52 protein-coding genes (2 of these 52 running past the window's edge) are annotated in these 57,671 nt (G+C 63.5%); 26 read left to right on the forward strand and 26 right to left on the reverse strand.

Features of this window, described 5'->3' with window-relative positions; translation table 11 throughout:
- The 7 genes from N3C64_RS14520 to N3C64_RS14550 form a co-directional block, all read right to left on the reverse strand.
- Nucleotides 1-980, reverse strand: the 5' portion of a protein-coding gene (locus tag N3C64_RS14520) for a C45 family autoproteolytic acyltransferase/hydrolase (protein ID WP_260014998.1). It extends 19 nt beyond the left edge of the window; only the first 980 of its 999 coding nucleotides appear in the window; its start codon is at nt 978-980; the stop codon falls past the left edge of the window.
- Nucleotides 980-2,440, reverse strand: coding sequence for a biotin carboxylase (locus N3C64_RS14525; protein WP_218629496.1), 1,461 nt, complete (start codon nt 2,438-2,440; stop codon nt 980-982). The genes N3C64_RS14520 and N3C64_RS14525 overlap by 1 nt, the downstream gene beginning before the upstream one ends.
- A 13-nt stretch (nt 2,441-2,453) precedes the next feature.
- On the reverse strand, nt 2,454-5,186 hold the full coding sequence (locus tag N3C64_RS14530) for an aminotransferase class I/II-fold pyridoxal phosphate-dependent enzyme (RefSeq protein ID WP_260014999.1): 2,733 nt from the start codon (nt 5,184-5,186) through the stop codon (nt 2,454-2,456).
- Nucleotides 5,187-5,251: 65 nt separating this feature from the next.
- The gene (locus N3C64_RS14535; protein WP_218629494.1) at nt 5,252-6,229 is read right to left on the reverse strand and encodes a carbon-nitrogen hydrolase family protein; all 978 of its coding nucleotides are present in this window, start codon (nt 6,227-6,229) and stop codon (nt 5,252-5,254) included.
- A 53-nt stretch (nt 6,230-6,282) separates the two neighbouring features.
- Complete coding sequence (locus N3C64_RS14540; RefSeq protein WP_260015000.1) at nt 6,283-6,714, reverse strand: universal stress protein; 432 nt, start codon at nt 6,712-6,714, stop codon at nt 6,283-6,285.
- A gap of 10 nt (nt 6,715-6,724) precedes the next feature.
- Complete coding sequence (locus tag N3C64_RS14545) at nt 6,725-9,487, reverse strand: TRAP transporter permease (RefSeq protein WP_260015001.1); 2,763 nt, start codon at nt 9,485-9,487, stop codon at nt 6,725-6,727.
- 121 nt (nt 9,488-9,608) lie between these two features.
- Nucleotides 9,609-10,565 (reverse strand): TAXI family TRAP transporter solute-binding subunit, encoded by a 957-nt coding sequence (locus N3C64_RS14550; protein ID WP_218629491.1) that lies wholly within the window; start codon nt 10,563-10,565, stop codon nt 9,609-9,611.
- A 262-nt stretch (nt 10,566-10,827) separates the two neighbouring features.
- Between N3C64_RS14550 and N3C64_RS14555 the strand changes: the two genes are divergently transcribed.
- From N3C64_RS14555 to N3C64_RS14565, 3 genes are all read left to right on the forward strand, one after another.
- The gene (locus N3C64_RS14555) at nt 10,828-11,514 is read left to right on the forward strand and encodes a cupin domain-containing protein (protein WP_260015002.1); all 687 of its coding nucleotides are present in this window, start codon (nt 10,828-10,830) and stop codon (nt 11,512-11,514) included.
- 391 nt (nt 11,515-11,905) lie between these two features.
- On the forward strand, nt 11,906-12,235 hold the full coding sequence (locus tag N3C64_RS14560; protein ID WP_218629490.1) for a hypothetical protein: 330 nt from the start codon (nt 11,906-11,908) through the stop codon (nt 12,233-12,235).
- 89 nt (nt 12,236-12,324) lie between these two features.
- The gene (locus N3C64_RS14565) at nt 12,325-12,756 is read left to right on the forward strand and encodes a c-type cytochrome (RefSeq protein ID WP_260015003.1); all 432 of its coding nucleotides are present in this window, start codon (nt 12,325-12,327) and stop codon (nt 12,754-12,756) included.
- Nucleotides 12,757-12,799: 43 nt separating this feature from the next.
- Here the strand turns inward: N3C64_RS14565 and N3C64_RS14570 are convergent, their stop codons facing one another.
- A complete protein-coding gene (locus N3C64_RS14570) occupies nt 12,800-13,579 on the reverse strand; it encodes a helix-turn-helix transcriptional regulator (protein WP_260015004.1) in 780 nt (259 codons plus the stop codon).
- Nucleotides 13,580-13,703: 124 nt separating this feature from the next.
- On the opposite strand from N3C64_RS14570, the gene speB reads away from it, so the two are divergent.
- Nucleotides 13,704-14,678 carry an agmatinase gene (speB, locus tag N3C64_RS14575; protein WP_260015005.1) on the forward strand — a complete coding sequence of 325 codons (975 nt, stop codon included), beginning with the start codon at nt 13,704-13,706 and terminating at the stop codon, nt 14,676-14,678.
- 21 nt (nt 14,679-14,699) lie between these two features.
- Nucleotides 14,700-15,794, forward strand: coding sequence for an extracellular solute-binding protein (locus N3C64_RS14580; RefSeq protein ID WP_260015006.1), 1,095 nt, complete (start codon nt 14,700-14,702; stop codon nt 15,792-15,794).
- 31 nt (nt 15,795-15,825) lie between these two features.
- Here the strand turns inward: N3C64_RS14580 and N3C64_RS14585 are convergent, their stop codons facing one another.
- Nucleotides 15,826-16,860, reverse strand: coding sequence for a helix-turn-helix domain-containing protein (locus tag N3C64_RS14585; RefSeq protein ID WP_260015007.1), 1,035 nt, complete (start codon nt 16,858-16,860; stop codon nt 15,826-15,828).
- A 171-nt stretch (nt 16,861-17,031) separates the two neighbouring features.
- Here N3C64_RS14585 and N3C64_RS14590 point away from each other — a divergent pair, with 171 nt between their 5' ends.
- From N3C64_RS14590 to N3C64_RS14655, 14 genes are all read left to right on the forward strand, one after another.
- On the forward strand, nt 17,032-17,784 hold the full coding sequence (locus tag N3C64_RS14590; protein ID WP_260015008.1) for a porin family protein: 753 nt from the start codon (nt 17,032-17,034) through the stop codon (nt 17,782-17,784).
- A 135-nt stretch (nt 17,785-17,919) separates the two neighbouring features.
- Nucleotides 17,920-18,420: a DUF1254 domain-containing protein gene (locus N3C64_RS14595; RefSeq protein WP_260015009.1), complete on the forward strand. Its 501-nt coding sequence runs from the start codon at nt 17,920-17,922 to the stop codon at nt 18,418-18,420.
- A 29-nt stretch (nt 18,421-18,449) separates the two neighbouring features.
- Complete coding sequence (locus N3C64_RS14600; RefSeq protein ID WP_260015010.1) at nt 18,450-19,235, forward strand: transporter; 786 nt, start codon at nt 18,450-18,452, stop codon at nt 19,233-19,235.
- 295 nt (nt 19,236-19,530) lie between these two features.
- Entirely contained in the window at nt 19,531-19,797 is a 267-nt protein-coding gene (locus N3C64_RS14605) for a glycine zipper 2TM domain-containing protein (RefSeq protein WP_218629481.1), read from the forward strand.
- Between the two features lie 476 nt (nt 19,798-20,273).
- The gene (locus tag N3C64_RS14610; protein WP_260015011.1) at nt 20,274-20,639 is read left to right on the forward strand and encodes a hypothetical protein; all 366 of its coding nucleotides are present in this window, start codon (nt 20,274-20,276) and stop codon (nt 20,637-20,639) included.
- A 92-nt stretch (nt 20,640-20,731) separates the two neighbouring features.
- A complete protein-coding gene (locus N3C64_RS14615; RefSeq protein WP_260015012.1) occupies nt 20,732-21,304 on the forward strand; it encodes a hypothetical protein in 573 nt (190 codons plus the stop codon).
- Nucleotides 21,305-21,371: 67 nt separating this feature from the next.
- Nucleotides 21,372-22,844 (forward strand): c-type cytochrome, encoded by a 1,473-nt coding sequence (locus tag N3C64_RS14620; RefSeq protein WP_260015013.1) that lies wholly within the window; start codon nt 21,372-21,374, stop codon nt 22,842-22,844.
- Nucleotides 22,845-22,858: 14 nt separating this feature from the next.
- Nucleotides 22,859-25,423, forward strand: a complete 2,565-nt coding sequence (locus tag N3C64_RS14625; protein ID WP_260015014.1) for a molybdopterin-containing oxidoreductase family protein — start codon at nt 22,859-22,861, stop codon at nt 25,421-25,423.
- A 15-nt stretch (nt 25,424-25,438) separates the two neighbouring features.
- Complete coding sequence (locus N3C64_RS14630; RefSeq protein WP_260015015.1) at nt 25,439-26,107, forward strand: 4Fe-4S dicluster domain-containing protein; 669 nt, start codon at nt 25,439-25,441, stop codon at nt 26,105-26,107.
- Entirely contained in the window at nt 26,100-26,873 is a 774-nt protein-coding gene (locus tag N3C64_RS14635) for a TorD/DmsD family molecular chaperone (RefSeq protein WP_260015016.1), read from the forward strand. Before N3C64_RS14630 ends, N3C64_RS14635 begins: the two co-directional genes overlap by 8 nt.
- The gene (locus N3C64_RS14640; RefSeq protein ID WP_260015017.1) at nt 26,867-27,856 is read left to right on the forward strand and encodes a 4Fe-4S binding protein; all 990 of its coding nucleotides are present in this window, start codon (nt 26,867-26,869) and stop codon (nt 27,854-27,856) included. Before N3C64_RS14635 ends, N3C64_RS14640 begins: the two co-directional genes overlap by 7 nt.
- On the forward strand, nt 27,853-29,763 hold the full coding sequence (locus N3C64_RS14645) for a sensor histidine kinase (RefSeq protein WP_260015018.1): 1,911 nt from the start codon (nt 27,853-27,855) through the stop codon (nt 29,761-29,763). The genes N3C64_RS14640 and N3C64_RS14645 overlap by 4 nt, the downstream gene beginning before the upstream one ends.
- Nucleotides 29,760-31,103 (forward strand): sigma-54-dependent transcriptional regulator, encoded by a 1,344-nt coding sequence (locus N3C64_RS14650; RefSeq protein WP_218629472.1) that lies wholly within the window; start codon nt 29,760-29,762, stop codon nt 31,101-31,103. Before N3C64_RS14645 ends, N3C64_RS14650 begins: the two co-directional genes overlap by 4 nt.
- Nucleotides 31,104-31,187: 84 nt before the next feature.
- On the forward strand, nt 31,188-31,529 hold the full coding sequence (locus N3C64_RS14655) for a hypothetical protein (protein WP_260015019.1): 342 nt from the start codon (nt 31,188-31,190) through the stop codon (nt 31,527-31,529).
- 59 nt (nt 31,530-31,588) lie between these two features.
- Here N3C64_RS14655 and N3C64_RS14660 read toward each other — a convergent pair whose 3' ends face one another.
- The 10 genes from N3C64_RS14660 to glpD form a co-directional block, all read right to left on the reverse strand.
- Nucleotides 31,589-32,383, reverse strand: coding sequence for a hypothetical protein (locus tag N3C64_RS14660; RefSeq protein ID WP_260015020.1), 795 nt, complete (start codon nt 32,381-32,383; stop codon nt 31,589-31,591).
- A 73-nt stretch (nt 32,384-32,456) separates the two neighbouring features.
- Complete coding sequence (locus N3C64_RS14665) at nt 32,457-33,605, reverse strand: iron-containing alcohol dehydrogenase (protein WP_260015021.1); 1,149 nt, start codon at nt 33,603-33,605, stop codon at nt 32,457-32,459.
- Nucleotides 33,606-33,630: 25 nt separating this feature from the next.
- Nucleotides 33,631-35,115, reverse strand: a complete 1,485-nt coding sequence (gene glpK, locus N3C64_RS14670) for a glycerol kinase GlpK (protein ID WP_260015022.1) — start codon at nt 35,113-35,115, stop codon at nt 33,631-33,633.
- Between the two features lie 98 nt (nt 35,116-35,213).
- On the reverse strand, nt 35,214-36,926 hold the full coding sequence (locus N3C64_RS14675; protein ID WP_260015023.1) for an ABC transporter substrate-binding protein: 1,713 nt from the start codon (nt 36,924-36,926) through the stop codon (nt 35,214-35,216).
- 83 nt (nt 36,927-37,009) lie between these two features.
- Complete coding sequence (locus tag N3C64_RS14680; protein WP_260015024.1) at nt 37,010-37,282, reverse strand: DUF2160 domain-containing protein; 273 nt, start codon at nt 37,280-37,282, stop codon at nt 37,010-37,012.
- A 24-nt stretch (nt 37,283-37,306) separates the two neighbouring features.
- Nucleotides 37,307-38,176 carry a carbohydrate ABC transporter permease gene (locus N3C64_RS14685; RefSeq protein WP_218629465.1) on the reverse strand — a complete coding sequence of 290 codons (870 nt, stop codon included), beginning with the start codon at nt 38,174-38,176 and terminating at the stop codon, nt 37,307-37,309.
- A 2-nt stretch (nt 38,177-38,178) separates the two neighbouring features.
- Nucleotides 38,179-39,048 (reverse strand): carbohydrate ABC transporter permease, encoded by an 870-nt coding sequence (locus N3C64_RS14690; protein WP_218629464.1) that lies wholly within the window; start codon nt 39,046-39,048, stop codon nt 38,179-38,181.
- A gap of 94 nt (nt 39,049-39,142) precedes the next feature.
- On the reverse strand, nt 39,143-40,219 hold the full coding sequence (locus tag N3C64_RS14695; RefSeq protein ID WP_260015025.1) for an ABC transporter ATP-binding protein: 1,077 nt from the start codon (nt 40,217-40,219) through the stop codon (nt 39,143-39,145).
- An 11-nt stretch (nt 40,220-40,230) separates the two neighbouring features.
- The gene (locus tag N3C64_RS14700) at nt 40,231-41,319 is read right to left on the reverse strand and encodes an ABC transporter ATP-binding protein (protein WP_260015026.1); all 1,089 of its coding nucleotides are present in this window, start codon (nt 41,317-41,319) and stop codon (nt 40,231-40,233) included.
- Nucleotides 41,320-41,332: 13 nt separating this feature from the next.
- Entirely contained in the window at nt 41,333-42,931 is a 1,599-nt protein-coding gene (gene glpD, locus N3C64_RS14705; RefSeq protein ID WP_260015027.1) for a glycerol-3-phosphate dehydrogenase, read from the reverse strand.
- A 252-nt stretch (nt 42,932-43,183) separates the two neighbouring features.
- Here glpD and N3C64_RS14710 point away from each other — a divergent pair, with 252 nt between their 5' ends.
- The gene (locus N3C64_RS14710) at nt 43,184-43,945 is read left to right on the forward strand and encodes a DeoR/GlpR family DNA-binding transcription regulator (RefSeq protein ID WP_218629460.1); all 762 of its coding nucleotides are present in this window, start codon (nt 43,184-43,186) and stop codon (nt 43,943-43,945) included.
- Between the two features lie 38 nt (nt 43,946-43,983).
- Here N3C64_RS14710 and N3C64_RS14715 read toward each other — a convergent pair whose 3' ends face one another.
- The 4 genes from N3C64_RS14715 to N3C64_RS14730 all read right to left on the reverse strand — a co-directional run bounded on the left by N3C64_RS14715 (nt 43,984) and on the right by N3C64_RS14730 (nt 47,262).
- On the reverse strand, nt 43,984-45,192 hold the full coding sequence (locus N3C64_RS14715) for an HlyD family secretion protein (RefSeq protein WP_260015028.1): 1,209 nt from the start codon (nt 45,190-45,192) through the stop codon (nt 43,984-43,986).
- The gene (locus N3C64_RS14720) at nt 45,185-45,499 is read right to left on the reverse strand and encodes a hypothetical protein (protein WP_260015029.1); all 315 of its coding nucleotides are present in this window, start codon (nt 45,497-45,499) and stop codon (nt 45,185-45,187) included. The genes N3C64_RS14715 and N3C64_RS14720 overlap by 8 nt, the downstream gene beginning before the upstream one ends.
- Nucleotides 45,500-46,210: 711 nt before the next feature.
- Entirely contained in the window at nt 46,211-46,444 is a 234-nt protein-coding gene (locus N3C64_RS14725; RefSeq protein WP_260015030.1) for a hexameric tyrosine-coordinated heme protein, read from the reverse strand.
- A gap of 401 nt (nt 46,445-46,845) precedes the next feature.
- Nucleotides 46,846-47,262, reverse strand: a complete 417-nt coding sequence (locus N3C64_RS14730) for an RrF2 family transcriptional regulator (protein WP_260015038.1) — start codon at nt 47,260-47,262, stop codon at nt 46,846-46,848.
- Between the two features lie 258 nt (nt 47,263-47,520).
- On the opposite strand from N3C64_RS14730, the gene N3C64_RS14735 reads away from it, so the two are divergent.
- From N3C64_RS14735 to N3C64_RS14745, 3 genes are all read left to right on the forward strand, one after another.
- Nucleotides 47,521-47,865: a carboxymuconolactone decarboxylase family protein gene (locus N3C64_RS14735; protein ID WP_260015031.1), complete on the forward strand. Its 345-nt coding sequence runs from the start codon at nt 47,521-47,523 to the stop codon at nt 47,863-47,865.
- 202 nt (nt 47,866-48,067) lie between these two features.
- Nucleotides 48,068-48,763 (forward strand): 5-formyltetrahydrofolate cyclo-ligase, encoded by a 696-nt coding sequence (locus N3C64_RS14740; protein ID WP_260015032.1) that lies wholly within the window; start codon nt 48,068-48,070, stop codon nt 48,761-48,763.
- A 351-nt stretch (nt 48,764-49,114) separates the two neighbouring features.
- On the forward strand, nt 49,115-49,507 hold the full coding sequence (locus N3C64_RS14745; protein ID WP_218629453.1) for a cupin domain-containing protein: 393 nt from the start codon (nt 49,115-49,117) through the stop codon (nt 49,505-49,507).
- A 553-nt stretch (nt 49,508-50,060) separates the two neighbouring features.
- Here N3C64_RS14745 and N3C64_RS14750 read toward each other — a convergent pair.
- The 3 genes from N3C64_RS14750 to N3C64_RS14760 all read right to left on the reverse strand — a co-directional run bounded on the left by N3C64_RS14750 (nt 50,061) and on the right by N3C64_RS14760 (nt 54,790).
- Nucleotides 50,061-52,388, reverse strand: coding sequence for a heavy metal translocating P-type ATPase (locus N3C64_RS14750; protein WP_260015033.1), 2,328 nt, complete (start codon nt 52,386-52,388; stop codon nt 50,061-50,063).
- Nucleotides 52,389-52,875: 487 nt separating this feature from the next.
- Complete coding sequence (locus N3C64_RS14755; protein ID WP_260015034.1) at nt 52,876-54,354, reverse strand: multicopper oxidase family protein; 1,479 nt, start codon at nt 54,352-54,354, stop codon at nt 52,876-52,878.
- Between the two features lie 73 nt (nt 54,355-54,427).
- Nucleotides 54,428-54,790: a hypothetical protein gene (locus N3C64_RS14760; protein ID WP_260015035.1), complete on the reverse strand. Its 363-nt coding sequence runs from the start codon at nt 54,788-54,790 to the stop codon at nt 54,428-54,430.
- A 104-nt stretch (nt 54,791-54,894) separates the two neighbouring features.
- Between N3C64_RS14760 and N3C64_RS14765 the strand changes: the two genes are divergently transcribed.
- From N3C64_RS14765 to N3C64_RS14775, 3 genes are all read left to right on the forward strand, one after another.
- Nucleotides 54,895-55,344: a c-type cytochrome gene (locus tag N3C64_RS14765; RefSeq protein WP_218629448.1), complete on the forward strand. Its 450-nt coding sequence runs from the start codon at nt 54,895-54,897 to the stop codon at nt 55,342-55,344.
- A gap of 749 nt (nt 55,345-56,093) precedes the next feature.
- Nucleotides 56,094-57,512, forward strand: a complete 1,419-nt coding sequence (locus tag N3C64_RS14770; RefSeq protein WP_260015036.1) for an FAD-binding oxidoreductase — start codon at nt 56,094-56,096, stop codon at nt 57,510-57,512.
- Between the two features lie 36 nt (nt 57,513-57,548).
- Nucleotides 57,549-57,671, forward strand: the beginning of a protein-coding gene (locus N3C64_RS14775; protein ID WP_260015037.1) for a nuclear transport factor 2 family protein. 210 nt of this gene lie beyond the right edge of the window; 123 of the gene's 333 nt are visible here — the first part of the coding sequence; the start codon lies at nt 57,549-57,551; its stop codon lies beyond the right edge, outside the window.

Consider the following 57,671-nt stretch of genomic DNA (forward strand, 5'->3'; position numbering starts at 1 on the left):
ACCGCCCTTGGGTCGGGGGTCATGATCAGATGCGAGGCTTCGTGAAACTCGTTCAGATCGAGCGGCCAGCGCCCGCGCGGCCAACGCAGTTCCATCTCGCCTTTGCGCGGGCGGTAAACCGCCGTGTAAAGCGTGCCGAAGCCCCGATCATACGCCGTCGAGTAAAGCGGCGGGCGCAGGAAGGCCGAGATGAACTTCTCCTCGGGCTCAACATGCAGCGTCAGGCGTTGCAGCAGGAAGCGCTCGCGCTCGACCGAGGCGGTCATGCGGGCGTGGGCATCCCACTCGACGCGCTCCTGATGGTTCGTCGCGACCGCCGCATGGGTCATGATCGCGGGTCGGTCGGGCGACAGGAACGCCGTCAGGTAGTTGCGGCGCCGGTCCAGCACGGTGACGTTGTAGCTCATGTGCGAGGGGATGCGCGCCAGCGCCTGCCCTGCCTCTTCGGCGGTTGTGCAGGTTTGCAGCACATAGCGCAGGATGATCGGCACGCCAAAGCCGTCGCCCACCACGCGCCGCCCGCCGAAGGTCAGCGACACCGCCAGCCCCGCATCATTCATGCCATCGACTAGCCCCCAAAGCCCGTCGGAGGTGCCCATGACCCTGCGGCCCTGCCAGCCCGAGTGCAGCACGATGCGTTCGAACGCGCGCGGGTCATAATCATAGTTGCGCACCAGCACGGGCTCCTTGCCCGGCCAGATCGCCTGACTGCACCCCGATAGATAGGGTGGCGGGCGATAGAAGCTGAGAAACCGCGCCGCCAGATCGCCGCCCCCCGCAAGGGCGCAGAGCTGCTCGTAGATCGGCACGATCTCGGGCATGTGCCGCTCAAGCGCACGCAGGCATTCAAGGTAGGTCGGCCGCGCATCCTCGCCCTCTCGCAACCACCAAGCCTTGTAGGCGGGCCAAAGCTCAGCGAAAAGCCCGGCCCATTTCGGGCCAGGCTCCGCCTCTCTTATGGCGCGCCACCAAAGCTCCATCAGAGGATCTTGAACGCCGGATCTGCCAGCGCCGGGCCGGCCTCGGCCATCGGCAGGGGCTGCGCGGCGAAAGCCGACTTGATGCCGTGGATCCACTTCTTCGCGCGTTCGTTCAGCTGGAAGCCGTTCGTCATTGAGCGCCCGCGCGTCACCAGAATGCCCAGATCAGCGCCCTCATAGCGGTAGTCGCCCGGCTTGAGGATGCGCAGGAAGAAGGCCTCGTTCTCGGATTCGACCGCGCGGCGGTGATAATCGAAGCGGTCGAAGACCACCCGCCCGTCTTCCAGCATCCGGTAGATCCCGGATTGCGGAGCGGCGGTGACGATATCGACATTGTCCTCGGTATGCTTGATGACCATCTGGCTCCAGCTGTCGATCATGTCGGGATCGGCCCAACGGGCGTTCAGCTCATCCACATCCAGCTTGAACTTCGCTTTCGAGAACTCGAGCAGGTGGAACAGGAAGAGCGGCGCATCGGCATGGGCGAAAGCCGCGTGGTTCGTCATGGATGAGGCGCCGGTGATGCGCGGGTTCAACTCACCGAGCCAGATGTCTCCGGATTTCTTGTCGATCAGGAAATCGAGTTCGAAATAGCCCCGATAGCCTTCCTTGCGCAGTTGCTCGCCGAATTTGAAGGTCAGGTCGCGGGCCTTCTGACGCACCTTGGGCGGGAAGGCGGTCGAGAAGATCTCGTTGCCGCACCAACCGCCGCGATAGGGTGTCAGTTCCTTGAAGCCGACCAGTTCGGTCATCAGCGGACCGACGATGGTGCCCTTGCTGGTTGCGCAGCCCTCGATCGCCGACCCGCGACAATCGATGCGCTTCATGATCTTGATCTCGCCCTCGCCGACGATTTCATGCTCATGACGGCGGAAATCGGCCTCGGATTTGATGAAAAACGTCGTGTGGCCGCTGTCGCCATAGGCCGATTGCAGCACAAGATCATGGCCGAGCCCCGCCTTGTCGCAGGTCTTCATCAGGTCGTCCCAGGATTTGACCTCGGCCAGCGTGTTGGGCACCGAGGGCACCCCCGCCTTGTTGCCGACGCGCACCGTTTCGATCTTGTTGTCCATCTTGGTGCGCAGCTTGGCCTTGGGGAACCAGACCTCGGCGCCCAGTTCCTTGGCCAGCCGCTCGGTCTCTTCGTCGAACATCAGGAAGACGAACTTGGGCTTGCCGCCGCGCCGCTTCACAAGGTCGATGACCTCCTTGTGCTGGAGCAGGTAGTTGTTGATCTCTTCGATCGACTGAAACTCGGCATGGGGCTGCTCGGAGGGGCAGAACACGTTCGGATGGCGCCCGTCATAGCAGTCAATGTAGCAGATATACTTGAAATTCTTGCACCACTCGTCGATGCCCAGCAGGTTGAAGTTGGTCGCCGAGATGAAATAGATCGGCTCTTCGTTCCTGTGGAAGAAGCGGCGGATTTCGGAAATGTTCTTCAGATCTGTCTTGCTCATGTGACTTCCCCCTTCATTCCGCCGCGGTGGCGAGTGTTTCAAGCTGTTTGGCAAGTGCCTCATCGGTAAAGACCCTCAGGCCCAGATCGGCGCGGTAGCCGTGGATCTCGTTGACGTCCAAAGCCCGCATGAAGGCCAGGATTTCTCGGCTGACGACCTGCCCGGGCACCAAGATCGGGAAGCCGGGCGGATAGGGAATGATGAATGAGGCCGAGACCACCTCGCGCCCCTTGTCCATCTCGGCCTCGATCCCGCCCTGCAAGTCGAGGTAGTCGCAGTTGTTCTCATCATAGGCCAGAAAGAAGGGCGTGCGGATGTCCCCTTCGCCGGTGTCGGGATCGGCGCAGAACGCCTCATGAAAATGCGAGAAATCGGGCAGAGGCGGCAGATCCTGCATCAGGTTCTTCACGCGCCGCTCGAAGGCCAGACGTTCCATCTTCGAGGCATCGTCAAGCCGGTCGTCCAGCTCCTTTGCGATCTCGACCAGCACCTCGATCAGATAGGCGACCGAGGACCGCGTGGTACCGATATTCGTCATGAACAAAACGGTATTGCGCGAGGTCTTGTTGATCTGGATGCCGTATTTGTCCATCAGCACCTGGGTCTTGAACGTATCGCCATCCCAGCCCGTACCGCCCACGGCCAGCGTCACGCGCGTTGCGTCCAGAACGAATTCGTCCTTTTCCCAGCAGTTCCAGATATCGGTCCAGCCCTGCTCGGGGTCGTAGTAACTCTCGACCCCGCTTTCGCGATGCTCCTCGGGGATCATGTCGCCCGCGGTCAGCACCTTGAAATACTTCTGCAACAGCGGATGGGTCGAGATCGCGCGGCGCATCGCCATGGCCGCCTCGACCTGACGCTGGACGAATTCGAAACCCTCCAATTCGACCTGCCGCCGACCGACATCGAGCGAGGCGATGATCTGGTAATTCGGGCTGGTCGAGGTATGGGTCATATAGGCTTCCTGGAACGAAGCCTCGACCTCGCCCTTGAAGTCCTGATCGTTGACATGGATCATCGACCCCTGCCGCAACGAGGTCAGCGTCTTATGCGTCGATTGGGTCGTGTAAACGCGCACCCGCGCATTCGGCGGCGGGATCAGGCGGGTCTTGATCAGCGTCGCCTCATCTGCATCCTGCAGCTTTTCCACCTGCTTGGCATGGGCCTTGGCGTGCTCGGGCGAGCGTAGCCGCTCTCGCAGGTTGTTCGCGGCATTCATCCCGGTGCGCTGCCGATAGGTGGGACCAAAGCGCGCGAAAGCAAACCAGGCTTCGTCCCACAGGAAGATCAGGTCGGGCTTGATGGCAAGGCATTCCTCCATCACCCGCTCGACGTTATAGACGATCCCGTCGAAGGTGCAGTTCGTCAGCAAGAGCATCCGCACCCGGTCGAGCTTGCCCGCGGCCTTCAGCTTGAGCAGGTGATGCTTGATCTCTTTCAGCGGCACCGCGCCATACATCGAGTATTCATTGAGCGGATAGCTGTCGAGGTAGCGCACATTTGCGCCCGCCAGCACCATGCCGTAGTGATGCGACTTGTGGCAGTCGCGGTCCACCAGAACGATGTCGCCCGGTCGCACCAGCGCCTGCACCACGATCTTGTTGCAGGTCGAGGTGCCATTCGTCGCAAAGAAGGTCTGCTTGGCGCCAAAGGCGCGTGCAGCAAGCTCCTGCGCCTCCTTGATCGGCCCGTGCGGTTCAAGCAGGCTGTCGAGCCCGCCCGAGGTCGCCGAGGTCTCCGCCAGGAAGATATTCGGGCCGTAGAACGCGCCCATGTCCTGAATCCAGTGGCTGCGCGTGATCGACTTGCCGCGACTGATCGGCATGGCGTGGAATACGCCGGTCGGTTGCTTGGAATATTCCTTGAGCGCGGTGAAGAACGGTGTCTTGAACCGCGCCTGAACACCGCGCAGGATGTTCAGGTGCAACTCCATGAAGTCTTCCTGATTGTAGAAGACCCGCCGGCAGATCCCCAGATCGAGACCCGCGATATCCTCGACCGAGCGATCGGTGACGAGATAGGCGTCAAGCTCGGGGCGCACCTTCGCGATCAGGCGGCACAGTTCGGGGCCATAGTCCTCGGGTGGGATATCCTCGATCTCCTCGGCCCCGCCCGCACGGTTGAGATAGCGCGTCAGGATCGCCAGCTCGACCTCGGACTCGAGCCGCAGCCCCGGGCGCACGATGATCGCCTGGATGTTGTGATTGAACAGAACGCCGATCAGCGCGTCCTGAAGGCTGGGGACGACGACCGGCTCATAGGTGAAGGCGTCCTCGCTGCGGCGCATCGAGAGCATGTTGGATTTCAGCCAGCGCTCCTGATGCTCGTTCACATCATCGACGATCATCACCTCGAAATAGGGCTTGGTCAGCGCCCGCGCATCCGGCGGCAGCAGGGCATCCTCTTCCTGATCCTCGTCAAGAATTCCTTGCTCCAGCGGGATCTTGCGGCGCCGATACGCCCCGGTGGTCAGGGCGCGGTTGACCCGAGTAACCGAATAGGTGGCTTCGGAAAGATGTCCTGCCTCGAACTGGCGGCGGATGTGTTCGAATGCCGCCATGCCGGGAAAGGCCCAGTATCGCTCAACGATCGCCAGCGACCCGAACAGCTTCTGCGCCTCGGCATGGGCAGCCTTGGCGCGCCTCCCCTGCGGCTCTCGCTCCAGATGAACGAGTTTTTCTCGCAGGGCGCTCCAACGGTCTGCGCGCAGCTGCACGGCAGAGTAGTAGTCGCTCATCGATTGCATCGGTCCGTTCCTCCCTGAGGCCGACCAACCAACGATGCGCGCATCAAGCTTATCGTTCGGTCAAGTCAGCCCGTTGAAATCGTGCCCGCCAGCGGCGGCGTACCGTCATCGTCACGGAACGGCGGGCCCATCGTCAGATGCTGCTCCCCCGTCACCGAAGTATCCCGCAAATTCATCCCCGAGCGCGATCCCTGGCGCGGCATCTCAAGCGCGCCAAGGCTGTTCAGATAGGCGTCGGTCCCGCTCGTGCGGTCATAGACCGGGAAATCGACCGAGCGGTCGCGGAAGCTCTTCAGCACCTGCCCAAGCCCCTTGATGCCGGTCTCACGCTGACGCCGTACAAGATCGAGGTCGATCTCGATCGGGAACATGTCCTCTTGCCCGGCGGACTGGTGCAGCACCGTGGCCGAAGGATCGACCACGCAGGATCGCCCGTTGCCACCCGCGCCAAGCCCGTTCACGTCGAAAACGTAGCATTGGAACTGCGCGGCGGTAGCCCGCGCGATGGCCAGTTCGGCGTCGCGGTCGGCCGTACCCGTCAGAACCGGATGCAGCAGCACCTCAACGCCCTGCGCGGTCAACTGGCGCGTGGTTTCCGGGAACCAGATGTCATAGCAGATCGACAGGCCGAACCGCCCCACCCCCGGCACGTCGAAGACGCAAAACTCGGTCCCGGCCTCGACCTCGGTCTCATAGGGCCGGAACGGAAACATCTTGCGGTAGCTGGCCACGATCTCGCCCGCCGGGTTGATCACCGCCGAGGTGTTGTAGATCTTCCCATCCTCGGCACGTTCGAACATCGAGCCGGGGATCAGCCAGATATTGTGCTTGCGCGCGGCCTCCTGGAACTGGCGCAGACTGTCGTTATGGAAAGGCTGCGCGAATTTCGGCAGCGGCCCGAAGGGGGCAAGTTCGGAGAACAGCACCATCTGCGTCCACGGGAACCGCGCCATCAGAATGTCGAGCCGGTGCAGCATGCCATCTGTGTTGGGATGCAATGCGTTGACGTACATCTGCACACCGGCAATCGCGAAGGGAGTCATCTCGGTTCCTGCTCTCACTTGTTCAGCCCCCCTTGACGGGACCGCCGCACTGCCTAGCACCGCACAACGTGAATGGAAACAGGCGAGCGGCGCACCACCCGGTCGGCGTTGGACCCGACCAGGAACTCGCGTACGCGATCCGGTGCATGGCTGGCCATCACGACCAGATCGGCGCCGGAGCTGTCGATATACTCCAGGATCACCTCATGCACGCGCCCTGCCCCGACATGGCTGATTGCCTTCACCTGTGCCGGAACCTGCTCGGCCACCATGGCCTCAAGCTTGGCCTTGGCCTTGGCCAATGTCTTCTCAAGATAGCTTGACGGGAACTCGCTCGCGACCAGCGCCGAGCCATAATTCGGCACCACCGCGAGGATATGCAGCGTCGCCCCGGGCGCCTTGGCGAAGTTGATCGCCACCGGCAGCGCCTGTTTCCACGAGGCTTCGTGCTCAAGGTCGATCGTCAGGAGGATGGTCTTGTACATGGCGCCCTCCTCAGGCTTTTGCCGTGCGCGGCTTTGACCCGCGCCCGCGTTGCATCATCACGACCAGTGCCAGCAGCAACAGCGCGGGCAGGAACATCCAGTACTTTGACGGCACCGAGACGGGTTGCAGCACGCGCAACACCTCCTGGTCCCAATCCAGACCCGCCCGTTGCGCGGCCGAACCGTAAGCGACATCGTCGATGATCATCCGCTCACCGTCCTGCCGCAGCGCGATCCCCGCCGCGGCCAGACGATCCTCTCCTGTGGCTTCGTCGCCCATCGGAACAAGGGCCACGAATTCAATCGGGTCGCCAAGATCGTTGACCCCCGCCACCCGGACGCGCAGATCCTCGCCTTTCGGCGTTGAGGCGGCAGCGACGCTTATTTCGGCCGGGGCGGCCTCGGTATAGGGCGGGAAGATCATGTCCATCCAGAAACCCGGGCGAAACAGCGTGAAGGCGATCAGAAGCAGCAGCACCGTCTCATGGATGCGGTTGCGCGCCAGGAACCAGCCCTGTGTCGCCGCGGCAAACAGCAGCATCGCTATTGTCGCAATCACGAAGACAAAGACACCCTGCGCCATCGTCACGTCGATCAGCAGAAGCTCGGTGTTGAAGATGAACAGGAACGGCAGCGCGGCGGTGCGCAGCGAGTAGAAGAAGGCCACGACACCGGTCTTGATCGGATCGCCACCCGATACTGCGGCGGCGGCAAAGCTGGCAAGCCCCACCGGCGGTGTCACATCGGCCATGATGCCGAAGTAGAAGACAAACAGGTGCACCGCGATCAGCGGCACGATCAGGCCGTTCTGCTGCCCGAGCGTCACGATCACTGGCGCAAGCAGCGCCGATACGACGATGTAATTTGCGGTGGTCGGCAGGCCCATGCCAAGGATCAGCGACAGGACGGCTGTCAGCACCAGCATCGCCAGCACCTTGCCGCCCGAGAGCACCTCGACCACATCGGCCAGCGCCGAACCAACGCCGGTCTGACTGACGGCGCCCACGATGATGCCTGCGGTCGCGGTCGCGATACCGATGCCGATCATGTTGCGGGCACCGGTCACAAGGCCGTCGATCAGGTCAGTGAACCCGCCCGAGATGGCCGCCCCCAAGGCACCCTCCCCCCGCAGGATCGCCATCAGCGGTCGCTGCGTGATCAGGATGAAGACCATATAGGCCGTGGCCCAGAAGGCCGAAAGGCCGGGCGACAGGCGATCCACCATCAGCGCCCAGACCAGCACGACAACCGGCAGGATATAGTGCAGCCCCGCGCGCACGGTCGGCCCCGGCAACGGCAGCTTGCTCACCGGCGCGTTCGGGTCGTCCAGACGCAGCGGAGCCTCACGCGAGGCAACCCAGAGCAGCGCCACATAAACCGCCGTCAGGAAGCCGAAGATGATATAGCCCGCCGCCTGCGGGAAGGCCGGGCGGATCCAGCCCATCCCGTAATAAACGGCCAGCGACAGCGCGCAGATCGCGGCGATCGTAAAGGCGATGCCGATCAGACGCTGCACGATGGGCTTGGGCGTATAGGCGCGCGGCAGGCCCTCCATGCCGGCCTTCATCGCCTCGAGATGCACGATATAGACCAGCGCGATGTAAGAGATCACCGCAGGCAGGAACGCGTGGCGCACCACATCGAAATAGGGAATGCCCACATACTCGACCATCAGGAAAGCCGCAGCACCCATCACCGGCGGCATGATCTGGCCATTGACCGACGAGGCCACCTCGACCGCGCCCGCCTTCTCGGCCGAGAAGCCCACCTTCTTCATCAGTGGAATGGTGAAGGTGCCGGTAGTGACCACATTCGCGATGGACGAGCCCGAGATCAGCCCCGTCATGGCCGACGATACAACCGCCGCCTTGGCAGGCCCGCCGCGCATGTGCCCCATCAGTGAAAATGCGACCTGAATGAAGTAGTTCCCCGCCCCGGCCTTATCGAGAAGTGAGCCAAACAGCACGAAGAGGAACACGAACGAGGTCGAAACCCCAAGCGCGATGCCGAACACGCCCTCGGTGGTGATCCACTGGTGGTTCACGATCTCGGACAGGTTGTTGCCCTTGTGCGCGATGATGGCAGGCATATGCGGGCCCAGCACCGTGTAGGCCAGAAAGACCGCAGCGACGATCATCAGCGCGGGGCCAAGCGCGCGGCGTGTCGCCTCGAGCAGGATGACGATACCGGCCACCGAAACCACGAAATCCTGCATGATCGGCGCGCCCACGCGCGAAGAGATGTCGCGGTAGTAAAGATACAGGTAAAGCGCCGTGGCCGCGCCCACGATGGCCAATGCCCAGTCCCACGGCGGGACATGATTTTTGGGGGAACCCATCAGGATCGCTGCGACCACCGCGATGGAGATCAGCGGAATCCACCAGACCGGAGTTCCTTCTTTCGCCGAGATGAAGAACAGCAGCCCCAGGATCAGCGGCACCGCCACGCCCAAAACGACCTGAACGCGCGTCTGTGCTGCGGGGAAGGCCGCGAAGGCAAGGAAGATCGCAAAGCCAAGGTGGATCGAGCGCGCCTCGGTGTCGTTGAACACGCCAAAGCCCACCATGAACGGGATCGGCGAGGCGATCCACAGCTGGAACAGCGACCAGGCCAGCGCGACGATCATCAGGAAAGCGCCGACCGGACCGGTCGATCCGCGCGCGCCGGTATCCGAGGACGCCACGAGTTCGTCGAGTTCTTCCTGACTCAACGTCCCGACCCCGGGCTGATCTGCGCCCATTCCACCGGCTTCGTGATGATCGTTCTGTGCCATGAAGTCCCCCAGTCCCTACGGCGCGCCCTTGCCAGGTCATTGCCGAGTGCTCGACGCGCGCACCATCCGCGCGCTGCGCCTGAAAGGGCCGCCCCACCGTAAGCAGGGCGGCCCGAGCAGCTTACATCCAGCCGCGCTCGGTGTAGTACTTGATCGCGCCCGGATGCAGCGGGGCGGACAGACCGTCCTTGATCATCTCTTCTTCCTTGAGATTGGCAAAGGCGGGGTGCAGGCCCTTGAAGCGGTCGAAATTGTCGAACACTGCCTTGACCACGGCATAGACCACATCATCGGGCACATCGGCCGAGGTGACGAAGGTGGCCTTCACGCCGAAGGTCTCGACGTCATCGGGCGTGCCGGCATACATCCCGCCGGGGATCATCGCCTTGGCGTAATAGGCATTTTCGGCCACAAGCTTGTCGATCGCCTCGCCGGTTACCGGAACCAGATTTGCCTCGACGGTCGAGGTCGCCTCCTGGATCGAGCCGTTCGGGTGGCCCACGGTGTAGATGATCGCGTCGACCTTGTTGTCGCCCAGAGCTGCGGCCTGCTCGGCGGGCTTGAGCTCGGATGCCAGCGCGAAATCGCCGTCGGTCCAGCCCATCGCGTTCAGCACGACCTCCATGGTCGCCCGCTGACCCGAGCCGGGATTGCCGACATTGACGCGCTTGCCCTTGAGGTCTTCGAAGCTCGCGATATTCGAGTCCTTCCGGGCGACGACGGTGAAGGGCTCACCATGCACCGAGAAGACGGCGCGCAGCTTGTCCACCGTCTTGCCCTCGAACTCCGAGCTGCCGTTGAAGGCGTGATACTGCCAGTCGGATTGCGCAACGCCCATGTCCATATCACCCGCCGCGATGGCGTTGATATTGGCGATCGAGCCGCCGGTCGAGGGCGCGGTGCACTTGAGGTTGGTCGTCGGCGTGTCGCGGTTCACCAGCCGGCAGATCGACTGTCCGACCACGAAATACACGCCGGTCTGGCCGCCGGTCCCGATGGTGATGAACCGCTCCTCGGCGGCGGCAGTGGTCGCAAGCGCCATGGCACTGACGAACGAGAGTGTCTTGAGATATGTCATTTTTCAACTCCGTGTCGCTAACTGGACATTTGACCCGCGGATTCTTGTTGCCCCGCTGAATCACTCCTTCGCCGAACCGGGTCCGGCCGATCGGGCCGCGCGCAGACGCCTCGACGGGCGTCTCCTACATGGGCCACAGGATACCTTCGCTCAGGCTGCCCCCACACAAGGGCGATGCGCCCAACTGCGAAACCGGGAACGGTCGCATAGAAGGAGGTAAAGTGTCATGAAAGCGTAGTTCCGTTTAAAATAGTAATCAAGCTTGTTCGGAAATCTCTTCGCGTTAGACTTCAGTGAATCCAGTTCACAACAGCCCATCATCAGCCCGCGAGAAGTCAGCCGGGGGACCGCCGTGCCCGTTCCAGCAAAGCAACCCAATCTCGATATCGGCCATCGCCTTCGGGCGGTGCGCACGCAAAAGCGATGGTCTCAGCGCGAACTCGCACGCCGCTCCGGCGTCACCAACGGCTTGATTTCACAAATAGAAACAAACCACTCATCGCCATCTGTCGCATCGCTCAAACGTATTCTGGACGCGATCCCGATGAGCCTGGCAGAGTTCTTCGGCCCCGACATTGAAGACCGGGAACAGATCTGCTTCCGCGCGAGCGAGTTGCTTGCCGTTGACCCTAAGATGGTCTTTCGCAACGCGCCGCAAGCGGCAAGAATCGCCCTGCATCAGGTGGGCGCAGGCTCTAACCGAATGCTGCAAATTCTGCACGAGCGATACGAACCCGGAGCCGACACCGGCGTGGAAAACTACAGCCACGACGGGGAGGAAGGGGGATTCGTTCTCTCGGGATGGATCGAGTTGACCGTCGGCGAAGTGGTGAACGAGTTGGGCCCAGGCGATGCCTATCTCTTTGACAGCCGTGTCCCACACAGGTTTCGCAACATCCGCGACGAGGTCTGCATCCTGATCTCCGCCTGCACCCCGCCAAGCTTCTAGGCGCGCGGGCTTTACGCGCGCATAACCGGTCGCCTTTGTGATCAGGATCGGGGCCGCCTCGACCGGCACGATCTCGTCGGCAACACTCCGGTCGCCTGTGGCGCCGCGCGATGACGCAAGCGGGCGGGTTCGGCGGCTGTCGCCCGACGCGGCGCTGCCAGTGGCCAATATCTCTCTGCCGACCAACCCGCAATGGAAACAGTCAAGCGCCGGGGCGGCGTTTCGGGCCAACTATCGTAACGCGCGCCAACCTCAACGAGCGGACCTATCGCCAGGGCTGGCCCGTTTGACCAATGTCATGGCCGGCGCATGCGCGATGCGCGATCACTTGCGCGACAGGCCATCGGCGGAGCGATTGACAGCCCCCGCCGGTCGCGCAAGATAGGAAACCATGCGCCAGATCGTGCATCTTCTCGTTATCGGGCTGGTCTTGCTGATCGGCTCCGTGCAGCTGGGGGCTCCGGCTGCCGCGATGAGCCATGCACAGGCGATGGCCGCAGTTTCAGATATGGCCGACTGCCCCTCTTGCCCGGATTCCCATCATTCCAAGATGCCGAGCGCCCCCTGCCCCCATGCCGAGGCCATGCTGTCCGCGCCCCTGCCCTTTGCCCCGGCGCTGACGCTGCGCCGGGCGGACCTGCCGCTTGAACTGCGGCACGGCGACCGGCCCTGGCCCGCGGCGCATGAGCCAGCGCTGGACCTGCCTCCACCACGTTCCTGACCGATCTCACACCGACGCGCGACCGCCAGAGGCGCCCGCGCCCGCTTGTTTGCGCCCCTTTGCGGGCCCTGATCGAATTGGAACCTACGATGAAGAAATACCTTGTTGCCGCCGCAGCCCTGGCCATTGCCGGAGGCGCCTATCTGGCACTCGGCCCCGGCGGTACGCCCGATGTTCAGGCCAAGGCGCCTGCCGAAGGCGATCCGATGGTGGCGGTCTCGCTCCCCGACAGCCTCTCGCCCAATGCCCAGATAGGGCAGCGCGCCTTCGATGCCGTCTGCGCGGCTTGCCACGGCGCGAATGCTGGCGGCAAGTTGGGCATCGCGCCGCCGCTGATCCACGTGATCTATGAACCCTCGCACCACGGCGACATGTCCTTCCTTGCCGCTGTGCAAAACGGGGTGCGCGCGCACCATTGGAAGTTCGGCGACATGCCCCCGGTCGAGGGGCTGACCCCCTCCGACGTGGTCAACATCGTCGCCTATGTGCGCGAGGTGCAGCGCGCCAACGGCATTCAGTAACACTACAACACGCCGGTAGTCCGCCAGACGGGCTGCCGGCGCATCAGCCCACGAAATGCCGCGTCGCGAGCGAGAACAGCTCGGCCTGAGAGGCGATGCCAAGCTTGGCATAGGCCTTGTGGCGGTGAACCTTCACCGTGCCTTCGGAAATACCCAGATAAGCCGCTGCAGAGGGGGTTGAGTGCCCCTGAAGGATCAGGCGCACGATCTCGGCCTCGCGCGGGCTGAGGATATCCGCGCCGAAGCTTTCCAGCCGGTCCTCAAGCAGCCCTGCGGGTGCGGTCTCGGGCTTGCCACCCCAGTGGCGCAGTACGGCGGCGGACAGGATCGGGAAGATCTGGCGCAGTTGCATCAGTTCCTGCTCGTTGAAGCGTGTCTGGCGCACCCCGCGCGCCAGCGAAACGATGATCCAGTCACTCCCGCGCTCGCGGATCAGCAGGCCCACTTCATCGCCGATACGGATGCTGCGATAGAAGGCGCGGTAGTATTGCGAACGGTAGAAGGCCTCGGGCGCGAGGTCGAGCAACCGATAGGCACCCGGCGCGCTGCCCCCCTTGCACGCCAGGTAAAGCGGGTCGAGCAGATAGGGCCCGGTGGCGTAGAACTGCACGGTGATCGCCGCCTGCACATCGTCGAGATCATGAAACAGCGAGACTGGCGGCTGATTGGCCGGGTAGCGCGTCGCGATCAGAGAATCAAAGCTGCAGATCGACCTGACAAGCTGCCGGAAAGCCGTCGGGAACCGGTCAGAGCCAAGCGACTCGAACAGGGCCGCCACTGCCTGGATGCGGCCGTCGTCAAGAGTTAGAACTTTGTTTTCCATCGACATTCCTGCGTGGCCGCGCTGAACTTATATATCCAAAGGTATATATCTATACCCGAATTTACCAGCATATGCATTCTCGGCCAATCTCTTCGGATGCCAATTTGAACCGGGAGTGAGATAAATGGCGAAGGATTCCAGCGTTAACCCCTCGACGGGCGATCAGGCCTTCACGCGCCTGTCGGATCGCGGCACCGTGACCGAGGCCTCCTATGCGGGTGCGCTGAGCTTCATGCGTCGTCGCTACACGCGCGACCTGAGCACCGCGGATGTCGCGGTCATGGGGGTGCCGTTCGACCTGTCGGTCTCGAGCCGCTCGGGCGCCCGGCTTGGACCGCGCGCTGTGCGTGCTGGCTCGGCCCATATCTCGTGGTCGGCGCCCTGGCCATGGGAGCAAGACCCCTACGAGCAGCTTTCGGTGGTGGATTACGGCGATTGCCGGTTCGACTCGGGCTATCCCGCGAACGTCCCCAACGAGATCGCCGACGAGGCGCGGGCCGTCCTGGCCACCGACACGGCGCTGCTGTCGATCGGCGGGGATCACTTCATCACCTACCCGCTGCTGAAGGCACACGCCGAGAAACACGGCGGCCCGCTAAGCGTGATCCAGTTCGATGCGCACAGCGACACCTGGGCCGATGACGAAGGCCGCATCGACCACGGCACGATGATGTTCCACGCGGTGCGCGACGGGCTTGTCGATCCGGCGCGGTCGGTTCAGGTCGGCATCCGCACCCACAACCCCGACCCGCTTGGCTTCAACATCATCGACGCCATCGAGATGCATCAGACCGGCCCCCATGCCGTAGCCGAGAAGATCCGCAAGATCGTGGGCGACAACAAGACCTATGTCACCTTCGACATCGACGCGCTGGAACCCGCCTCGGCGCCGGGCACCGGCACGCCGGTCATCGGCGGCCTCAGCCCCTATCAGGCGCAAGAGACGCTGCGCCGCCTCGCAGGCATCAACGTGATCGGCATGGATATCGTTGAGGTCGCCCCTGCCTATGACGTGAGCGACATCACCGCGCTTGCGGCCGCCACCCTCGCCAATGACCTGCTGTGCCTCTACGCCGCCGCGCGTAAACAGCACGGCTGACCCCACCGGGAGAACAAGACTATGTCCAACAGGAGAACCCCACTCACGATCACCACCCTCGCGCTGGCTATTTCCGGCGCGGGGAGCGCACAGGCCGGTGACCTCGCAATCTACAACTGGGCCGACTATCTCGGCGAAACCTCGCTTTCGACCTTCGAGGCGGAGACTGGCACATCGGTGACGCTCGACTATTTCGACTCGAACGAGATCCTTGAGACGAAGCTGCTGACCGGGGCCTCGGGCTATGATCTGGTCTTCCCCGCCGCCTCGAACGCCGAGCGCGAGTTTCAGGCGGGCGCGCTGCTGGCCATCGACCCCGCGCGGCTGAGCAATTACGCGAACCTCGATCCCAATATTCTTGCCGCGCTCGACAAGGTGCCGGGCGGGCGGCAGCTGGGCGTGCCCTACACCTGGGGCACGATCGGCATCGCCTATAACCCCAAGCTGGTCGCCGAGCGCATTGGCGATCAGGACATGTCCACCTGGGATGTTCTCTTCAACCCCGAGATCGCCTCCAAACTGGCCGATTGCGGCATTGCGATGCTCGACTCCCCGGTCGAGATGGTCTCGGTCACGATGAACTACCTCGGGATCGACCCCTATTCGAACGATGCAACCGATCTGGAGCGGACCCAGGCGGCGCTGAGCGCGGCCTCGGATCACATCCGCTATTTCCATAACCAGAAGGCCACCAACGATCTGGCCTCGGGCGATGTCTGCATGGCGGTCATCTACAGCGGCGATGCGGGGATCGCGCAGGCCCGCGCGGCCGAAAGCAACAACGGCGTCGAGGTGCTCTACACGATCCCCAAAGAGGGCACGCTGATGTGGATCGACCTCATGGCGATTCCGAGCGATGCGAAGAATGTGGCCGAGGCCTATGCTTTCATCGACCACATGCTGCGCCCCGAGATGATCGCCGAGGTGTCGAACATGCTGTTCTTCGCCAATGCGAACGAGGCCGCCAACGCCCATGTCGATCCGGCGATCCTGAGCGATCCGGGCATCTACCCCGATGCAGAAACGCTGAACCGGCTGTTCCCCGACAAGAGCGTGGACGCGAAGACCCTGCGCAACCGAACGCGCCTTTGGACCTCGGTGAAATCTGGCATCTAGTCACGAAAACCCGCGAAGGGCGCATGGCCAACTACTGCGCCCGAGCAACTCCCGGCCCCAAGGCCGGGACTTTTTTTCCGGCATCGCGATAGGCCCCCGGCGACTGGCCGGTCCAGTTCCGGAAGGCGCGACGGAAGCTGTTGGGCTCCTCATAGCCCAGAAGACCGGCGATCTGGTCGATCGAAAGATCGGAATCGCTCAGATACTTGCGCGCCCGCTCCTCGTTGAAACGCGCCTTGACCTCGCGAAAGGATGTGCCCTCGGCGCGCAGCGCGCGCTGCAACGTGCGCGGCCCGACAGACAGCATCCGCGCGACGCCATCCTCGGAGGTATCCCCGGCAATCAGTTGCAAGCGAAGGAAATTATCGACCGTGTCGGCCACGCTGCGTAGCGGCGACAAGCCCATCAGCGCAGGCAGGTCGTCAATCAGGAGCCGCGCCCCGCCAACCACCGGTTGGGGGTTCGGGCGCATCAGATCTTCCATGCGAAGCGCAAGCGCCGACATATCGGCCCCGGTCCGGATCGGCGCGCCGATCAATGTCTCCATATCGTGCAGACGCGCATGAGGCGCCCCGGTCAGTTCGATCCATTCGGGCGCCCAGTCGTCGCCCAGAAAATGCCGGATGGCATGACACACCACAAGGATCGCGCCTTCATCGAGATGCCGGTGACCGACGACCGAGGACAAGCCGGAGCAGAACGAAATCAGGATCTTGCCATCTTGCGCACTGGTCCGGATCGACGAACCGGGATGCAACAGCGGCAGGGCCTGCTGACTGCGAAACAGCGCCGAAACCAGCGTCGGCGCGCCAAGCACGTAATCGGCGTAGGGCCCGTAGGCGGAATAGTCGAACGCATTGCCCAGACGCGCGCCAAGATGCCGATCGCCCACCGCGCGGGCTACCTTTTCCAGCACGATCGCCTCGATCGCATAGGGCAGAAATCCGCTGACCTCCCGAAGCACCTTGCGGCTGACGCCCGCAGATCTGAGCGCCCGGTCCACCACCGAGGGCGATGTCATCCGGTCGAGAGCGGAAACCAAATGCTTCAATTCAATAATGTTCACCAGCGGGGCAATCATGCGCGAAGTTTGTCGCAAAATGATCACCGACGCCATGCCAAAATTCGCGCAGGAAGGCGGATGGGCGGCAATAAACCCATGACGCAGCGTGATCAGGGTGCCACGATTGTATCCGCGCGCAGCGCTCTGCATTCCCGTAGAAATTTGGAGGACTCCATGCGGCCATCATTCATTGTTTATCTGACAATTTCAGCAGTTTCTGTCGCCGGCGCCGCAAATGCCCAGTCGGCATCGGACTGGCAGTGGCAGGCAACGCCCTACGCATGGATGTCGGGCCTCAAGGGGAATGTCGGAACTGTCGCGGGGCTACCGCCAACCGAGGTGGACATCCCCTTCCGCGATATCCTTGACGATCTCGATTTCGCCGGGATGTTCATGGCAAGCGCGCGCAACGATCCTTGGGTGTTCTACCTCGACTCCACCTATGTCAAAACCTCGACAACCGAAGCGCTCGGCGGGGTCGTGTTCGACAGCATCGGGATCCGGAGCAAAACGACGACCTTCGCGCTGGCGGCCGGTCGCACGGTTGCAAGCTCGCCCAAGGGGCACCTTGACGCCTATGTCGGCGCCCGCGCCTGGTGGCTGAGCAACAGCTTCAAGCTGCGCGGCGTGAACGGCGGCACCACCAGCCAGACCGAGAAAGCCTCGTGGGTCAATCCGCTGATCGGTGTTGCCGGGCGCTATCGGGCGGATGATCGCTGGACGCTGTTCGGCGCGCTTGAGGTCGGCGGCTTTGGCGTAGGGGCCGATAGCGAATGGTCGGTGCTTGCCGGCGCTACCTACTCGGTCTCTGACAGCTTCGGCGTGTCGATGGGATGGCGCCACATGGAGGTCGATTACGACAAGGGCGGTGTTCTGTTCGATGTCGAACAGTCCGGCCCGGTTCTCGGCGCTACTTTCCGCTTCTAAGGACGGGAGAGCACGCTGCACGTTTTCACCCGCCTCTCGAAACTGGCGCTTGGTGTTGCGCTGGCTGTCGTTCTGCTTGGCGGCGGCGCCCGCGCGCAATCGACAGACGCACAGGGCGACGCGGCCGTCATTCCGGTGACGCTCGACAGTTTCCTGCGCGCCGAGACTGACCACATGTTCCGCGTTTCGATGCAGATGCAGGGCGTTCAGGTCAGACAACCGGTGCATCTGCGCGAACCTACGACCGCCCAAAACCAGACGGTCACCCGCAGCAAGCAGGACGGGCTTTATTCCTCGGTCATCTTTGACCGGCCGAAACCGGTGAGGTTCACCCTGCCCGAGATCGGCCGGCGGTATATGTCGACGCATGTGATCGATCAGGATCTCGACATGCTCGTCGACGTGAAGCCCGGCACCTTTGCCGCGCAGGACAAGATCACGATCGAGGGCGGCGGCCTCGGCCCGTTCGAGGCGCCCGACTGGGATACCGAACGGCTGGCAGTCGCGCGCAAGGCGCTGAACGACATCGCATCGCTCGACCTCAGTTCGGACTATGCCATTGGCCGCAAGGAAGAAGCGCGCCCCGAGATCCTCGTCGGATCGTGGAAGTTCCCGACCATCGTGCCCGCAAGCTGACCCAGGCAGATATCTGAAAGGAATTGACCATGAGATCGTTTATCCGGGCGGCCGCAATCGCGCTGACGCCCCTGATCCCGATGACCGCGCAGGCGGATGAAACCTCGGATCTGGCACAAGAGCTTGCCAACCCGATCGCCGCCATCATCTCGGTGCCGCTGCAGTTCAACTATGACGAGAACCTCGGCCTGAATGGCGACGGCACGCGCAAGACGCTGAATCTTCAGCCTGTCGTGCCCTTCGCGCTCGACAATGGCGCGACGATCGTCACGCGGACCATTGTCCCCTATATCTGGCAAAAGAACGTCATCCCCGGCACGTCGCAGAGCGGTCTCGGCGACATCATGCTGAACGCCTGGTATACGCCAGCCAATCAAGGCGGCCTGATCTGGGGCGTGGGTCCGATCGTGCGGATCCCGACCCGCACGAACGTGTCCTCCGACACCTGGGCCGCGGGCGTGACCGGCATCGCCTTGAAACAGAGCGGGCAGTGGACCGTGGGCGCTCTGGCGAACCATCTGTGGGATCTGGAAAACAATCCCAAGACGCCGACCAACGCCACCACCATCCAACCGTTCGTCTCCTACACCACGGCAAGCGCGTGGAGCTACTCCCTCCAGACCGAAGCCACCTATGACTGGGAGAGCGAGCAGTGGTCGATCCCGATCAATGCCTCGGCCTCGAAACTGGTCATGATCGGGGGCAAGCCCGTCAACCTTATGGGCGGCATCGGCTACTGGGCAGACTCGCCCACCGGCGGCCCCGAGGACTGGCGCCTGCGTCTCCAGGCCCAATTCGTGTTTCCCAAGAAATAAGCCACCACTGCAATCACGCTTGAGAAACACGGCAAAGCCCCCGGTGCTGTCTGCCCGGGGGCTTTGATTTACCTTTTGGTCGCGCGACAGTGAATTGTGTCGCAAAATGATTGACGTCATCATGGCATCCTCGAACGCGGATCGCTTCAGGGCTCGGTGTTTTCGTGAATCGGAGGCGTCGGTCCTGCGCTATTCGTTGAGGACAACCCCGTTCGCGACCAAGACGGACGGGAGAGAGTAATCATGTGTCCCACCCCGACGAGGGCGGATCGGGCACCGAGTGAAAGGAAGTACCATGCGGAAGACGGCATATATCGGTATGTTGGCGTTGATCGGGTTCGTGGCTGGTTGCACCAACGACCAAGGGATCAATGCCGCCACGGGCGCGCTTGCCGGTGCAGCTGTTGGCAGCCAGATTGGCGGCGGCAAGGGTTCGACCGCTGCAACGCTTGCCGGGGCAGCGATCGGGACGGCGATCGGCGCCAACGCGACGCCCACCAACAAGGTGTGCACCTACCGCAACCCGCAGACCGGCGCGCTCTACGAAGCCCCCTGCAACTGATTCAGGCCTCGGCGGCGACGTGCCGCCGAGGGGCGCGCCAAAGCGGTCGCGCCGCTCACCCGCCGCAGGTCACTCTGCGGCGGGTTTTCTTTCGGGCCGAAAGCCCCCAGCAGTTTCGCCCCTGCACTAGGCTTCTCTGAGCGTTTGCGAATCGCAACCACGCCGGTTCGCACCGCCTCCAAGGCGATTTCACGCCATTCGAGCGCCGGGGCGCCCAGACGGGGCCGCCCGCGTCAATGCGCCGCATGACAACCCGTCACCCCGACTTCTGCCAAATTGGCAGGATCGCGCCGCGCTATCTTGGCCGGGCCGCGCAATGCCGCGACGCAGCGTGCCAAATTGGCAGCCCAGAATCCCCCACGCAAGCCAGTCAAGACACTGTATTTAAAGACTTAATACTCATTCGCGCATGATCTTTTGCTAAGGTCTCGCTGCCAGCCTGGACCTCTGAATACAAAGGCCGGGCCCCAGCGAAAGTGAGTGCAATGACCTGTCCTGCGGCCAACCCGAAATCGACCAAGCCCAAACAACTCATCCGGTCTCTGGTGATCACCGGTCTCGCATCAGGCCTCGGTATAGCCGTGGTTCCCGCAGCACATTCGCAGGACGCGACCGGATTTATCGCCGGTGTCGCATCAAGCGCGCGCCCCGAGGGTGCACCGGCCATCGTGCAATTCACGCCCGACGCCGCCTGGCAGGAAAACGCGATCCACGGGATCGAGACCCCGGTCCCCCCGACCATCCTCGCATGGCTCGACGATCAGGGCGCCTGGTTCAACCCCTTCATCCATCCCGGAATGACCGGGCCTTACGACCTGCGGCACTGGCACGACATCGAATGAGAGCGGCGCGCGGCGCTGCCCATCCGGGGGGTTCCCCGGGCAACAGGCCCTGACGGGCAACCCCGTGAGCGGCCATCACCAAGGAGAGTGAAATGAAAGCTATGGTTAAGGGAGCTCTGGCCATCCTGCTGTGCGCTGGCGCCGTCGGCGGCGTGGCACTGGCCGACAGCATGTCGGGTATGAGCGGTATGTCCGGTATGGGCGGCATGTCGGGCATGTCCGGTATGGGTGGCATGTCCGGTATGAGCGGAATGTCGGGCATGAGCGGTATGGCCGGCGGCGAAGGCGTCTGCGTGCAGTGGACCTACGCACCCGCAATGCAAGGCATGAGCGGCATGTCGGGAATGTCCGGTATGGGCGGCATGTCCGGTATGGGCGGCATGTCGGGCATGAGCGGCATGGGTGGTATGTCCGGTATGGGCGGTATGTCGGGCATGAGCGGCATGGACGGAATGTCCGGTATGGGCGGTATGTCGGGCATGAGCGGCATGGGTGGCATGTCCGGTATGGGCGGTATGTCGGGCATGAGCGGCATGGGTGGCATGTCCGGTATGGGCGGCATGTCAGGCATGAGCGGCATGGGTGGCATGTCCGGTATGAGCGGAATGTCGGGAATGAGCGGCATGGGTGACGGCTGGGTCTGCACCTCGTTCATGGCCAAGTAACCCACGCCTTGCCAATCGTGGGAGGCGTTTGCGCCTCCCGCACCTCCTCTTGCACGGATAGCCTGCGATGACGAAACTCGAATCCATTCTCGGTCTGGCATTCGGCGTATTGCTCGGTTCCACGTCGCTGGTGGCTTTGAATGCCGTCGGCGCCTTGCTTTACTCGATTTCAGTTGATGAACCGGCCAGCGCGCCTAAGGCGACGGCCGAGGCCGCGCCGTCCCAAAACGCATCAGACAGCGCCCCGGCACCGGCCGAGGCACAGATCGCCGCGCTCGACCCCGAGGCTGGCGCCAAGGTCTTCAAGAAATGCGCCGCCTGCCATACGGCGGATCAGGGCGGCGCCGCTCGCACCGGTCCGAACCTCTGGAACATCGTCGCGCGTCCCGTGGCCTCGGCTGCGGGCTTTTCCTATTCCGAGGCCATGCAGGGCCAGGCAAATGAGGTCTGGAGCCCCGAGCGGCTCGACCAGTATCTGACCAAGCCAAAAGAGATGGTCCCCGGCACCTCGATGGCCTTTGCTGGCCTGTCCAAAGCCGCTGATCGGCACAACCTGATCGCCTGGCTTGCCGCCCAGAGCGATGCGCCGATTGCTCCGGGCGATCTGCCCTTCGCGCAGTCAGATGCGGCGTCATCCGAAGCGCCGGCCGCGACCGAGGCACCCGCCCCCGAGACGCCCGAGATCGCGCAAACCCCGTTCACCAACCCGCCCGCGCCGAGCGCCGAGCAGGAAGCCGAGATCGCCGCGCGTGTTGCGGCCCTTGAGGCCGAGGTTGAAGGCCTCAGCTACGACGAGGCGCGCTATCACCCGATCCATTTCCCGCCGCGCATCGAGACGGCCTCGAACGCCGAATGCCTCGTGTGTCACCAGGAAATCACCGATGCCAAGCCGCGCGAGGAAAGCCCCGCCGGGGTGAAGGCCGAGACGAGCCTGGCCTGGTATCAGACGCTGGATACCTACAGCGGCCCACAGGCAGATCTGCATTGGCGCCACCTGCAAAGCGATTTCGCGCAAGAGGTGATGAACCTGCAGTGCAATTTCTGCCACCAGGGCAACGACCCGCGCGAGGAAAGCCCCGACATGATGCCGGGCCGCCCCTTCTTGAGCGCCTCGGCCAGCCCCGAGTTCACCAACCGCAAGATGGTCAACCCCGAGACCACCTGTCTGCGTTGCCATGGCGCGATGCCCGACCCGGTCGAGATCATGGGCCTCGGCGGTCCGTGGCACGAGGTGCGCGGCGATATGGAAGACCCCACCGATCCGGCGACCGCGAATGGCTGCCTGAGCTGCCATAACGAGTTGTTCCGCACCAACCGGCACAACGTGAGCTACCTCAACGCCGCCAATATCGAGGCACTGGCGCAGGAGGTCTCGTCGGACACCTGCTACGGCTGCCACGGCGGGCGGGCCTGGTATCGGATCTCGTATCCATATGCGCGGCACCCCTGGCCCGGAATGGACCCCGAGACCCCCGCCTGGGCTACTGACCGCCCCACCGCCTCGGACGAGAAATACCGTCTGCCCGAAACTGCCGAGTGAAGGAGAGCAGAACCATGACCACCCGGTTCAACCCCGCAGCCTGGACGCGGCTGTTCACCCCCACCCGGCGCCAGTTTCTGCAAACCGCCAGCGCCACCGCGGCCACTGCGCTGGTGATGCCCGCGGGTGCGCGCAAGGCCAATGCCTTCGCCTACGAGCCCTATCCGCGCGACGACGATCTTGAGACCGTCGTGACATCCTGCGCGCATAACTGCGGCTCGCGGCACATGTTGGTGGCGCATAAGAAGGGCGACGTGATCGTCCGTCTGTCCACCGACAACGGCACCTATCAGGGCGATGCCTATGGCACCGATACCGAGGAGAAGCCGCAGTTGCGCGCCTGCCTGCGCGGGCGCAGCTACCGCTCGCGGCTCTATTCGCCCGAACGGCTGCTGTATCCGATGAAGCGCGTGGGCAAGCGCGGCGAGGGCAAGTTCAAGCGCGTGAGCTGGGATCAGGCGCTGACCGAGATCGCCGAGCGCATGGTCTATCTGCGCGACAAATACGGGCCGCAGGCCCTGCTGGACCAATCCTATGCGGGCGCCTCTTACGGGGTTCTGCATAAATCCGACCAGATCGAGGGGCTGTTGGGCCGGTTCCTGGGTATGTTTGGCTGCCGCACCTCGAGCTGGTCGGTGCCCTCTTATCAGGGCACCACATTTTCAAGCCGGATGACCTTCGGCACGATCGAAGATGGCAACGAGGATGACGCCTATGCGCATTCCAAGCTGATCATCATGTGGGGCTGGAACCCGGCTTATACCTTCCACGGCGGCAACACGTTCTACTACATGCGGATGGCGAAGCAGCGCGGCTGCAAATTCGTGCTGATCGATCCGCAATATACCGACTCGGCCGCCGCCTATGACGCCTGGTGGATCCCGATCCGCCCGAATACCGATGCCGCGATGATGGCGGGCATGGCCTATCATATCTGGGATCAGGGCTGGCACGATCAGGGCTTCATCGACCGCTTCGTACAGGGCATGGATCCGGGCACGACGCCGCAATGGGCCTATCAGCGCGGCCATGAAAGCTTCAAGGAATACATCCTTGGCACCAATGACGGCGTGCCGAAGACGCCCGAATGGGCCGCCGAGATCTGCGGCGTGAAGGCCGAGGATATCCGCAAGCTGGCCGAGATGTATGCCACCACCAAGCCCGCCGCGCTCAAGGCCAGCTGGGCGCCGGGGCGCAATGCCTATGGCGAGCAATATAACCGCATGGCCGCAGCGCTTCAGGCGATGACCGGCAATATCGGCATCCTCGGCGGCTGCGCCGAGGGCGTGGGCAAGGCCTGGCACTCCGAGGCGGTGGCCTATCCCTATGACCAATATGCCAACGTCTGGTATGCCTCGATCAAGTCCGACCGTTGGGCGCATATCGTGCTCAATTACCCCAATGTCACCCGGCAGGAGGCGGGGCTGTGGCCGCGCAGCGACCAGTTCGACGGGGTGGTGCCGAACATCCGCGGCATCTTCTGGCAGGGTTCGGACTGGTTCAACCAGCTGACGAACATCAACAAGGAGATCGCGGCGATCCGCAAGCTCGATGAGCAGGGCGAGGGCGAAAGCCTTCTGGTCTGCTCGGACAGCACGATCACGCCGACCGGCATCTGGGCCGACTACCTGCTGCCCATCGCCACCCATTTCGAGCGCCACGATGTCGCCCTGCCCTGGTACAAGGGACATTACTACATCCACCGCCCGAAGGTCATCGAGCCCCTCGGCGAGAGCAAGACTGACTTCCAGGTCTATACCGAGCTTGCCTGGCGCCTTGGCTTCGGCCCGGCCTACAACCCGAAGGCCGCGCGCGACTATTTCGACAATCCCGATGCCACGGACGAGGCCTATCTGGTCGATTGGTGGCACAAGGTGCAAGACCACCAGCATGTCGAATGGAGCTGGGAAGAGTTCAAGAAGCGCGGCGTTTACAAGTTCATCCTGTCGCAGCCGCATGTCGCCTTCCGCGCCCAGATCGAGCAGGGCCTGCCATTCCAGACCCCCTCGGGCAAGATCGAGATCCTGTCCTCGCAGCTGGCGCAGATCGACGACTGGACGCGCACGCAATACGGCTACGAGATCCCCGCGATCCCGAAATGGATCGAGCCTTGGGAAAGCCTCAACCATCCGCTGACCGAGACCTATCCCTTCCACCTGATCAGCCCGCATCCGCGCTGGCGCACGCACTCGATCTTCAACAACATCCCCTGGCTGCGCGAGACCTTCAGTCAGGAAACGACGATGAACGCCGCCGATGCCAAACGGATGGGCATCAAGCATGGCGACATCGTCGAGCTGTGGAACGATCGCGGTCGCGTGGTGACGCCGGTCTATGTGACCGAGCGTTGTATGCCCGGCGTTCTGGTGCTGCATGAGGGCGCCTGGATGGATCTCGACAAGGATGGCGTGGACCGCGCGGGCAACCCGGACTTCCTGACCAAGGACGATCCCTCGCCCGCCGGGGCCTTCGCCTACAACACGGTGCTGTGCGACATCCGCAAAACCGACCTGCATCACCGCCCCGGATGGGATCAGCTGGCCACGGCGCGCTCCCATGTCTTCCGGCGCGATCAGTAAAGGGGGCAAACCATCATGGCCAACAAGATCGACAAGGAAGCCATCAAGGCCAATGCCGCCAAGCGCAAGCGCGAGGGCTACACCCCCGTAGTCCCCGAGCAGCAGTTCGGCTTTATCCACAACAACGTGGATTGTATCGGCTGCCGCGCTTGCGAGATCGCCTGCAAGGACAAGAACGGGCTGGCGGCCGGGCCGCGCTTTCGTCGCGTGCAATATATCGAGGGCGGCACTTTCCCCGAGGTCTTCGCCTTCAAGATCAACATGTCGTGCAACCATTGCGCGGAGCCGGCCTGTATCCCGACCTGCCCGACCGGCGCGATCTTCAAGCGTCCCGACAATGGCGTGGTGGACATCGACACCACGCTGTGCATCGGGTGCCGCAAATGCGAGGCCTCGTGCCCCTATGGCGCGCCGCAGTTCGACCCCGAAGAAAACGTCGTCAAGAAGTGCAACATGTGCATCGACGAGCTGGAGGCGGGGCGCAAACCCTATTGCGTCTCGGCCTGCATGATGCGGGTGCTCGACATCGGGCCGATCGACCAGCTGCGCGACGGCAGCTACGAGACGAGAGCACGCGGGCCGAACGATGAGGTCGTGCGGCAGGTCAAATCCATGGCCGACCCGGAACTGACCAATCCCTCAATCGTGTTCATTCCGCATTCGAAAGGGCGGGTCGATGGGTGAACCTCAAATCAGTCTCCCCTCCCCGCCCCTGCCCCGTGCCGCCCCTGATACGGCACGGGGCACCCTTGATACCGCCGCCGAGGCTCTTGACCTATTGATCCGCCTCTTTGACGGCGAGGCAGACAGCGATCTTCTGTGCGGGCTATGTGCCATTCAGGCGCCCGATCTGTTTGAGGCGTTGCTGCCTTCCGCTGAGGGGCGAGCGGGGTCGCAGGTGCTGCGTGTGGCCCTGTCGGACCTGCCCGAGACGGTTCCCGCCCGCGTTCTGGACGCGCTGGCCGCCGATTACGCAGATGTCTTTCTGACCCATGGCTACCGGCTGGCGCCCAACGCCTCGGTCTGGCTGACCGAAGAAAAGCTGGAACGCCAGGGCCCGATGTTCGAGGTGCGCGACTGGTATGCGCATTACGGCGTGAGCGTCCCCGACTGGCGCAAGCGCGCCGATGATCACATCGTGCATGAGCTGCAATTCCTCGGGCTGCTGCTGAACCTCGGCACCGAGGCGGGCATGGCAGACGCGGCGCATTTCCTTGACGCGCATCTGCTGCCCTGGGTGCCCGAGTTCGGTCGCCGCATGGCGCTTCGTGTGGCCGAGCCGCTCTATGCCGCCGCGGGGCTGCTCTGCGCGGCCTACCTGGAGGCCCTGCGCGACCAGCTTGAGGAACTGACGGGCCTTGCGCGTCAGCCGCGCAAGGCGGTCCCTGCCTCCAGCCAGCCCGACCCCGAGGCCGCGCCTTTCGTTCCCGGAGCGGCCGAGAGTTGGTAGCCGCCGCCCTGCCCCGGCTGGCCGCGGGCAGTTGCACTGCGGCCCGTCTGTCGGCCAGTTCCTGCGCGGCCTGCATCGAGGCCTGCCCGCAAGGCGCGCTCGAACCGATCCGCGGCGGATTGCGGATTGAGCCTGAACTCTGTTCGGGCTGCGGGCTCTGCGTGGCGGCCTGCCCAGAAAGCGCGCTCTCACTGCCCGGCCCTGCCGCTGTTGTCGCGCAGCGCGCAGAGGTTGCCCTGGCGCTCTGCTCGCGCCACCCGCAAGGCGATGCGGCCCGCCCCTGCGCCCACGCGCTCTCGTTGAACGATCTTGCGGCGCTCCGGGCTGCAGGCGTGCGCCTGATCGCTCTGGCCAGCGGTGATTGCGCAACCTGCCCCGACCAGCCCCCCGAGGGGCATGACCTGTCGGCGCGTGTCGCGCAAATTTCGGCGCTGGCCGAGGCCCGCGGGTTGGCAGCGCTGGACATCGCACCCGCCAGCCGGAGCCAGGTCGCCACTTTCCTGCGCGATGCCCCAGAAAACCCCGCGCGCCGCAACCTCTTTGCACGCGTCGCCGCTCCCGAGACACACAACGACGCACTGGCCCGGTTGCAGGCGGAGCCATGCCTCGATACCGGCCTCTTCGCCACCGTTCCCTGCATTGAGGCCGGAAAATGCACGGGCTGCGGGGCCTGTTTGTGCATCTGTCCACACGAGGTCCTGATCCGTATCAAAGACGATCAGGGGGATCTGTGCTACCGGACCGAGCCTGCGGCCTGCACCGGCTGCGGGCTCTGTGCCGACGTTTGCGACGAGGATGCCTTGCAACTAGCCGCGATGGTCCCAGCTCCCCCCGACGTGCCGCTGCAGGCCTATGCCTGCCGCGGGTGCGGGGTATCGGTGCAGGAGCCCGCCGCGCATCGCCCAGCAGGCACCGAGGGCGATCTTTGCCCGGTCTGTCGTCGTACCGGACATCACCGCAAGCTGTTTCAGGTGCTGCCATGATCATGGCCCGGTTCCGGCACTGGGCGGGTGCCTCGGTGCAGCGCAAGCTGATCCTCGCCCTCGGGGGGCTGCTGATCGTTGTCTCGGCGCTGTTTCTCGTGGTGCTCAGCTCGCTTTACCGCAGCCAGATGATCTCGGTGCACGCCCGCGCGGCCGGCCAGATCAACGAACTGCTCCAGGGTGCGCTGGAAAACGCCATGCTCAAGCGCGACATTCCCGGCCTTGTGCAGATCCTCGACGGCTTGGGCCGGCAGGACGACATTGAGCGGGTGATGATCGTCAATCCCGACTTCGAGGTGCGCTTCTCATCGGACCCGGCGCGCGTCGGGCAGCGACTTGACAGCCCGGCGCTGCGCGATGCGCTGGAAAGCCGCACGCCCCACGCTCGCTACCTTGACGACGGCATGGGCGAAGTTGCCATGCGCTCGATCAACCCGGTGCTGAACCGCAGCGAGTGCAGCCAATGCCACGGCGAAGCGGCCGAGCATCCGGTCAACGGGCTGCTGGTGGTGGATTACCGTGCCGGGGCGATCCGACGCGAGGCGCTGTCCGGCGCAATCTGGCTGGGGCTCCTCGGGATGGCAGTCGTGACACTGGCCAGCGCGGCGATGTGGATCGCGCTGCGCCGTATGGTGATCGCGCCGCTCGAACGGCTGACCGCCGCCAACCGCGCGTTGGCCGACGGCCATCTTGATACAAGGCTCGATCTGCGCGGGCGCGATGAAATCGCCGACCTCGGGCAGACGTTCAACCGCATGTCCTCGCAGATCGAGGCGCAACTGGCGACGATACGGCATTCCGAGGCCGAATTGCAGGCGCTGCTCGATGCGCTGCCCGACGGTGTGCGGGTGATCGGCCCCGACTTCCGCATCCTGCGCGCCAACCGTGCCTATTGCGCACAAACCGGACATGCCCCCGAAACGGTCGCGGGCAGTTTCTGCTACGCCTCCAGCCACGCTCGCGACACCCCCTGCCCGCATACTCTGGTGACCTGCCCGGTGGTCGAACTGATCGAAAAGGGCGCCTCGGCCGTCACCTTCCGCGACCGCCACCATTGCGCCAACGGCGCGCGCACGGTGGAGGTCAGTTCGGCGCGGATCGATCTCGCGGGCAATGGATCGCCCTGTGTGGTCGAGGCGATCCGCGATCTCGACACCCAGGCGCGTATCTCGCAAGAGGAACGGCTGAGCGAGATCGGCCTGCTGGCCGCCGGGGTTGCACATGAGATCTTCAACCCGCTCTCGTCGGTTGAACTCGCGCTTGCGGCGCTCGCGCGCGAATTCGACCAGGGCCGACCGGAGCGCGCCCGGGCCTATTTCGACACGATCCGCTCCGAGGTCGGCAAATGCATCGAGATCACCGACAACCTGCTGATGCTATCCGCCCCGCCCGGCGAGGGCCGCCAACTGATCGAGCTTGACCGCGTCGTCTCGGGCGTGTCGCAGTTGCTCAACTATCAGGCCGAGCAGGGCGGCATCACGATGCAAACCGAGTTGGCCCCCGGATTGCGGGTGATTGCCACCGACGCCGACCTGCGGATGCTGATGACGAACCTGATCATGAACGCCTTCCATGCGATGCCCACGGGCGGCATCGTCACGCTGCGCGGCTGGCGCGAGGCGGGCAAGGTGCGCCTGTCGGTTTCCGACCTGGGCATCGGCATCGCCGCCGCCGATCTGGAGCGCATATTCATGCCCTTCTGGTCTCGCCGCGCCGATTCCAGCATGGGCCGCGGACTTGGTCTGTCAATCGTGCGCGGCATCCTCGACCGTCACGGCGCGACGATCGATGTTGAAAGCAACCTCGGGGAAGGCTCGGTCTTTACCGTGGCCTTCCCCGATCCCGACACCCCGGAACCAGACGTCCCGCAGGCGGATGTCACCCCCTTGCAGGAAACGCCGCCATGACACCTCCCCCCGTCGCCCCGCGCCCGATCCTTGTGGTCGAGGACGACCGCACCCTGAACCGTCTGCTCTGCGACCAACTGGTCGAACTGGGGCATGACGCACGCGGCGCGCGCTCGCGCGCCGAGGCGCTGGAAATGTTGGGCTATTTCGCGCCGGCGCTGGCGATCCTCGACATGCGCCTGCCGGACACCGATGGCATGACCTTCTTGCCCGAGCTGCGCGAGTTCTGCCCGGTGGTGATCCTGACGGCCTTCGGCTCGATCGACCAGGCGGTGCGCGCGGTCAAGGCGGGGGCGGTGGAATACATGCTCAAGCCGGTCTCACCCGACAGTCTTGAATTGGCGCTTGGGCGTGTGTTCGAGACGGCGGCTCTGCGGCGCGATCTAGCGTTCTGGCAGGCCAAAGCGCAACGCGCCGACCAGATGACCCTGACAGGCGACAGCCCGGTGATGGTCGAGTTACGCCGCATGATCGGTCTGGTGGCGGCCTCGGATGCGCCCGTGCTGCTACGCGGCGAGGCGGGCACCGGCAAGACCGCCGTGGCCGAGGCAATCCACATGCAAAGCCCGCGCGCCAACGCGCGCTTCGTCACTATCGACTGCGACCCCGAGCTGAGCGCGGCCGATCTGTTCGGCAGCCTGCCGGGCAGCGGCTCTACCCGGCGCGAGGGCCTCTTTGCCGCAGCCGAAGCCGGGACGGTCTTCCTGAACGAAATCGAGAAGCTGCCGCTAACCCTTCAGGCACCTGTGCTGCGCGTTATGGAACAGGGCTGCTACCGGCCGCAGGGTTCGACCATGTCCCTGCCCTGCCCCGTGCGTCTGATCGCGGCCACCGCCGCCGACCTCGAAGGCGCCGCACGCGAGGGCCGCTTCCGCCCCGAGCTGTTCTACCGCCTCTCGGCGCTCAGCCTCGCCGTGCCGGCCCTGCGCGAGCGCGCGCAGGACATCCCGGCCCTGGCCGAGTTCCTGCTTGAGAACCGCTCGTTCCAGCGCGGCGTCGACAAGGTTCTGCCGCGCGAAACCCGCACCGCGCTGCAAAGCTATGACTGGCCGGGCAATATCCGCGAGTTGCGCAACGCGATCGAGCGCGGGCTGATCATGTCCGCCGGTCGCGCCGAGATTCTGCCAGCCGATGTCGGGCTGGCCGGTCAGACCGGCGCTCAGGCCGCTGGTGGCAACGGTATCCTGCTACGTTTCGCCGCGCCGCCCACGCTTGAGGAGATGCGCGACGCCTATCTGCAACTGCTGCTCGACCGCTACGGCGGTAACCGCCAGAAACTGGCCGAGACACTCGGGATTTCCGAGCGCAACACCTACCGCATCCTGCGCAAGATCAACTGACTTCGCCCGAGGCAGCCGCCGCCGTTGTGTGCCGCAGCATTTCTGGCTAAGCATACTTCAGAGCCACAGCTACGGAGTTTTCCAATGCGATCCCTTCTTTCCGTGCTGGTGTTTGTCGGCCTCTCCGGGGTGGCACAGGCCCAAAGCGTGGCGGTCATGCTGGGCGATTCGGGTCTTACGCCCGACGATATCAAGGCGGTGCTTGCCGAGTCCGAGGCGCTCTACACCAACCCCGAGGTACAGGCCGGCGACAAGAGCACATGGCAAAACGAGGCCAGCGGTGCGAGCGGCTCGATCGAGGTCACCGGCGTCGAGGAAGGTTGCGTCCTGATCACGCATATCTTCGAGACCAAGGAGAAAGCCGGGCAACAGCGCGCCGAATTCAAACGCTGCAAACGGGCTGACGGGCTCTGGCAGCTTGAGTAAGCGCCGATCAGGCTGATCGGCCAACGGCCGGGCGCGACGCGCAGTAGACTTGGTCGCGATCAGAACGGCAGGCTTAGACCAAGCATCAGACCCTGCTGTTCGACGTCATACTGGAAATCGCCATCCTCACGATCGACGCTCAGGTAGCGGTAGCCGCCGACGATGGCGTTGCGCTCACTGATCCGGTAACCAAGCCCTGCAAAGACGTCGGTGGTAAAGTCCGACCCGCCCGCCCCGACCATTGCCCAACCCGTCACGAAGGTCTTTTCGCTTGTGTCGGCCAGCCAGTTTACACCCGCCAGACCATCGACCCAGTCGTTTGAGGCCGAGCCCGAACGCTCTCCCACCGTGCCACCGCTGAAACGCAGGTCGGTCTCGACGTTCCAGTAGCGAAGCCCCCCGGCCACGCGCAACTCGCCACGTTGGGATCGCGCGATGACGTAATCGCCGCCCAAGGTGAAGGCGAAATTCTTCGCGTCGAGCGAGGCGCGGCCCAGCACAGGACCAAGCGCCTGCTCGGCCCCGATCTTCACATACATCACATCGCCGAAAAGCCCGAAATTGTCCTTTCGTGCCGTCAGCCCCGCCATAGCGCCGAGATCGAGATTATCGAGAATTTCGCTGAAAGACTTATCGATATCGGCAGGGGGCACCCCGGGCACCGTGGCCACGCTTCCACTCAGACCAGAGCCCCAAAGGTAGGGGTTGAACCGCATCTTCCAGTCGCCGCTATCCTGCGCATCCGCGCGCCCCGCCGTAAACGCCAGCGCCACGATGCAGGCAATCGCCGACGCCTTTGCGCCGAGACATCTCCCCGACGCACCACCTCGCAGACCGGACTGAGCGACGAACATGGCGTTCCTCCCCCGCGTTATGCAGTCAAGGCAACATTACGCCAATTTTCTTAGAAAACACAGTGGGCATGCTTCAAAACGACCGCGCCGCGCCGAGCAAGATTTGCACGATCTCGCCCTCGCTCAGCGCAACGGGGTTCGCCTTGGTCGAGGAAGCACCAAGGGCCGCACGCGCGACAGAGTCGAAATCGCTCTCGGGCAGATGCAGATCACGCAGCGTCGGCAGACCGTGGCGGTCAACGAAGCTGCGCAGACACTCTGGCCCGCTATCGGCCCCGCCAAGCCCTTCGCGCAGCCATCCGTCTACGTCGTCGTAGCGCCGCGCGGACAGGCCCGCGCGCGCCGCAACCGTGCGGTTCACATGCAGCGCGTCGGCCAGAAGGCGCCCGCAGATGGCACCATGCGCCCCCCCCCGCCCACCGATCACCGAGGCAAGCCCATGCACCACTCCGAGCCCCGAATTGGCGAGCGCCAGACCGCTAAGGTAACTCGCCCGCGCCATGGTATCGCGCGCGGCCTCTGACGGCCCCTCCATCAGGCAGCGCAGGGCGGCGATCGCTTCGGGCAGCGTGTCGCGGCAGAGCGCATCGCTGACGGGGTTCGCGCGGTTGCACAGGTAGCTTTCGATCAACTGCGTGATCGCATCGAGCCCGGTGGCAAGCGTCAGCGCCTTGGGCAAGCCATCGGTCAGCGCCGGATCGACGATTGCCAGCGTCGGAACCAACCGGGGGTCGCGCAGGCTGATCTTCAACTGCTGCTCGGGCAGGCTGATGACCGCGTTCCGCGTGGCCTCGGCCCCGGTGCCTGCGGTCGTCGGCATGGCAACGAAGGGCAGCGGGTTGCTCAGGCGGCGCGGGGGGGCTGGCCCCAGTTCCAGATACTCCTCCGGGTCGCCCTCAGACCCCGCAAGCCCCGCGATGGCCTTGCCAAGGTCGATACTCGCGCCCCCGCCGATGGCGACCACGCACGCCGCGCGAAAGCGGCGTGCGGCGCTGACGCCATCTCGCACGTCGTCCAGACAGGGTTCGCCCGCAGAATAGTGCCGCGCGACGGCAAGGCCCAAGGCCCGCAATTCGGCCGCGAAGGTCTCGACCCAGGGAACCGAGCGGCCGCTGACCAGCAAGATGCGTGTGCCCATCCGCGCCACATGCGCGGCGGCGCCGAGGCGACTGTCGCGGCCAAAGATGGTTTGGGCCGGAGCCGTCACGGAAAAGATCGTCATCGCTCCCCCTCGGACCGCCAGCGGCCTAGAACCGCATCGTCGCGTCCACGGCGCGGCGCCAGGCCGCGTATTTCTCTTCGCGGGTCTCGGCGGCCATCTGCGGCTGGAAGCACCGCTCCAGCGCCCATTGCGCGGCAAATTCCGACTGGTTCGGGTAAAGCCCCGCGCGCTGCCCCGCCAGCCAGGCTGCGCCCATGGCGGTTGTCTCAAGCACCTTGGGCCGGTCCACCCGCGCGTCGATGATGTCCGACAGGAACTGCATCGCGAAGTCCGAGGCGCTCATGCCGCCATCGACCCGCAGCGCGGTCTCGCCCCCGCCGGTCCAGTCCGCGCGCATCGCCTGCAACAGGTCGCGCGTCTGGTAGCCCACGCTTTCCAGCGCCGCGCGGGTCAGCTCTTCCGGGCCCGAGTTGCGCGTCAGCCCGAAGACCGCGCCGCGGCACTCGGCATTCCAATAGGGCGCGCCAAGCCCGGTGAAGGCTGGCACCAGCACCACCTGTTGCGTCGGGTCGGCGCGCTCGGCCAGCCCCTGCGCCTCTTTCGCCTCGCGGATAATCTTGATCCCATCGCGCAGCCACTGCACCACAGCGCCTGCAATGAAGATCGAGCCCTCAAGCGCATAGGTCGGCTTGCCGTCCAACTGGTAGGCGATGGTCGTGAGCAGCCGGTTTTGCGAACGCACCGGCGCCGCACCGGTATTGAGCAACGCGAAACAGCCGGTGCCATAGGTGGATTTCATCATACCCGGCGCAAAGCAGGCCTGCCCCACGGTCGCAGCCTGCTGGTCCCCTGCGATCCCGAGGATCGGGATGGCGCGGCCGAAGAGGTCCGGGCGGGTCTGGCCAAACTCGGCGGCGCAGTCGCGCACCTCGGGCAGCATCGACATCGGGATGCCAAGGCGCTCGCAGATCGTCTGCGACCAGCGCCCCTTGCGAATATCGTAAAGCATGGTCCGCGCGGCATTGGTGGCATCGGTGACATGCACCGCCCCACCCGTCAGGTTCCACACCAGCCAGGTATCGACCGTGCCGAAGACAATCTCTCCGGCCTCGGCCCGCGCCCGCGCGCCTTCGACATTGTCGAGGATCCAGGCGAGCTTGGTGCCCGAAAAATAGGGATCGAGCAGCAGGCCTGTGCGATCCGTCACGACCTCTTCGAACCCTTCGGACTTGAGCGCCTTGCACAGCGCCGAGGTGCGCCGATCCTGCCAGACAATCGCGTTATGGATGGGCTTTCCGGTCTTGCGATCCCAGACCAGCGTCGTCTCGCGCTGGTTGGTGATGCCGATGGCTGCGATCCCCTCGGCACCCGTGCCCGCGCGCTCGATGGCGGCGCGGCAGGTGGCGGCGGTGGTGGACCACAGATCGGCCGGGTCATGCTCAACCCAGCCACTGGCCGGATAATGTTGGGGAAATTCTTCCTGCGCCGAGGAGACCACGTTCATCGCCTGATCGAAAAGAATGGCCCGTGTGGACGTGGTTCCCTGATCGATTGCAAGAATATGGGTCATAACCGCTTCTCCTCAGAGCAATGGTTCGCCCGGCATCCTGGCGCCGGACGTTTCCAGGATAGCCGAGGCCCCGTGGGGCCCCGGCCGGGGAGGAAGGCTTACTGCCAGGACTTGATCAGCTCATCATAGCTGACGGTCTGCGGGGTTTCGTCCTCGTTTTCAAGCTTGGGATAGGGCGCGCCGGGCTGGTCGAACCAGTACTGGGCGTCCATTTCCTCGTTCAGCTTGGGACCGATGTCGCCCTGGATACCGGCACGCTCAAGACGCTCCAGCACGCGCTCCTGATCGGAGCAGAGCGCATCGAGTGCCTCTTGCGGGCTCTTTGCGCCCGACATGGCATCGCCGATGTTCTGCCACCACAGCTGCGCCAGCTTCGGGTAGTCCGGAACGTTGGTGCCGGTGGGCGACCATGCCACGCGGGCGGGCGAGCGGTAGAACTCGACCAGACCGCCCAGCTTGGAGGCGCGCTCGGTGAAGCTGTCATGCTGCACGGTCGACTCGCGGATGAAGGTCAGACCCACATGGGATTTCTTCACGTCCACGGTCTTCGAGGTGACGAACTGGGCATAGAGCCAGGCCGCCTTGGCGCGATCCACCGGGGTGGACTGCATCAGCGTCCAAGAACCGGCGTCCTGATAACCGACCTTCTGACCCTCTTTCCAGTAAACGCCATGCGGCGAGGGGGCCATGCGCCACTTGGGCGTGCCATCCTCGTTCATCACCGGCAGGCCCGGCTTGACGGTGTCAGCGGTGAAGGCGGTGTACCAGAACATCTGCTGCGCAACGTTGCCCTGCGCCGGGATCGGGCCGGCCTCGGAGAAGGTCATGCCTGCCGCCGCCGGGGGCGAGTATTTGTTCAGCCATTCGATCGCCTTGGTCACGGCATAGACCGCCGCGGGGCTGTTGGTCGCGCCGCCACGTGCCACGCACGAACCCGTCGGCTGCGAGTTCTCGTTCACGCGGATACCCCATTCATCGACCGGCAGGCCGTTGGGTTCACCCACGTCGCCCATACCGGCCATCGACATCCAAGCATCGGTGTAGCGCCAGCCAAGCGAGGGGTCTTTCTTGCCGTAGTCCATGTTGCCATAGACCGCGCCCTGAACGCCCAGGTGCGACAGGTCGCGACCGGTGAAGAACTCGGCGATATCCTCATAGGCCGACCAGTTGACCGGAACGCCCAGATCGTAGCCGTAAGCCGCCTTGAAGTCGGCCTTGTTCTTCTCGTCGTTGAACCAGTCATAGCGGAACCAGTAGAGGTTCGCGAACTGCTGGGTCGGCATCTGATAGACCTTGCCATCCGGGCCGGTGGTGAAGCTCAGGCCGATGAAGTCCGCCAGATCGAGCGTCGGCAGGGTCACGTCGGCGCCCTCGCCCGCCATCCAGTCGGTCAGGTTGCGCACCTGCTGATAGCGCCAGTGGGTGCCGATCAGGTCGCTGTCGTTGACATAGCCGTCGTAGATATTCTCGCCCGACTGCATCTGGGTTTGCAGCTTCTCGACGACGTCGCCCTCGCCGATCAGGTCATGGGTGACCTTGATGCCGGTGATCGCGGTGAAGGCCGGGGCCAGCACCTGGCTTTCGTATTCGTGGGTGGTGATCGTTTCGGAGACGACCTTGATCTCCATACCCGCGAAAGGCTTCGCCGCATCGACGAAGAACTGCATTTCGGCTTCCTGCTCGGCACGGCTCAGCGACGACAGATCGCCGATCTCCTTGTCGAGGAAGCCGCGCGCGGCCTCCATGTCGGCGAAGGCCGGACCCGCCAGGATCAGCAGCGCCGCCGTTGTTGACTTGAGTTGGTGGTTCATTTTGTCCTCCCGTATTGAACCGTTCGTTCCTTGAGTACAAAGCGTGGCCGGGCCCTTTCCCGCCTCGGCCGCGCAGCCGTTTCCTAGACCCAGCGGAACACCGCTGCGGCGTAGATCAGGCAGACGACAAGGGCATAGGGCTGCCCCGCGCCCACGACACCAAGCCAGGCCAGATTGATGAAGGCCGAGCCCAGAAGGGTGATGAAAAGCCGGTCGCCGCGCGTGGTCTCGATCCGCAGGATGCCCACGCGGGGGGTCTCGGGGTATCTGATCGCCAGCACGGTGAAGACGATCAGCAGCGTGGCGATCACGGCGAAGAAGGTCGCGGTCGGCCAGGTCCAAGCCATCCAGTCCATTGTTTTTCCTCCTCTATCCGGTGCTCACACGCGGCCCAGGGCGAAGCCCTTGGCGATGTAGTTGCGCACGAAGTAGATCACGAGCGCGCCGGGCACGATCGTCAGCACCCCCGCGGCGGCCAGCACGCCCCAGTCGATCCCCGAGGCGCCCTGCGTGCGGGTCATGATCGCGGCGATGGGCTTTGCATCGACCGTGGTCAGCGTGCGCGACAGCAGCAGCTCGACCCACGAGAACATGAAGCAGAAGAAGGCCGCGACACCGATGCCCGAGGCAATCAACGGCATGAAGATCTTCACGAAGAAGCGCCCGAAGCTGTAGCCGTCGATATAGGCGGTCTCGTCGATCTCCTTGGGAACGCCGCGCATGAAGCCTTCAAGGATCCAGACCGCCAGCGGCACGTTGAACAGGCAATGCGCCAGCGCGACCGCGATATGCGTGTCGAAGAGCCCCACCGAGCTGTAAAGCTGGAAGAAGGGCAGCGCGAAGACCGCAGGCGGTGCCATCCGGTTGGTCAGCAGCCAGAAAAACAGGTGCTTGTCGCCCATGAACTGGTAGCGCGAGAAGGCATAGGCCGCCGGCAGCGCCACCACGAGGCTGATCACCGTGTTCATCACCACATAGATCAGCGAGTTCACATAGCCCATGTACCAGGCCGGATCGTTCAGGATCGTGGCGTAGTTCGCGAAGGTCAGATCGCGCGGGAACAGCGTGAAGGTGTTGAGGATCTCGGTGTTGGTCTTCAGGCTCATGTTCAAGAGCCAGTAGATCGGCAGCATCAGGAACAGCAGATAGATCGTCATCACGACGGCGCGGCTGTTGATGCGCACCTTGCTGCGGCGGGCCTGGCCCTTGGCGGTCGCGCCGCCCGGGATCTGTGCGGTTGCATCGACCATGGTCAGGCCCCTTTCCGGTCAAGGTTCGTCATGACGGTGTAGAACACCCAGCTGATCAGCAGGATCACGAGGAAATACATGATCGAGAACGCCGCCGCCGGGCCGAGGTCGAACTGCCCCAAAGCCATCTTCACGAGGTCGATCGAGAGCAGCGTCGTCGCGTTGCCCGGCCCCCCGCCGGTGACCACGAAAGGCTCGGTGTAGATCATGAAACTGTCCATGAAGCGCAGCAGGATCGCGATCATCAGCACGCCCATCATCTTGGGCAGTTCGATGAAGCGGAACACCTTCCAGCGCGAGGCCTGGTCGATCTTGGCGGCCTGGTAATAGGCGTCGGGGATCGACTTGAGCCCGGCATAGGCCAGCAGCGCCACAAGCGAGGTCCAGTGCCAGACATCCATCGTCACGATGGTGATCCAGGCGGCCAGCGTGTCCTGCGTGTAGTTGTAGCTGACGCCCATCGCATCGAGCGTGTAGCCGAGCAGACCGATATCGACGCGCCCGAAGATCTGCCAGATCGTACCGACCACGTTCCACGGGATCAGCAGCGGCAGCGACATCAGCACAAGGCACAGCGAGGCCCAGAACCCGGACTTGGGCATGTTGAGCGCCACGAAAATCCCCAGTGGCACCTCGATCGCCAGAATGATCCCCGAGAACGCAAGCTGACGCCCGAGCGCATTCCACATCCGGTCAGAGCTGAGCATCTCGCGGAACCAGTCGAGACCGGCCCAGAAGAACTGGTTGTTGCCGAACGTGTCCTGCACCGAATAGTTCACGACCGTCATCAGCGGGATCACGGCGGAAAACGCGACAAGCAGCAGGACCGGCAGAACAAGGAACCATGCCTTTTGGTTGACTGTCTTTTCCATTACCTCGCCCCCTCCCCGGACGGTTGCGCCTTGCAGCGCGGGTATTCAGTGACGGGCAGCGCGCCCCTGGCCTTGGCGTAACGGCACCCGGCCATCACGCGGCCTCCCCCTGAACGCGCCAGTCGTTTGCATAGACATTGACGTGCCCCGCATCGAACGAGACGCGGTTCATATCCGCGCTGATCTGCTCGCCCTCATCGGCGATGATGTTGATATCGTTTCCGAAAAACTCGGCCCTGATGATCTTGTGTCGGCCCACGTCCTCGACACGGCGCACTTTCACCGGCAGCCCCTCAGTCTGCGACAGGCGGGCATATTCCGGACGCACGCCGATCTCGACCTTGCCCGAGAGCGGCCGGTAGCTTTGCGACAGCTCGACAAAGGCGCCGTTCACATAGGCCTTGTTGCCGTCGATCCGGGCCGGGATCACGTTCATCCCCGGCGAGCCGATGAAATAGCCGACAAAGGTATGCTCGGGGCGCTCGAACAGCTCCTCGGGCGTACCGATCTGCACAACGCGGCCGTCATACATGACCACCACCTTGTCGGCGAAGGTCAGCGCCTCGGTCTGGTCGTGCGTCACGTAGATCATCGTGTGACCGAAATCGTGGTGCAGCTTTTTCAGCTGCGTGCGCAGCTCCCACTTCATATGCGGGTCGATCACGGTCAGCGGCTCGTCAAACAGAAGCGCGTTGACGTCCTTGCGCACCATGCCGCGCCCGAGGCTGATCTTTTGCTTGGCATCCGCCGTCAGCCCGCGCGCCTTCTTGTTCAGCATCTCTTCCATGCCGATCATGCGCGCGATTTCCTGAACGCGCTGCGCGATATAGGCTTCATCGCGGCCCCGGTTGCGCAGCGGAAAGGCCAGGTTGTCGCGCACGGTCATCGTGTCATAGACGACCGGGAACTGGAAAACCTGCGCGATATTGCGCGCGGCGGTGGGGGCATGGGTCACATCACGCCCGTCGAACAGGATGCGCCCCTGCGAGGGCTGCAACAGCCCCGAGATGATGTTGAGCAAGGTGGACTTGCCGCACCCCGACGACCCAAGCAGCGCATAGGCCGCGCCATCATCCCAGTCGTGGTTGAGTTCCTTGAGCGCGTAATCATCCTCGGATGCCGGGTTCGGCAGGTAGGAATGCGCTAGGTTATCAAGCGTGATCTTGGCCATCGTTTCCCCCCTCAGGCCGCCAGCGCATAGGCCGCCGGGGCCACCAGCTTGCCGTTTTCGCCGAAGATGTAGACATGTCGCGGGTCGAGCCAGACGCGCAGCTCCTCTCCCAGTGCAAGGTCATGCACGCCGTGCACAAGGCCCACCCAACGCTCACCATGATGTTGAAGATGCACGAAAGTTTCCGAACCGGTCAGTTCGGTCACGTTGAGCGTCGTGGTGAACTCCAGCGCATCGGGCGTGTGCTTGACGATCTCCAGATGGTTGGGCCGAAAGCCCGCCATGTAGCGCCCGTCAGGCAGTTCAGACAGCTTGCCGGTCGCCGCAGCACTTTGCCCGGCGCCGAACATGATCCGGTTTCCGGTCTTGGAGATCTGCAGGAAGTTCATCGGCGGATCCGAGAAGACCCGCGCGGTCGTGGCATCGAGCGGCTGGCGATAGACCGCAGGGGTCGGACCGAACTGGGTCACCCGCCCTTCCCACAGGGTCGCGGTATTGCCCCCAAGCAGCAACGCCTCCTCAGGCTCGGTCGTGGCATAGACGAAAATCGACCCCGAGGCCTCGAAGATCTTCGGGATCTCGACGCGCAATTCTTCGCGCAGCTTGTAGTCGAGGTTCGCCAGCGGCTCATCAAGCAGCACCAGCCCCGCATTCTTGACGAGCGCACGCGCAAGCGCGCAGCGTTGCTGCTGCCCGCCCGACAGTTCCAGCGGCTTGCGGCCCAGCATCGGCGTCAACTGCATCAGCTCGGCCGTTTCGCGCACGCGGGCGTCGATCTCGGCCTTGTCCGCGCCCAGCAGTTTCATCGGCGAGGCGATATTGTCGTAAACGCTCATCGACGGGTAGTTGATGAACTGCTGGTAGACCATCGCGACCTTGCGATCCTGCACGCGCTGGCCGGTCACGTCCGCGCCGTTCCAGAAGATGCGTCCCGAGGAGGGCGCATCCAGCCCCGCCATCAGACGCATGAGCGAGGTCTTGCCCGAAAGCGTCGGCCCCAGCAGCACGTTCATCGTGCCATTTTCCAGCGTCAGATCCGTGGGGTAGATGTGGGTCTGCCCCTCCACGGTCTTTGAAACGCCCCTCAGTTCCAGGGTCATCCGGTTCTCCTCCTCATTCCGCAGCCGACGACGCGCTGTAGCGGCACTGAGCCATCCAGCCATCCAGGGCAGCGATCTGTTCCTCGCCAAGACGCAGGCCCAGCTTGTTGCGCCGCCACACCACATCCTCTGCGGTGCGGGCGAATTCGCGGGTCATCAGCCACGCAATCTCTTTCTCGGTCAGGGTCGCGCCGAAATCGCGCCCAAGGTCGGCGGCGCTTTGCGCATCGCCCAGCATCACGGCCGCTTCGGTGCCATAGGCGCGCACCAGGCGGCGCGCCCAGAAATCGGTCAGGAACGGGTAGCGGGCGCGCAGTTCGGACGTCAGGGCCGCAACACCGTCCACCGGGAAATCGCCACCGGGCAGCGGCACACCTGCCGTCCAGGGCCCTTTGGCAACCGGGATCTGCGCCCCGATCTTCTCGAGCGCACTTTCGGCCAGCCGCCGATAGGTCGTGATCTTGCCGCCGAAGATATTCAGAAGCGGGCCGCCGCTGCTGGTATCGACCTTCAGCGTGTAATCGCGAGTCGCCGCCGTCGCGCTGCTTGCACCGTCATTATAGAGCGGCCGCACGCCCGAGTAGGTCCAGACAATGTCGTCGCGGGTCAGTTGACGCTTGAAATACTGGTTAGCGAAGTTCAGCAGGTAGTCCTGCTCTTGCGGCGTGCACTCGGGCTTTTGCGCGGCATCCGGGTGGTCGGCATCGGTCGTCCCGATCAGGGTGAAGTCGCCCTCATAGGGGATGGCAAAGATGATCCGCCCGTCCGTCCCCTGGAAGAAATAGCACTTGTCATGATCGTAAAGCCGACGCGTGACGATATGGCTGCCGCGCACCAGCCGGATCCCCTCGCGCGAGGTGCTGTGCACGGTCGAGTGGATAATGTCGCCGACCCACGGCCCACCGGCATTGACCAGCATCCGCGCATGATGCGTCGCCTGCTCGCCATTTTCGCTATTGCGCGTTTTGATGCGCCACAGGCCATCCTCGAACTGCGCGCTGAGCACCTTGGTGCGCGTCATGATCCGCGCGCCGCGCGCCGCTGCATCGCGGGCATTCAGCACCACGAGACGCGAGTCCTCGACCCAGCAATCCGAATATTCATAAGCCTTTGCGAAACGTTCCTGCAAAGGCGCCCCTTCGGGCGCGCCCGCCAGCTCCAGCGTCGTCGTTCCCGGCAGGATTTTCCGCCCGCCGAGGTGGTCATAAAGAAAGAGACCCAGGCGGATCAGCCAGGCAGGGCGACGCCCTTTCATCCAGGGCATGAACAGCCCAAGCAGTTTCGAGGTCGGCGTATCCGATTCAAACCTCATATCTCTATGATAAGGCAGAACAAAACGCATAGGCCAACTGATATGCGGCATCGCCTTCAGCAGAACTTCACGCTCGATCAGCGCCTCGCGCACCAGCCGAAACTCGAAATACTCCAGATAGCGCAGACCGCCGTGGAAAAGCTTGGTCGAGGCCGAGGAGGTTGCGCTGGCAAGGTCGTTCATCTCGGCCAAAGCGACGCTCAGCCCACGGCCCGCCGCATCCCGCGCGATGCCACACCCATTGATGCCACCACCGATGATGAACAGATCCGTTATCTCGATGTCTTGCGGATGCGACACGCGATTCCCCCCTTAGCCGCGTTGCTGCATGTTTATCGCTAACATCGCATATTCTCGCAAGCACTTTATGTTCGTATTTTTTCGTTTTTAATCTTTCCGCCAAATCTCAAGCAGTTAGAGAAAATGCCGGGTGCGATTTTCCGCGCGCATCACTTCGCCGAAGCCTTTGGGGTTGCTTTTTCCGCTCATTCCCCGACTCATGACGTTAGGAAAGCGCCGCAAACCCGACCCAATTGGAAAGGCACGGGAGCCATGTCTCAAACCTTCCGGCACCCGGAAATCCTCGACATCGCGCGCCGCGAAGGCAAGGTGACGGTCGAGGGGTTGGCGGCGCATTTCGGCGTGACGCTGCAAACCATTCGCCGTGACCTGACCGATCTGGCCGAAGCCGGGCGGCTGGAGCGTGTTCACGGCGGCGCCGTGCTGCCCTCGGGCACGACGAATATCGGCTATGAGGAACGCCGCTCGCTCAACCCCGAGGCCAAGCAGGCCATTGCCCGCGCCTGTGCTGCGCGCATTCCGAACGGGATCTCGCTGTTTCTCAACATCGGCACCTCGACGGAAGCCGTCGCGCAAGAACTGCTGCACCACGAGAACCTGCTGGTGGTGACGAACAACATGAACGTGGCGAATATTCTGGTGGCCAACTCGTCCTGCGAGATCATCGTCACCGGCGGGCATCTGCGCCGCGCCGATGGCGGGCTGATCGGCAACCTCGCGGCCGAGACGATCCGGCAGTTCAAGTTCGACCTCGCGGTCATCGGCTGCTCGGCGCTGGATCGCGATGGCGACCTGCTCGACTTCGATATTCAGGAGGTCAGCGTCAGTCAGACGATCCTGCGCCAGTCACGCAAGACCTTCCTTGTGGCGGATCACACCAAATTTTCCCGTAGCGCGCCCGCGCGGATTGCCTCGCTGGCCGATGTGGACGTGTTCTTCACCGACCGCATCCTCGCCCCGGACCTGGCCGCAGCCTGCGAAGGATGGGGCACCAAGGTGGTCACTACCCCGTAAAGGCGCGAAACGGCGGGCCGGTTCGGCCCGCCTGTCAATCAATGCCCCGAGAACACGAGCGCCTGAACCGGCAGCACCAGCGCCCGGATGCGCAGCATCGCCGCGTGAACCACGCCAACCGTCTCGACGATATGCATGAAGACGCCACTGTCATGCGGCGCGGTGGTATAGGCCATCGCGGCACAGGCCGAACCCGGCAGAACGCCCTCGGCCATTTCCGGCCAGATCGGCTCCATCTTGACTGTGATCAGCCCCGGCTGGCGCAGCTGCGCCAGATCCACAAGCTGATCGGTCGGCCGGAATTGCCCGGCCGCAACTTGCGGCTGGATACCGGTGATGCGCATCGGAATGATTGCGAAGGGTTTGCTGAGGCAGGTCATCTCGACCACCATACCCTCGTGCAGCACCTGACCGGCAAGCTGGTTGAATCCGGCCTGGAACACGGCGACCCGGCCCTCATTGCTGGGCACCAGAATACCCGCGGGCCGAAGGACCGGGCTGACGTAGTCACCGACCTGTAGCGCGAATTGCTCCACCCGCCCCGCGACACCCGCGACGATCTCGGTCTGATCCAGCGCGACCTGCGCCTGCTCGATCGCGGCCGTCGCCGCAGCGCGCTGCGCTGGCAAGACCTGGGTAAGCTCGGCCTCGACAGCCGCGCGGTTCGCTTCGGCGGCATTCACGGCTCCACGGGCCGACGTGAGCGCGTTCTCAAGCGCCTCCAGATCCCGCTCGGACACGACCGAGGAGTTGCGCCGCGCAAGATCCTGGCGCAGTTCCAGTTCCTGTTCGGCATTGCGCAGCCCGCCTTGCGCCTGCTCGAGCGCGCCCTCTGCGGCGGCAAGACGCGACGCACCAACGGCGAGCGCGGCATCCACTTCGGCCAGACGGCTCTGCGCCGCGGCCAGGGCCGCTTTCTGAGCATCGCTTTCCAGCCGGATCAACGGTTGCCCCGCCTCGACCACATCCCCGTTGCGCACCAGGACCTCATCGACGCGGCCACCCGTTTGCGGCAGGATCGTTACCGTCCGGAAGAACGACGTCACATTCGTCGTCTCGGGGTGATAGAAGAAGATCAGGGTGATGAGCGCGGTCGTCAGGATCGCGCAGCCCGCAATCCCCCAGCGCAACTCGAACCAGACTGAGTAGAGCGTGATCTCATGGCCAATCCGTTTGCCCTGCACGCGCGAGCGGTACAGGTAGTCGGGCAGGATGGTGACGCAGGCACTGAAAAGGAGTTCAAGCATCGTCGCGCACCTCGTCATCGGTCGAACGGATCGGATCGGGCCTGCGTGACATGCGCGCCAGTGACCGCGCCATGGATCTCAGGGGCGTCAACATATCGGGCGGATTCAGCGCCGCAACGATCAGTGCAAGCAGCCACAGCACGTTGTTATGCGTCAGCAGTGCGAGCAGAGTCAGTAACCCGATCAATTGGAGCTGGTTGTGATTGACCTTGTGCGCCATGCGGTCCGGAATGGAATGCAAAGACAGAAAGAACGCACCGAAGGCGAGAAAAATGAGCGGCAGCAATATGATCGCCCCGACCAGCAAGACATCCGTCTCACCGGGGCCTGTGACATATGAGGGTAGGTGATCAAGACCCGGAATGTTTTCTGACACGATACGTCCCCCGCTTGCGGCGCTTTGGCCCCTATCAGTCAACTAAACCCAAGAAGTGTTTCATTCACAAGAATGATTTCGCCTGCGCCCCAATAAGCTATCGCGCCTCCGAGCCATATCCGTCGCTGAGACCGCCCGGGTATAGCGCCCTTTCCAGGCCTCAGCCGCCATGCCGAACGCACATACCGCCGCATGAATACCTGCTGCTATGTTGCCCGCGCCACGGCCACCCCATCCTGCCGCGGACGGAACCCGTCACGTATCGGTATCGTCGAGCAGTGAGTTCCTATTCGATTTGCGATCCGTTTCCGGGTTGATTGAAGTGAGCTACGGCCCCTGCCGGCCAGCTTCGATGTGTTTGAAGGCGGCCACGGCGGGCGGCTATTCGCGATGGGTCGCGCCGGGTCCATCTCGATCCCACCCGCGGTGCATAGTCGAACGACGACCGCGCGATCGACGGCAGGCGGCAGCCCGCCCCGACAGACAGCGTGGGGTGGTGACATTCGATCGTCTCGCTTTCGGAGAGCCGCAGATAGTGGATGTTAGTTTGCGTCACTGTCCGCCGTTCGGCGGACGGCTCAGACACCCTGCCCCGCGCTCACGCCTCGACTATGAACTGATGGGCGCTTCGCTCAACCTCACTCATGTCCTGTCGCGCCAGTAGCCATTCGCCGCTGCAACCGTGGCGAAATGCGTAGCGACCACCTGACTGACCGCGATCAAGGCACCAGAGTCTTCGGCGTATTCCGGGCGCAACCGGTCCCGCACGGCGGGATCGGGTTGAGTGAGTTTCACGGCAACTCGTGCAAGCTTGACCGCAAGGTTATAGCCCTCTTCGGGTGTTGCCGTCTTGAGTGTCGGGAGCCAAGTGGTCATCAGGTATTCCTTTCGTTTGAAGCAGGTGTTTCAGTGGATTAACGCGTGTTGCGGCATCAATTGCATTGTCACTTCTGCCGCTCGTGAGTGCAAAGACGTCGGCTTCTCTTGCTGTGTCCGATCCCCGCAAACCAGCAAGCAATCAGGAACCCGGAGATGGCGGACCAAGCGATTGATCGCCTCACCGGACGAGTGACCCGCCCAAGCGGGCATCACAGCGGGGCCCGGCTGCAGTTCCCCGCAAATGGCATGTGAACAGGGCGCGCGAGGCGGAGGCTCTGTTCGGGAACTCACCAAGCACGACCCGGTCAGGCCGTTCCGTCCACAAAGAGGCTGGCTTGTCAGCATAGAGGGCATCGGAAACAGACGGCCCTGCGATAAGCTTGCCCTGCCTCTTCGCATCACGCGACCGCCCGTTGTGGAAGGGCTATATCGGCAAGAGTCGATCGGTTCAGATCCGCGATAAACCTGGCCTCCGCCTGCCGAAGCCTGAACTTGAGACGGCAACAGCCCTCAATCGTGCAGTCACCTCCTGTCGGCCCGAGGCACTCGACCAGCGCTTGCCCCTGTTCGAGCAGTCGCACGATGTCGCCAAGCCGGATCTCGGCGGGGCTGGACCGCAAGACCGCGCCACCATTCACGCCGCGCCGGGTCTCGACGATGCCGCCCTGTGCGAGCCGCTGCATGATCTTTGCCAGATGGTTGCGGGACAGCTTGAACTCCTCGGCCATATCCGCGGTCGAGAATGCCTGATCGGGGGCACTCGCCATCCGCATCAGCATGCGGAGCCCATAATCGGTGAAGGATGTGAGGTTCATGCTGTCCCGCACTTTTTAAATTGGTATTTGCAATGCATATTTAGCAGAGATAGCATGAGAGTCGAACTCAAAATCTTGAGAACGCCATGTCATCCGCCGATCCACTGATCATCTCAGCCCTCCCGCGACTGAGCGCCGAGATCACGGCGCGAATGCGGCAGGGCGCGGCAATCGGCGCGATGCGAGCGGGTCACGACGACCACGCGCCAGAGGTCAGATAAGTGTTATGCCCACAATTTGAAACGCGGAGTGCCACCCATGGCTGAGCTACATCTTCCCAAAGCGACCAGAGACCTCGTCGACCGGCGCCATGCCCTGGCACCGGATATCGAAGACAGCTTTCGCGCCTTCTCGAAAGCGGTGTTTGCCGAAGGCGCGCTGGATGCATGCACCAAACAGCTGATCGCCGTGGCGGTCGCGCATGCGACCCAATGCCCGTGGTGCATTGAGGGTCATGTCAAGGCCGCCCGGCGCGCGGGCGCCTCGGGCGAACAGATCATGGAGGCGATCTGGGTTGCCGCTGAAATGCGCGCTGGCGCATCCTGGGCACATGCGCTGAAGGCAGTGGAGGTGATCGGGGACGCAGACAAACGAGACACCTGATGCACATGGCCTAGGTCATCCTTTGACGACGCCCCCTTTGCCGTCAACGCGATCCGAGCCTCGAAACCCCGGTGCTCTTAATCGATCGGGGCGCTGGCGATCCAACAGATGTTCCGCCCGTCGCCACACATCTGGCCAATACGGTCGCGCAGGCCCGGCATGTCCTGAAGGGCTTGGTTCGGAACGGTTTCAAGGTGAAGTCATGAGTGACGAATTCAAGAACTTCCGCTGCCGAAGCGGTTTTTCCTCACCCCCCTGCTATGCTGCCGAGATCGCGCCCGATTATTTCGATCCGCTGGCGGTCGATTCCGAACAGGCACGCGATGTGGCGCGCTGGCGCAAGGCCGAACGCACGCGCCTGCGCAACGCGCGTCTGGCGCTGTCGAGCACTGAGCGCGAGGTGATCGACGAGACCCTGGCCGGGTATTTGCGACAGCTATTGAAAGACCGCTTCGACGGGGTGCGCGGTTTGGTCTTCTCCGGCTACTGGCCGATCAAGGGCGAGCCAGACCTGCGCCCGCTTATGGCCGAACTTCACATGGCCGGAGTGACCGTCGCCCTGCCACTGGTCGAAACCAGGTCAGCCCCGCTCACCTTCCGTCGCTGGACACCCGAGACCCGCATGGCGCGCGGCGTCTGGAACATTCCCGTCCCACCCCCGGAGGCGCCCGCCGTCACGCCCCACATCGCGCTTGCCCCCCTCGTCGGCTGGACGTCGGATGGCTACCGCCTCGGCTATGGCGGGGGCTATTTCGACCGGACATTGGCGGCGCTGCGCCCGAAACCCTTTGTCATCGGCATCGGTTTCGCGGCGGCGCAACTTGCCACCATTTTCCCGCAGCCCCACGACATCCCTCTCGACCTTATCCTGACCGAGAAGGGGGTGGAGGCGACATGAGCAAAGGGGCGAAGCAGATACGCGCGGGATCCGACAACCGGTAGGCGCATGAGTTTCTGCCCGGCTATCCGTCGGCCATCTCGGCCGGCTTCCTGCTGACGGCGGCTCTCGCCTGAGCTAGTCAGGCGCAGACTGTCAGTTGGGCAAGGCAATCCGTTGCCAATCGTTCCGAAGAACCGCCATGGCAGTTAACGCCTTATCCCCGGGGCATCACGGTAGAGACCTCACACGATCGGCCTTGCTGAATCGCACTCGTCTCCATTCGGCTCGCCCTTCTCTTTCCGTTAGGTCATCCGGCAATGTTCGCCTACCCTGAATAATGCGTGAAACAACAAGCAGAGGACACTTGAGATGGCCGATTGCATCAAGCTGCGCCCCGGCGGGACCTATTCCGGGAAACAGGGTTTTGACTACTTCGAAGGGATTGCGAAGGAAACCACCGGCAGTCAGGGCATCTGCATGCATCTCCTGACGATCCCGCCTGGCGGACGCGCGAAGGCGCATAAACACCTCTCGCATGAGACCGCGATTTATATGATCTCCGGCACCGCCAAGATGTATTGGGGGGACAGGCTCGAGAACCTGATGGAAGCAAGCGCTGGCGATCTGATCTTCATACCCGCAGATACGCCCCACCTTCCGTACAACGATGGTGACGTGCCTGCAGTCGCCGTGCTTTCCAGAACCGATCCCAATGAGCAGGAAAGCGTCGTGCTGCTGCCCGAGTTGGATACGCTCGTATAGCCATACGGAGTCAAACAGGCGCCGCCGGGAGGACGTGGCCAGCCGCATTCGAGCCGACCTCCAACTCGGTGCCAACACGTCCCGTGCTGAACAGATACCGCGCCCTTCTGTGAGAGTTGCGCAGTGCTCGGTCTTAGATGAGGTCTGCTGGCGAGGCTGCCTGCCGGTTGAGTTGACACAGGCGGATGAACTGGGGGCAGCGAGATCCAGCGGCTTCATATCCGCTGAGACCGGATCATGGCCCGCCCTCGCCCTCGGAAAGCCAAGCGCAGGAGCGCCGCTGGTTCTCCATCCACTGCCCGGTTCTTGCGGCATGCGCGGTTCATTACCGCCAAGATCCCCGCCGATGGCGCGATCGAGCGGCGGCTCAACAATGCTCCGAAACAGCTGCGGGAACCGGTCCTGCTTGGTTTCGGTCAACCGAATGGTTTCAAGGCCTGCCCTATAACAGCCGAAGGAAGGTGCCCGATCATGCCACGAGATGACCAGAGCAGCCTTCCTTCGAACCGCGTTCCTCTGACCAGGTCCGCAGGGTCAGATCGGAGCGGACGGACTAGAGCACGACCCGCCGCAATCGAAGAGAGTTCATGATCACCGAAACCGACGAAAAGCTCATCGCGGCCGCCGCAATCATTGGCGACAGCAGCATTCCGGTCAGCGGATAAAGCAGACCCGCTGCGACCGGAATACCAAGAGCGTTGTAGGCAAAGGCAAAGAAGAGGTTTTGCTTGATGTTGCGCAGCGTCGCGCGGGCGAGCTTGCGGGCGCGGACGATGCCCATGAGATCGCCGCCAAGCAAGGTGATCCCTGCACTCTCCACCGCCACATCTGCGCCCGTTCCCATCGCGATACCGACATCGGCGGCGGCTAGCGCGGGGGCGTCATTGACACCGTCGCCTGCCATCGCGATCTTTCGGCCTTCGGACCTCAGGCGATCAATCAACTCTTTCTTGGCTTCGGGAAGCACGTTGGCGCGCACCTCGTCGATTCCGAGCTTTGCCGCCACCGCATGCGCCGTGCGTTCGTTGTCGCCCGTTGCCATGATAACCCGCATCCCCTGGGCGTGCAGTTCACGAATGGCCTGCGCGGTGGAGGCTTTTATCGGATCGGCAACAGCAAACACGCCCGCAAGCAAGTCGCCGACAGCGAGGAAGATCGCGGTCTTGCCCTCCTCGCGCAGCTTGTCCGCCTTCGCCTCCGCCGGAGCGGCATCCAGCCCGATCTCTTGCATCATCGCGGCATTCCCAAGCGCCACAGGCTGATCGTCAATGCGGGCACGCACACCCTTGCCGGTGATCGCCTCAAATTCGACGGCATCTCGACGTGGGCCGCCGTCCAACGTCGCCGCTTCGAGGATCGCTTCGGCGAGCGGGTGCTCCGACCCGCGCTCCAACGCTGCCGCCAATGATAGCAGGTCGGCGGCCGCGATGTCCGCCAGGGCTATCGTGTCGGTCAACACTGGCTTGCCCATCGTCAACGTCCCGGTCTTGTCAACGATCAACGTGTCGACCGCAGCCATCCGTTCCAAAGCCTCGGCATCCTTTACCAAGACCCCCGCCTGCGCCCCTCGTCCGGCCGCCGTCGTGATCGAGATCGGCGTTGCCAAACCAAGCGCGCAGGGGCACGCAATGATCAGAACCGACACCGCAGAGGCGATGGCAAAGACCAGCGCAGGCTCTGGGCCGAACGCCAGCCAGACTACAAAGGCAATGATCGCGATCATCACCACGGATGGCACGAATATCGCCGACACCCGGTCAGCCATGCCCTGGATCGGTGCGCGGGATCGGCGCGCGCTCGACACCATCGCGACGATCTGTGCCAGCACGGTATCGGCGCCGACCTTGCGCGCCTCTATGACCAGAGAACCATTCTTGTTGATCGTCGCACCCGTCACCGCATCACCCGGTCCCTTCTCTACAGGCAGCGACTCTCCCGTGAGCATGGACTCATCAAGGCTCGACCGCCCCTCGAGCACAACCCCGTCGACCGGGACCGCATCGCCCGGGCGCACGCGCAGCCGGTCGCCTGTCATGATGTTTTCCAGTGGCGCGTCATATTCTGATCCATCCGGAAGGATGCGCCGTGCAGTCTTGGGGGCGAGGTCAAGCAGAGCCCGGATCGCGTCCCCGGTGCGCTCACGCGCACGTAGCTCCAGCACCTGTCCAACGAAAACCAGCGCGATGATCACGACAGCCGCCTCGTAGTAAGTGCCTACACCTCCGCCCATCCGGTATTCATCCGGGAAGACCCCGGGCAAGAAGGTGGCGACCAGCGAATAGAGGTAGGCAGCCGCAACGCCAAGGCTGATCAACGTCCACATGTTGGGCGATCTGTTTACCAGGGACTCTCTGCCGCGCCGGAAGAACGGAAGGGCCGCCCAGAGAATGATCGGCGTCGCGAGAGCGAACTCTGTAATGCTCGCTGCCCCATGCCCGATCCAGTCGCGCAACGGTATCCCGACCAACTGACCCATGGTGAGCGCGAAGAGCGGAACCGCGACCGCCGCAGATATCCACATCCGGCGGGTAAAGTCGGCCAACTCGTGACTCGGCGCGTCCGAGGGCAACAACGCCTCCAGCGCCATCCCGCAGATCGGGCAACTGCCCGGTTCATCGCGTATGATCTCGGGGTGCATCGGGCAGGTGTATTGCACCTGCGCAGCGGCAACAGTCCCTCGCTCGACCGCACGACCAGCGGCATAGAACCACGGGTCGGTATCGAACTTGGTTTCACAACCTTCCGAGCAGAAATGGAATGTCTTTCCAGAATACTCTGTGTGCCGCGAGATCGATGTCGCGGCGACGGTCATGCCGCAAACCGGATCCGTTGCGGTCGGCGTATCTGCGGCAGTCGGGTGGGCCTTATGATGATGTTCCATGGCCAGTCTTTCTTTCGATTTTCAATCTCAACCTGATGGCTTCAAGTGTTTGAAGCCCGGGCAGAACCGCTAGCGGCAGGCGCGGCGTTACCGGCGCCTGCGCGGCGGGTTTCCAACGGCGGATAACTCGCGCGCCCGCACGACAGGCAGCACGTTGATATGTGCTGCGCTGTGCTCTCCACAGGCGCGCAGATCCGTGCCGGAGCCTTGCTGACCCACGAAACGGGTCGCCAGAACGTCCAGCGCTTCGCTTGCAAAGATGTCTGGTCAGGTTGGCAATGACCAAGGTGGCCAGCGCGAGGCTCGGCAAGCCGAGTTCCTCCCCGAAACCCATTGCATTGCTCATGCCGTTCCAGTTCATGCCTCAACTCTCCTAACCGTGGCCAACGCTGCGACTGCGGATCGAAGGACCCTCAATCGCCGCGCGTTGTGGCGCTGTAGGTGGTGCCAGAGGTGTCAGGGCGCACCCAAGCGCGCCCGAGCAGCCTCAGGCCGAGGCCTCGACCGCGAACTCGGTCATCATGCCCGTGGCGAGATGTGGCATGTGATGGCAGTGCAGCATCCAGCGCGCGGCCTCGCCCGCGTCGAGCACCACATCGATCATAGACATCGGAGGAACGTAGACCGTATCCCGCACGGCACCGGAAAGCGCGCGTCCGTTCAAGCCGACAACCTGAAACGCATGTCCATGCAGGTGCATCGGGTGTCCCATCATCGACATATTGTGGAACGACATGACGACCCGCTCACCGCTGCGCGCGACGACCGGGCGATGCTGCCCCCATACCGCGCCGTTGATCGTCCAGACATAGGGCTGCATCGCGCCACCCAGCATCAGCATGTGTCCGCGATCGACCGGCCGAAGCGGCAACGGTGCAAGGGCTGTCAGCCGCGCCTCCTGAGCAAGATCCGTATCGAATGCCGGAGCCTCGATCTCGGCCAGCCCGTCGATACGCGCCACCTCTGCGCCGCTTGTCGCGAGGATAAGCCCTGTGCGCTCCCGCGCGCCTTCGCGCAACGCCAGAATGGGCCAGGCGCCGCCTTCGCGCGGCAGATCGATTTCCAGGTCTATGCGCTGCCCCATTGCCAGCCCGAACCGGTTTCCCGGCACCGCCTGGACCGGATTGCCATCGACCGCGATCAAACGGGCCGGAACCGCGCCGGTATCGACCCAGAAAACGGTCGCCGCCGCGGCGTTGATGACGCGAAGCAGAACTCGGCCGCCGCGTTCGACCTGCACAACCTCGGGGTCCGAGAGCGTACGGTCATTGGCGAGATACGCATCCCAATCGTAGTCGTTCAGATCCATGGCCATGCCGCTCATGCCCATCATCCCGCCCATCATGTTGCCCATAGGCATCTCCGGGGCAGCTTGCGCGGCGGAAGGCGCGCCCGGATTGCCATGCGCGCCATGGCCCGCACCCGCTTGGCCGCCTGCAATCGTCGCCAGGACTTCCTCGGCTGGCGCAAAGGCGAAATCGTGCAGGAACATCACCACCTCTTGCCGGTCGGCGGCCAGATCTTCGGCGGAGCGGACGATCAGCGGGGCGGCAAGCAGTTGCATCTCCTGCACCGGCACATGGCTATGCATCCAATGCGTTCCCGGCCGCGCCTCAAAGTCGTACGAGCGCGTCTCGCCCGGTGCGAGCAACGGCAAAGGCATATCCGGGACCCCGTCCTGCAGGTTGGGCGGGACCTGTCCGTGCCAGTGCACGATCGTGTCGATTCCGAGATCATTGGTGAGATCGACGCGGAATCTTTGTCCGGGGTCAAGAACAAGGCCCTGGCCTGCGGGACCAACAAGCCCGAAGACCGTGACGGCGCGACCATTGATATCGAGGGTGCGCGTGGCGGCAGACAGCGCGAGGGGCGCTGTGGTCTGCGCGATGGCCGCGCGAGGAAGCTGCGCAGAGGCAATGGCCGCAGCGCTTGCGACTAGGAAGTCGCGTCGAGAAAGCGTGTTCATTTTCGTCTCCTGGGGACATGCAGTCCCGTTTCTCTAAGCCGATAGGACGCCGCGGGCGTCAGTCCGGGCGCGATTAGAGAGGAAGAGACTTTGGCGGACGCTCGGCGAGCGCGGGCGCGATGTCGGCATGATCCGCTTCGGCCGGGAAAAGATGACCGACAGGATCATGCGCGCGCAGAGTGTTGGTTTCCGCCGGAGCCAAGAAGACCGACGCATTGGCACAGACGAACGTGCAGATCTCGGAATCCGCCGGCGCGCAATGCGCGCGCCCCTGACAGGCAAGTTCCGCTCCCTCGGGAGCATCCAAAGCCTGACCGACAGATGCCACGTAATCCGGGCCAGTGCTGATGGCCATACGCGCGGCATGCGTGGGCACCACCGAGGTCACCACGGTGATCGCGAGGACGGCAAGAATGGTGACAAGGCGCGAAAGCATGCGTAACGGTAGCCACAGCTCTGGCAGAATGTCCAGTGCCCGCCGCACCGCACCGCGGGCGGGACTTTGCTCAATAAACCCCAGGGATTCTGGGGTGATCGGAGATGAAGGCCTTGAAGAACACACCTCGAATCACTGGCGCGATTGTATGGCTCGCGGGCGGTCTGAGCCTCATCGGCCTTGCGGCATCCGATGCCTACGCCTCGGCCGATATCATCGCGCAGGGGCAGCAGATCTATGTCGCGCGATGCGCCTCCTGCCATGGAGAGACGCTGGAAGGCCAGCCCGACTGGCGCTCGCCGCTCCCATCCGGAAGGCTGCCGGCACCACCGCACGACGCCAGCGGCCACACATGGCATCACGCCGACGATCTGCTGTTTCGCATCGTGAAGGAGGGTACCGCCGCTGTCGTAGGCGGCGGATACGAGAGCGACATGCCCGGCTTTTCGGGGGAGATGAGCGACACGGAAATCCGCGCTGTCCTCGCCTATATCAAAAGCACGTGGCCCGAGCGTGAGCGCAGCTATCAGGAAAGCGTGTCGCAGGCGAACTAGGATCGGGCCCCACCCATCTTGCTTTTGCAGCGCGATTCAGGCTCTGCAACGAGACTGAAGCTGAACACCCTCTTCGGTCAGAGCGGCGCGCGCATGGCGTGGCGGTTGCCGTTCCTCCGCAAAAGCCGGGCAAGCCGCGCATCGATGGCCTTCAGGTTCTGAGTGGATCTATCTTCGCCAATCGCAATGACATCCGGTGGCGCGATGCAGGACTTCGCCCTTAGGCTGCGCAGACCCCGAAAACGCTTCAGGCCCGCTGACCACAGTAGGCGACATGGCGTTTTCGCCCGGATGAAGGACCATCTGGCGTCCCAAGCCACCACACGAAAGATGCGTGTAGGTTTTCCTCTCCGCGTCTCCGACGCCGCATTCGTCACGCACCGGCTATGAGCGCGACACGAAACCTGACTTCATCCCGCGAAAATGCGGGTGAGTCTTCGCTGGACTAGAAGCATCAGCACAATCGCGAAGCGCAGCGGGAGCTCCGGGTCTGATTGCTGCGCCATCTCCTCCGATGACACCACGCAGAAACGCTGCCTGCGCAACCTGAGCCAAGACCTGCGCGCTCTGCTGTCTATCAAGGCCTGATTGCCTACCGCCCTGCCCTCGCAAGCCGGACCGCGCCCTTGACCTAAACGACAAGTCGCCGCTCGTGGCCGAATACGCTATATTCGAGCAGGCGGAGAATACCGCGACAATGGCAATGCCATGGCAAGAAACCCCGAAATCAACCCGGGAGGAGCTCAGCCATGACTATGCTAAAATCACTCCAAGGAACAATTCAACCAGTCGACGAAGACGCGGTCGCGGCTCTTGCTTCCGGGCTGCGTGGAGGCGTGTTCACCGACGGAAGCGCCGAATACGACGAGGGCCGCACCCTCTGGAATGCGATGGTGGACCGCAAGCCGGGGGTCGTGATCCGCGCAAAGGGAACCTCAGATGTCCAGAAAGCGGTCAACTTTGCTCGGGAGAACGGCCTGCTGATTGCGGTCCGCTCCGGCGGACATCAGATCGCCGGACATGCGGTCGCCGAGGGGGCGCTTCTCCTCGATTTGTCGCACATGAACTCGGTCCGGGTGAACAGAGCCGAGAAGACGGTTCGGGTCGAGCCGGGGGCGAGCCTGGGCGATATCGATCGCGAAACGCAGGTGCATGGCCTCGCGCTTCCCGTCGGGATCAACTCGACCACCGGGATCGCCGGCCTCACGCTCGGGGGCGGGTTTGGATGGCTCACGCGCAAGTATGGCATGACCATCGACAACCTGATCTCGGTCGATATCGTGACGGCAGATGGCAAGATCCTGATCGCGAGCGAGGATGAAAACGCCGACCTTTTCTGGGCCATTCGCGGCGGCGGCGGAAACTTTGGCATCGTCACCTCATTCGAGTTTGAGGTTCACGACATCGGCTCCGAGGTTCTGTCCGGCCTGATCGTTCACCCGATCGAAGCGGCGCCCGACCTGCTGCAGGATTACCGCAAGATTGCCGACACGGCGCCAGACGAGCTGACGGTCTGGGTTGTGATGCGAAAAGCCCCGCCCCTGCCATTTCTACCCGAGGAATGGCACGGACGCCCTGTTCTTGTCTTTGCGGCCTGCTACACCGGTGATCTAGCGAAAGGCGAAGAGGCGCTTGCAGGGCTGCGGGCGTTGGGAGAGCCGATTGCCGATGTGATTGGCCCGACGCCTTACATCGGCTGGCAGTCAGCCTTCGATCCTCTGCTGACGCCAGGGATGCGCAACTACTGGAAAAGTCATGACTTCAAAGGACTTCCGGAGGAGGCCGTTTCCACTCTGCTGAGCGCGATCGAAACGTTGCCCGACCCGAATTGCGAGGTGTTCATCGCGCATGTCGGCGGCGCAATGGCGCGCGTACCTGTCGAGGGAACAGCCTATCCAGAGCGCGCGTCACACTTCATCATGAACGTACACACGCGCTGGCAAGACCCCTCGGGCGACGCTGCGTGTATCGGTTGGGCGCGCGAGCTGTTCGAAGAGATGGCGCCCTATGCAACCGGCAGCGCCTATATCAACTTCATGCCCGACGACGAGGCAGACCGCGTCGCAGGGGTCTATGGCGCGAACATGACCAAGCTTGGACGGATCAAAGCCAAATACGACCCCGACAACCTGTTTCGCGTGAACCACAACATCGTTCCCGCCGCTTAGTCGGGAGAGAACTGACAGACAATTAGGGAGATCAGCATGTCTATGTTCGAAAAGGTCGCCAAAGCGACAGAAAGCCGTGATGTCGATGCCTACGCCGAACTGTTAGCCGAGGATTTTGTCTTTGTTCGGCATCAGAACGGCACCCAGATGAACAAGCCA

It is taken from the genome of Sedimentimonas flavescens (genome assembly GCF_025154035.1).
In the GTDB taxonomy this organism is placed as follows: Bacteria; Pseudomonadota; Alphaproteobacteria; order Rhodobacterales; family Rhodobacteraceae; genus Rhodobacter; species Rhodobacter flavescens.

Bases quoted from the DNA above. Each gene is read 5' to 3' on its own strand.
- N3C64_RS14525 (WP_218629496.1), bottom strand. From the start codon at position 2,440: ATGAGCAAGACAGATCTGAAGAACATTTCCGAAATCCGCCGCTTCTTC.
- N3C64_RS14530 (WP_260014999.1), bottom strand. From the start codon at position 5,186: ATGCAATCGATGAGCGACTACTACTCTGCCGTGCAGCTGCGCGCAGAC.
- N3C64_RS14535 (WP_218629494.1), bottom strand. From the start codon at position 6,229: ATGACTCCCTTCGCGATTGCCGGTGTGCAGATGTACGTCAACGCATTG.
- N3C64_RS14540 (WP_260015000.1), bottom strand. From the start codon at position 6,714: ATGTACAAGACCATCCTCCTGACGATCGACCTTGAGCACGAAGCCTCG.
- N3C64_RS14545 (WP_260015001.1), bottom strand. From the start codon at position 9,487: ATGGCACAGAACGATCATCACGAAGCCGGTGGAATGGGCGCAGATCAG.
- N3C64_RS14550 (WP_218629491.1), bottom strand. From the start codon at position 10,565: ATGACATATCTCAAGACACTCTCGTTCGTCAGTGCCATGGCGCTTGCG.
- N3C64_RS14560 (WP_218629490.1), top strand. From the start codon at position 11,906: ATGCGCCAGATCGTGCATCTTCTCGTTATCGGGCTGGTCTTGCTGATC.
- N3C64_RS14565 (WP_260015003.1), top strand. From the start codon at position 12,325: ATGAAGAAATACCTTGTTGCCGCCGCAGCCCTGGCCATTGCCGGAGGC.
- N3C64_RS14570 (WP_260015004.1), bottom strand. From the start codon at position 13,579: ATGGAAAACAAAGTTCTAACTCTTGACGACGGCCGCATCCAGGCAGTG.
- speB (WP_260015005.1), top strand. From the start codon at position 13,704: ATGGCGAAGGATTCCAGCGTTAACCCCTCGACGGGCGATCAGGCCTTC.
- N3C64_RS14580 (WP_260015006.1), top strand. From the start codon at position 14,700: ATGTCCAACAGGAGAACCCCACTCACGATCACCACCCTCGCGCTGGCT.
- N3C64_RS14590 (WP_260015008.1), top strand. From the start codon at position 17,032: ATGCGGCCATCATTCATTGTTTATCTGACAATTTCAGCAGTTTCTGTC.
- N3C64_RS14600 (WP_260015010.1), top strand. From the start codon at position 18,450: ATGAGATCGTTTATCCGGGCGGCCGCAATCGCGCTGACGCCCCTGATC.
- N3C64_RS14605 (WP_218629481.1), top strand. From the start codon at position 19,531: ATGCGGAAGACGGCATATATCGGTATGTTGGCGTTGATCGGGTTCGTG.
- N3C64_RS14615 (WP_260015012.1), top strand. From the start codon at position 20,732: ATGAAAGCTATGGTTAAGGGAGCTCTGGCCATCCTGCTGTGCGCTGGC.
- N3C64_RS14620 (WP_260015013.1), top strand. From the start codon at position 21,372: ATGACGAAACTCGAATCCATTCTCGGTCTGGCATTCGGCGTATTGCTC.
- N3C64_RS14625 (WP_260015014.1), top strand. From the start codon at position 22,859: ATGACCACCCGGTTCAACCCCGCAGCCTGGACGCGGCTGTTCACCCCC.
- N3C64_RS14630 (WP_260015015.1), top strand. From the start codon at position 25,439: ATGGCCAACAAGATCGACAAGGAAGCCATCAAGGCCAATGCCGCCAAG.
- N3C64_RS14635 (WP_260015016.1), top strand. From the start codon at position 26,100: ATGGGTGAACCTCAAATCAGTCTCCCCTCCCCGCCCCTGCCCCGTGCC.
- N3C64_RS14645 (WP_260015018.1), top strand. From the start codon at position 27,853: ATGATCATGGCCCGGTTCCGGCACTGGGCGGGTGCCTCGGTGCAGCGC.
- N3C64_RS14650 (WP_218629472.1), top strand. From the start codon at position 29,760: ATGACACCTCCCCCCGTCGCCCCGCGCCCGATCCTTGTGGTCGAGGAC.
- N3C64_RS14655 (WP_260015019.1), top strand. From the start codon at position 31,188: ATGCGATCCCTTCTTTCCGTGCTGGTGTTTGTCGGCCTCTCCGGGGTG.
- N3C64_RS14660 (WP_260015020.1), bottom strand. From the start codon at position 32,383: ATGTTCGTCGCTCAGTCCGGTCTGCGAGGTGGTGCGTCGGGGAGATGT.
- N3C64_RS14665 (WP_260015021.1), bottom strand. From the start codon at position 33,605: ATGACGATCTTTTCCGTGACGGCTCCGGCCCAAACCATCTTTGGCCGC.
- glpK (WP_260015022.1), bottom strand. From the start codon at position 35,115: ATGACCCATATTCTTGCAATCGATCAGGGAACCACGTCCACACGGGCC.
- N3C64_RS14675 (WP_260015023.1), bottom strand. From the start codon at position 36,926: ATGAACCACCAACTCAAGTCAACAACGGCGGCGCTGCTGATCCTGGCG.
- N3C64_RS14680 (WP_260015024.1), bottom strand. From the start codon at position 37,282: ATGGACTGGATGGCTTGGACCTGGCCGACCGCGACCTTCTTCGCCGTG.
- N3C64_RS14685 (WP_218629465.1), bottom strand. From the start codon at position 38,176: ATGGTCGATGCAACCGCACAGATCCCGGGCGGCGCGACCGCCAAGGGC.
- N3C64_RS14690 (WP_218629464.1), bottom strand. From the start codon at position 39,048: ATGGAAAAGACAGTCAACCAAAAGGCATGGTTCCTTGTTCTGCCGGTC.
- N3C64_RS14695 (WP_260015025.1), bottom strand. From the start codon at position 40,219: ATGGCCAAGATCACGCTTGATAACCTAGCGCATTCCTACCTGCCGAAC.
- N3C64_RS14700 (WP_260015026.1), bottom strand. From the start codon at position 41,319: ATGACCCTGGAACTGAGGGGCGTTTCAAAGACCGTGGAGGGGCAGACC.
- N3C64_RS14710 (WP_218629460.1), top strand. From the start codon at position 43,184: ATGTCTCAAACCTTCCGGCACCCGGAAATCCTCGACATCGCGCGCCGC.
- N3C64_RS14715 (WP_260015028.1), bottom strand. From the start codon at position 45,192: ATGCTTGAACTCCTTTTCAGTGCCTGCGTCACCATCCTGCCCGACTAC.
- N3C64_RS14725 (WP_260015030.1), bottom strand. From the start codon at position 46,444: ATGACCACTTGGCTCCCGACACTCAAGACGGCAACACCCGAAGAGGGC.
- N3C64_RS14730 (WP_260015038.1), bottom strand. From the start codon at position 47,262: ATGAACCTCACATCCTTCACCGATTATGGGCTCCGCATGCTGATGCGG.
- N3C64_RS14735 (WP_260015031.1), top strand. From the start codon at position 47,521: ATGGCTGAGCTACATCTTCCCAAAGCGACCAGAGACCTCGTCGACCGG.
- N3C64_RS14740 (WP_260015032.1), top strand. From the start codon at position 48,068: ATGAGTGACGAATTCAAGAACTTCCGCTGCCGAAGCGGTTTTTCCTCA.
- N3C64_RS14745 (WP_218629453.1), top strand. From the start codon at position 49,115: ATGGCCGATTGCATCAAGCTGCGCCCCGGCGGGACCTATTCCGGGAAA.
- N3C64_RS14750 (WP_260015033.1), bottom strand. From the start codon at position 52,388: ATGGAACATCATCATAAGGCCCACCCGACTGCCGCAGATACGCCGACC.
- N3C64_RS14755 (WP_260015034.1), bottom strand. From the start codon at position 54,354: ATGAACACGCTTTCTCGACGCGACTTCCTAGTCGCAAGCGCTGCGGCC.
- N3C64_RS14760 (WP_260015035.1), bottom strand. From the start codon at position 54,790: ATGCTTTCGCGCCTTGTCACCATTCTTGCCGTCCTCGCGATCACCGTG.
- N3C64_RS14765 (WP_218629448.1), top strand. From the start codon at position 54,895: ATGAAGGCCTTGAAGAACACACCTCGAATCACTGGCGCGATTGTATGG.
- N3C64_RS14770 (WP_260015036.1), top strand. From the start codon at position 56,094: ATGACTATGCTAAAATCACTCCAAGGAACAATTCAACCAGTCGACGAA.